Origin of the sequence: Paenibacillus vandeheii (assembly GCF_030433635.1) — a bacterium.
In the GTDB taxonomy this organism is placed as follows: domain Bacteria; phylum Bacillota; class Bacilli; order Paenibacillales; family Paenibacillaceae; genus Paenibacillus; species Paenibacillus vandeheii.
In genome coordinates, this window is sequence record NZ_JAROCD010000013.1 from 115,344 (window position 1) to 173,014 (window position 57,671).

Sequence of the window (57,671 nt, forward strand, 5' to 3'; positions counted from 1 at the left end):
TTCAATACGGCAGATATCTGTTAATGGGTAGTTCACGTAAAGGAAGCCAGCCTGCCAATCTGCAGGGAATCTGGAACCAACAGGTGGAGCCACCGTGGCACAGTGATTACACGATTAACATCAATACCGAGATGAATTACTGGCCGGCAGAAGTATGCAACCTGAGCGAATGCCATGAGCCACTGTTTGGCTTGTTGGAGGATCTAAGCGATACGGGGAGAAGAACGGCACGCATCTTGTACGGAGCGCGCGGCTGGACAGCCCATCATAATGTGGATATTTGGAGGACATCCACGCCTACAGGCGGGGACGCAAGTTGGGCGTTCTGGCCGATGGGCGGTGTGTGGCTGACTTCACATCTATGGGAGCATTATTTGTTTACTCGCGATCGTCAATTCCTCGCAGAACGTGCGTATCCAATCCTGAAGGAAGCGGCACTCTTCTGTCTGGACTGGTTGGTAGAGGGACCGGACGGATATCTGGTTACAGCTCCATCTACCTCTCCAGAGAACAAGTTCCTCACCGAGGATGGTGAAGCCCGCAGCATCTCCATGGCTTCGACGATGGATATGACTTTAATTCGTGAGTTGTTCGATCGATGCATTGAGGCAGCTCAACTGCTCGAAGTGGATCATCAACTGGCGAATGAGTGGAACGAGGCACGCAGCAAACTCTATCCATTCCGTATCGGAAGCGAGGGGCAGCTGCAGGAGTGGTTTAAGGATTTTGCTGAATCCGAACCTGGGCATCGTCACGTCTCCCATCTGTATGGTCTGTATCCGGGGGAGCAGATCAATCGACTGGATACACCGGAACTGGTGGAAGCAGCACGAGTGTCACTTGAACGTCGCATCGCACGAGGTGGCGGGCATACGGGTTGGAGCTGTGCCTGGTTGATCAATCTGTATGCGAGGCTGCTGGATAGCAAGCTGGCTCATCAGTTTGTCCGTACGCTGCTGGCCCGATCCACGCATCCCAATCTGTTCGATGATCATCCACCGTTCCAGATTGATGGCAACTTTGGTGGTACTGCCGGTATTGCCGAGATGCTGTTACAAAGCCACTTGAGAGAATTACATCTGCTGCCAGCACTGCCTGAGAACTGGGCCAGTGGCAGTGTGAAGGGGCTTCGAGCACGTGGTTCATACACAGTGGCAATCGAGTGGACAGATGGCAGACTCTCAAGCGCCGAAATTAAGGCTGATTACGATGGTTCGGTAACCATTCGAAGCGCATTTCCACTGCATGTGGAAGGAAACGACAAGGCCAAGGCGCAGCTTACACCTCAAGGTGATTATGTAGTTATTTTAACCATGACCGCAGGACAGAGGATCCGCGTGTCATCATGAGACGGAGGAGTAAACGATGACAATTTTTCAATTTCCACAAGATTTCCGCTGGGGAACAGCAACAGCTTCTTATCAAATAGAAGGTGCTGCGCAGGAAGGCGGGCGCGGGGTATCCATCTGGGATACGTTTGCTCGTACGCCTGGCAAAGTGTTTAATGGAGACAACGGTGATGTGGCTTGTGATAGCTACCATCGCTACGAGGAAGATATCGAGCTGATGAAAAAGCTTGGTATAAATACCTATCGGTTCTCCATTGCCTGGCCGCGTATTATTCCGGATGGAGACGGCGAGATCAATCGGGAAGGTCTGGACTTCTATCATCGATTCGTGGATAAGCTGCTTGAAGCGGGAATCGAACCTTTCTGTACGCTGTATCATTGGGACCTGCCTCAGACGCTGGAGGATATTGGAGGTTGGGGCAACCGCAGGACGGTTGATGCGTTTGTCAAATATGCTGAAGTCATCTTCAAGGAGTTTTCCGGGAAAATCAATTTTTGGCTAACCTTCAACGAACCTTGGTGTATTGCGTTTCTGTCCAACCTGCTCGGTATTCATGCTCCTGGCAACAAGGACCTGCAAACATCGATTAATGTTGCGCACGGACTGTTGGTTGCCCATGGTAAAGCCGTGCAATCGTTCCGTCGCTTGGGAACAACAGGACAGATTGGTATTGCTCCCAATGTATGCTGGGCTGAGCCTTACAGCAAATCTCCGGAAGATCAGGCAGCGTGTGATCGGGCGATTGCACTGAATACAGATTGGTTCCTGGATCCGATCTACAAAGGATCTTATCCACAATTTATGGTTGACTGGTTTGAAAAGGCTGGTGCGACTGTCCCGATTCAGGAAGGCGATATGGAAATTATCTCGCAGCCCATTGATCTTCTAGGAATTAACTACTACACCATGGGGATCAATCGTTTCAATCCCGAGGCGGGTGCATTGCAATCCGAAGAGGTCGATATGGGACTTACCAAGACCGATATTGGTTGGCCTGTGGAATCACGCGGACTGTATGAGTTCATGCATTATTTGCAAAAATACGGAAATGTGGATGTTTACATCACAGAAAATGGTGCTTGCATCAATGATGATTTGGAGAACGGTAAAATAAATGATGATCGCCGAATTGCATATTATGAGCAGCATTTAACGCAAATTCATCGAATTATCAACGACGGGATCAACCTGAAAGGCTACATGGCTTGGTCTTTGATGGATAACTTTGAATGGGCGGAAGGATACCGTATGCGCTTTGGTCTTGTGCATGTGGATTACCGTTCCTTGGTCAGAACACCCAAAGAAAGCTTCTATTGGTATCAGAATGTCATCAAAAACAATTGGTTGGAAACTCGAATTAAATGAAATAATAACATTTGTTTAATTGTTAGATGCAGGATATTAATGTTTGCTCAGAAAAAAAGACGGCGGCTTCGGAAATCCGAGCACCGTCCTTTTTTATTATTTCAGCAAAGACCCTTTATGTTCATAAAGGTTTCATAAGCTCTGGACTGTTTCATGTTATGAGACGAGCAATTTTGGGTTATAAGAAGTAAGTGGAGGTGATCTGATTCTTGTCAACAGTCAAAATACAAATAAAGTGTCCAAATTGCGAAATAAATTTGAACATTTGTTGACTAAAAATCATACTGATGTGGTATATTGGTATAAGGAAAGCACTTACAAAAAGGGAAAAGGAAGTGTTTACTATGGCATCGAAGACAGCAATGGTAAGCCAATTGGAGCGCAAAGATAAAAATATGCGGCGTGCGGTGTTAACGATGACAGTTCTGGCTTGGATTGCTCTTATTACGGGAGTAGTTATGTGCCTGATCAACCTGAATGATTTTAATGATCGTAACCTTGGATTAATGGTCGGTATCGGTTTCTTGGTTGGCAGTGTATTTATTTATGTTATTGCCAAATCGATTGGACTTGTTCATACACGCCGGGAAGACGAAGGCGCCGATTAAATAATCCTGCGTTAATTCGTTCATAATAAGACTGGATGAGCACCCGGAATCCCAGTCAATAAAGCCCTTTGCGGATTCGTTGATCATGTTCAACGGGACTGCAAAGGGTTTTATTTTGTGACTTGAAGTGTAAAGATTACAATGAGGAAATATCAAGTATGCAAGTGATTTGTGAGAAAAAATTCACACATTTAAGGTGTAAAATCGACAAATTTGTTAACATGAACAAAAAAGTTGCTCATTTCTGATATCTTTAGAAGGAAGAGAGTAGTATACTGTTTTTTCAGTATGAGCGAATTTAAGGAGAGGGGATCAAGATGAACAAGAAACCTAGGTCGCTAATTCGGATAATCATTCCGGTTGTCCTGACGTTGGTTACAATTGCATTGATTGTCTGGCCAATGCTGGCAGGCGGGCAGTACGTTGTTCTGGATCCGAAAGGGCCTGTTGGCGCTTCGCAGAGAGATTTGATTGTCATTTCGACAATTCTGTGTGCAGTCGTTATTGTGCCTGTATTGATTTTGTCTGCAGTAATTGTATGGCGTTACCGCGACAAACCGGACAATAAATCTGCATATGAGCCGAACTGGTCTCATAGCACAAAAGCGGAGGCAATTTGGTGGACCGTTCCGATTATTATTATTGGATTGCTGGCGGTTGTAACGATTCGCTACACCTATGATCTGGAACCTTCGAAGCCATTGGCTTCCGAGAAAGCACCGGTTACCATTCAAGTTTCTTCACTGGACTGGAAATGGCTGTTTATGTATCCGGAGCAAGGTATTGCAACGGTCAACACGTTGAATATCCCGGCAGACCGGCCCGTAAAATTTGAGCTCACCGCGGATTCACCGATGAACTCGTTCTGGATCCCGCAGCTTGGTGGACAGATTTATACAATGTCGGGTATGGCGATGACCTTGTACTTGCAAGCTGATCATGAAGGTCAATATTGGGGTTCAGGTGCCAACTTTACCGGGGAACACTTTGCCCAAATGCGCTTTGATGTCAATGCTACTTCGGAAGAAGACTTCGACAAATGGGTGAAAGAAGTGAAGCAGCAATCTCAACCGCTGACGCAAGAGACATATAAAACTCTGGCGGAACCGGGAACAAGCAATGTAGCTTATTATTCTTCCTTCCCAGAAGGGCTGTTCCAGGACATCGTGACCAAGTATGTGGTTGACGGTCAAAGTGCTCACAGCAAGCACGGTGAAGCTTCAGGTGCCAAAGAGATTACTACGCAAGACGTGGACAAGAGTGCTAACTAAAGATTCGAAAGGAGGCCCCCAATGTTAGAGAGACTTAAGGAGTTTGCATCGGAGTTTTTCGTTACCGGTGATCCGCTGATTTATGGTGCGGACGTGGCGATCGGAATTACGATGATTACCATCGTAGCGGTGCTGACTTATTTCAAAAAATGGGGCTGGCTCTGGCGTAACTGGTTAACTACCGTCGATCACAAAAAGATCGGTATTATGTATATTATTGCTTCCATTATCATGCTTTTCCGTGGTGGTGTGGATGCACTGATGATGCGTCTTCAGCTAGCTATGCCTAACATGGATTTCTTACATCCCGAGCATTATAATCAGGTCTTTACGACTCACGGTACGATCATGATCCTGTTCATGGCGATGCCGTTTATGTTCGGTTTATTTAATGTTATTGTACCGCTTCAAATCGGGGCAAGGGACGTTGCGTTCCCGTTCCTGAATGCATTGAGCTTCTGGTTATTCTTCCTGGGAGCAATGCTGTTCAACCTGTCCTTCGTTATCGGTGGCTCACCGGACGCAGGCTGGCTCAGTTATCCGCCTTTATCGGAGCTATCGCATAGCCCGGGGGTGGGACAGAACTTCTATATATGGGGTATTCAGATTTCGGGTATCGGTTCCCTGGCTACCGGTATCAACTTCCTGGTTACCATCATTAAAATGCGTGCGCCAGGCATGAAATGGATGAAAATGCCGATGTTTACATGGTCGGTATTCTCCACTTGTATTATCATTCTGTTTGCATTCCCAATCTTGACCGTGACACTTGCTTTGCTCTTCCTCGACAGGTTTGCGGGGGCGCATTTCTTCACACTTGATTTGGGCGGTAATCCGATGATGTATATCAACTTGATCTGGATGTGGGGTCACCCTGAGGTATATATCGTGGTCTTGCCGGCATTCGGTGTGTTCTCCGAGATTGTAAGTACATTCTCGAAGAAAAAATTGTTTGGTTACAAATCGATGGTATTTGCGATGCTGATCATTAGCTTCCTGTCCTTCTTTACATGGGCGCATCACTTCTTCACGATGGGTTCGGGAGCGGACGTTAATGCATTCTTCGCCGTAACAACGATGTTGATTGCCATACCAACAGGGGTTAAGATCTTTAACTGGCTGTTTACGATGTTCAGGGGTAGGATACGCATGGATACCCCGATGTTATGGACATTGGCATTTATACCATGCTTCATCGTCGGTGGTATGACGGGGGTTATGTTGTCCGTTGCACCTGCTGACTTCCAGTTCCACAACAGTTACTTCCTGATTGCCCACTTCCACCAAGTATTGATTGGTGGCGTAGTATTCGGATACTTTGCAGGTCTGTACTACTGGTGGCCTAAAATGTTCGGATTCCAACTCCCGGAAAAACTGGGCAAATGGGCTTTCTGGACTTGGAATATCGGTTTCTATGTCTGCTTCATGCCGCAGTACGCTGTCGGTTTGATGGGTATGACACGTCGTCTGAGCACCTATGGCTGGGATACCGGCTGGTGGGAACTGAACTTTGTATCCACAATCGGGGCATTCCTGATGGGTGTCGGATTCTTGTTCCAGGTTGCACAAATCGCAGACGGCGTTCGGAAATACAAATCACTCAAAGCATCCGGCGATCCATGGGGTGGTCGTACGCTCGAGTGGTCAATTCCTTCACCTGCTCCTGAATATAACTTCGCCATTACACCGCGCGGAGATGATATTGATGAGTGGTGGGAAGAGAAAGAACGTCGTGCTAAAGGCATCTATCCACCTGAACAGCCGCTTGAGCCGATTCATATGCCTAAAAATTCCGCGATTCCGTTCATCATGTCTATATTCTGGTTCATCGCCGGTTTCGGCTTTGTATTCGGATGGCTGTGGATGGCAATTCTTGGACTCGCTGGCGTAGGGATTTGCATGATCGCTCGTTCATTCTCATACGATACGGATTATTATATTCCGGTTGACGAAATTAAGCGTACCGAAGCGTCGTTAAGGGGGTCGGTATAAATGGCTCAAGCAGCCGCAAAGCACGGTCATGACCATGCACATGATCATGACCATGGTCACCATGACCCGCAAGAATTAAAAATACTCGGATTCTGGTTCTTTCTGATTTCCGACGTTATCCTGTTCTCCGTATTGTTCGCAACCTTTATTGTGTTGCGTGACAATTCGGCGGGCGGACCGGTGTTGTCTGAATTGATCAAAATGCCTGGCGTTATTGCCGAGACATTTATCTTGCTCACAAGTTCATTTACAAGCGGACTTGCGGTTCTTGCCATGAACCAAGGCAAGGTGAAGCAATTGATCAGCTGGCTGGCGGTTACAGCTGTTCTGGGTGCGAGCTTTATCGCCCTGGAAGTAACGGAGTTTATTGAGTTGATTCATGAAGGGTTCAGTTATACAACGAGTGCATCTTCTGGTGCATTCTTCACCCTGGTGGGTACTCACGGACTTCACGTATCGCTCGGTCTGATCTGGATGATCGGATTGATGCTGCAACTGAAAAAACGGGGAATTACCGATGTAACTCGCGGTAAAATCAACGTAATCAGCTTGTACTGGCACTTCTTGGACGTCGTCTGGATTTTCCTCCTGTCGATCGTCTATCTGATGGGGGTGATGTAGATGGCAGAGCATAACTCACATGAGTCCCATGGCCACGAACAGCATGGTTCACTCAAGTCCTATGTCATCGGCTTCATTCTGTCCGTTGTTCTGACCATTATCCCTTTGGTTGTGGTTCTGAATGACATGATGGGCAGAACAGCAACGCTGAGTGTCGTTCTGGTAACAGCAGGACTTCAGTTTGTGGTTCAACTCTTCTTCTTCATGCATATCCGTGAATCGGAGAAGCCGCGTTGGAATGTAATGGCTTTGATCTTTGGTCTGTTGATCATGTTGACCATCGTTATTGGTTCCATCTGGATCATGTTGAACAATACAGTTGCACATTAAGTTGTATTGAATCTTTATCGAAATGTTTTTGCAATAGATTAACGGATCTCCCGACTTTAGGTAAAAGGTCGGGAGATTTTTTTTACCCATTTGTTTATACTGAATGCGGGTAGATTAAGGAAGGAGACTTCCCGCGTTTATAAAAGATGAGAATATTGTCGAAAATAGTTCTTGATTTTTTTTCGCGAATCCGTATACTCAGAACTATAAGTAATCCGAAACGTTTTGGAGGAAAGCAATTGGCTACAATTAAAGACATATCACAAATGACGGGATTTTCGATTACGACCGTATCCAGAGCTCTGAATGGGTACTCGGACGTCAGCGATAGTACGCGGAAACTGATTAAAGAAGCCGCCGAAACCCTGAACTATAGTCCTAATGGTCTAGCGAGAGGCCTGGTCATGAAGGAAACCAAAACGCTGGGGTTGCTCGTATCAGGCATGACGTACAAAAACATCGATAACAACTTTGTTTTCGAAGTGCTTTGCGGTATTAATGACAGCGCTGCCAACTCGGATTATGATCTGATTTTGTTTAGCACAAATACAGCGAAGCAAAAGATGAAAACGTACACACAGCTGTGCAGGGAACGAAAAGTGGATGGAGTCATTCTTCAGGGTGTGAAAACGGATGATCCGTATTTGCAGGAAGTATTGGACAGTGACATTCCTTGTGTATTGATTGATATACCCATTCACAGTGAGTATGTTGGTTTTGTATCAACGAATCATAAACAAAGTGCACAGGCTGCTGTAGAGCACCTTATTGGTTTGGGTCATCAGCAGATTGCCATGGTGAACGGTTACCCCGAGGCTTTTGTATCCAAGGAGCGTTATGAAGGGTATTCCGATGCAATGCGTAATGCAGGATTGAGCCTGAAGCCTGAATGGATTGTAAACGGGAATTTTACGGAAGAGGAAGCACAGCAACAAGCTTCTGAATTGTTAAAGGCTTATCCGGAAATTACCGCAATCTTTTGTGCAAGCGACATGATGGCTCTGGGTGTAATGAAGGCTGCGAATGAACTAGGCATCTCTATACCGGATGAATTGTCTGTAGTTGGATTTGACGACATTCCAACAGCCGCCTATTTTCAACCACCACTTACGACTATCGGACAGAATATGTATCAGTTGGGACATGAGGCTGCAAACCTGCTGATGGGCATGCTGAAATCGGAAGATAACCCCAAATTTAATATTTTGCAAAATGAATTGGTTTTGAGATCCTCGACTGCCAAACCAGGTCGCTGAGTTTAGCTGAGAATACGGTTCGCGAGGTATTGCAAAATGAAACGAGATGAGAAGAGCACCGAAATGTTTTATTATATCCGAAACGTTTCGGTATTATTTTCACTCAAATCCAAAACGTTTCGGATATAACATAAGATAGACATAGGGGGAATACAAATTGCTGAAATACGATGCAGGACAAGGAGAATGGAGTAACTGGCTGGTAACTGAAACGGGGTTTGATCCGGCTCACCAAGGGAAAGGCGAGGCTGTGCTTTCACTTGGAAACGGCTACATGGGGCTTCGCTCCGCAACGGACGAAAATTATGTTGGACAGGTACGGAACTGGTTCGTGGCTGGAACGTTCAATAAATTTGACGAGCATGAGGTAACAGAACTCCCCAATGCTGCAGATGTGACGGAGCTTTCAATCACTCTTAATGGGGAAACCTTCAGCTTGGAAAAAGGAAGAACGATTAGCTACAGTCGTCAACTGAATCTCAAGAACGGTGAGCTGACCCGTAATGTAGTCTGGCAGAGCCCGACAGGAGAAAGCTTTGATCTTCAATTCCGCCGCTTTGTTTCCTTGAGCAACCGTCATCTGATTGGTTCATCCGTAAGCATCAAGCCACTGGATGGACAAGCGCATGTTCACATTGCGTCCGGTATTAATGGACAATGGACGAACTCGGGTGCGCAGCATTTCACGGAAGGCGAAAAACGGATATTTGAAAAGACTTATATTCAAATGACGTCAACGACGACACAATCGGCAGTTGATTTTGTAACCAATACGGTGCACCACTGGCAGCTGAATGGTGAAAAGGTTGAGCCGGAATTGCGTCAAACGATGGGACGCCGCAAGGTAGGTATTGAAGGCACATTGACCGTGGAAGCCGGACAATCGGTGACACTGGAGAAAATCTCGAATGTGCATACCAGCCGTGATCTGGTTTACAGAGACGGTGGATATTCACTGGAGCAAATGCGTGAATCGGCGCTGACAGAGCTGAAGCAGGAATCACAAAAAGGGTATGATCAGCTATTTCGTGAAAGCGCTAACGCCTGGGCGGATACCTGGTCCACGTACAACATTGAGGTGGACAGCACAAGCGGATATGACCAGCTTGCCATTCGTTTTGCCATTTACCACCTCGTCATTATGACACCTGCTCATGATAATCGCATGGGAATCGGCGCCAAAGGGTTAAGTGGCGAAGGGTACAAGGGACATTCCTTTTGGGATACGGAAATCTTCATCCTTCCATTCTTCATCTACAGCAACCCCAAGATCGCAAGATCCTTGCTGGAATATCGATATCAGGGGTTGGATGGAGCCAGAAGCAAAGCCAAGGAGAACGGATTCGAAGGAGCCATGTACCCATGGGAAGCTGCCTGGATCGAAGATGGCGAAGTTACACCGGTATGGGGAGATGTAGATATCGTAACCGGCGAACAGACGAAAATCTGGTCGGGCTTCATTGAACAGCACATCACCTCAGATATTGCTTATGCCGTTTGGCATTATGTGCAATCTACCGGCGATGAAGCGTTTATGGATCAATATGGTTACGAGATCATTTTTGACACAGCAACGTTCTGGGCCAGCCGTCTGGAGTGGGATGAGGCCAAGGGCCGCTATCACATCAATGAGGTTGTTGGACCGGATGAATATAAGGAACATGTGGACAACAATGCATTCACTAACCATATGGCTCACTTTAATATGGAGCTGGCCATTCAATATTTTGAGAAGCTTCAACAGGAGAAACCAGAGTTGCTCAAGGCATTGTCGGCGAAGCTTGATCTGACATCTGCTCGGGAAGCATGGAACAAGCTGGACCAGATGTATCTGCCAGGGCCAAATGAGCAAGGACTTATTCCACAAGATGATACTTACTTGCAGAAGAAAGTCATTGATCTTACTCCTTATAAAAATCAGACCAAAGTCGCCAGCATCTTCAATGACTACAACCTGGATCAGGTTGGTGAAATGCAAATTTCGAAGCAGGCTGACATCATGATGCTGTTCTTCCTGCTTGAGAATAAATTCGAACCGGATATCAAACGTGCCAACTACGATTACTACGAGGAAAAAACGTTGCATGATTCCTCATTGTCCCTGTCGACGCACAGTATCCTTGCCAGTGACTTCGGTAACCGTCCGCTCGCTTACGATCTGTTCCGTCGGGCGTCCGAGATTGATCTGGGACCGCATATGCACTCTTCGGATGCAGGCATCCACTCCGCTTCTCTGGGCGGAATATGGGAATGTGTTGTGATGGGATTTGCCGGAGTTCGTATGTTGGATGGTCAGCTTCACCTCGATCCAAAGCTGCCTGAGTCCTGGAGCAGCCTGAAATTCCCGCTCTACTGGCAAAACCAGTTGTTGCATATCACAATCACGCCCGAGGGTATTCTAATCGAGAGTGATGCAGAGGAAGAAATTTCTCTCCTTCTGTCCGGTCAGCAAGTTACTTTCAGCAAACGGTTTCAAACCTTGGTTTAATATAAATCCATGTGGGAGGTCATTCAAATGAAAAAAGGGTCCGCAAGTTTGGTCATGATGCTTGTTTTGGTTTTGGTATTGTCTGCTTGCTCTTCAGGTGGAAGCAACAGTGCGGAGGGAGGCAAAGCAGAAAAAGTGAAGCTTACCTTCTCGGTTTGGGGAGATGTCAACTCCGGTGCGGATGAAGTAAAACTTGCTGAAGAGTTTAATGCGGCACATCCGGATATCGAAGTGAAGTTTGAGCCAATTCCAAGTGAAGGTTATGGAACGAAGCTCACTACATCCCTGGCAGCCGGTCAAGCACCAGACGTATTTCTGGTTGGTGAAGGCGACTACTACAAATACGTTGATAAAGGTGTAATTGAACCACTTGATGATTATCTGAGCAAAGATACTTCTTTTAATCTGGATATTTTCCAAAAGGATCTGATTGAAAATATGAAAATCGAAGGCAAGCAATACTATTTGCCTAAAGATTTCAACCCACTTGCCCTGTGGTACAACAAACGCATGTTTGACGAAGCAGGAATCCCTTATCCAACAGATGAGTGGACATGGGATGACATGATCGCAACTGCACAAAAACTGACCAAAAAAGATGGTAATAAATATACGCAATTCGGATTCAATGCTGGTAAATGGGAATATCCGATCTATACGTACCTTTGGGATTACGGTACAGACATCGCGAATGAGGATGGAACGGCTGCTGAAGGTTACATGAACAGTGACAAAACGATTGCGGCGATGGATCAATACGTTTCCTGGTCTCAAGGAGATAGCCGTGTATCCCCGACACCACTGGATTCCGAAACACTTGGCGGAGATTCATCAATGTTCATGACAGACAAGCTTGCCATGATGATTACAGGCCGTTGGATCAAGGGTGATCTCGATAAATCCGATGTTCAATATGGTTCTGCACTGATTCCACAAAATACGGACGGTACTCGTTCAAGCATCATCGCAAGTGCGGGTTGGGCGATCAACGCAGCTGGTAAAAATAAAGAAGCCGCATACGAACTGGTGAAATGGCTCTCGGGTACAGATGCACAGAAGCTTCGCTCTGCAAACGGTAAAGTATTGCCAGCGACTGTGAAAGAACTGGACGAAGTCAAAGCCAAAGAAGTAGCAGACAAACCGGTCATCGAAATGATGGATTATGCTAAAAAACCGGTAACCATGCGTTCTACAAACGGACCTGTGTTTGTTGAAGAATTCACCAAGGCACTGGAAAAAGTGCTGCTTGGCAAACAGGATGTCAAAGGCGCTCTGGATGAAGCTGCGAAGAATGTTGACAGCAAAATCAAGTAAAAACCATGCGGGTGAGTCGGCGGCCATGCTGATTCACCCTCTTCATCAAGGAGGCAGCTATGCGTAATTCTAAATCCGAGCGTGCCGGGTATTGGTTCATTTTACCCTGGCTTATAGGCTTGTTGCTCTTTACCATTGGTCCAATGTTGTTTTCCCTGCTGCTGGCTTTTAGCAAATGGGATATTATTACCGGCGTAAAGTCGATCGAATGGGTCGGTCTGGATAACTTCAAAACGATGTTCCATGATGAGCTGTTCTACCAATCGTTGAAAGTTACCTTTATTTTCGCGTTGGTATCCGTACCGCTGTATCAAGTAGCTTCTCTGCTAATCGCCTTGCTGCTGAATATGCGGAACAGAGGCATGAAATTTTTCCGATTGATTTATTTCATGCCATCTGTAATTCCGGCTGTAGCGGCATCGATGATGTGGATTATGATTTTCAATCCGGAATATGGAATTCTGAATCGGGCGCTTGGCTTTTTCGGCATACAGGGGCCAGCCTGGCTTCAAGACCCGAGCTATGCACTGGGCGCACTGATTGTCATGGGGTTGTGGGGCGTCGGCAACACGATCATCATTTATTTGTCCGGCTTGCAGGGTGTTCCCGAAGAGCTGTATGAAGCTGCCAATCTGGATGGGGCGGGACCATTTCAACGGTTCTTCAACATTACATTGCCTATGATTTCTCCAACGGTGTTCTTCAACGTTATTATGGGTATCATCGGCGGATTCCAGTATTTCACACAAGCATTTGTTATGACCAACGGGGGACCGCTTAACTCGACCCTGTTCTACAACTTGTACCTGTACAATAAAGCTTTTACCGATTTTGAAATGGGTTATGCTTCGGCACTCTCCTGGGTATTGTTCATCATCATTCTGGCGTTTACGTTGCTGGTCATCCGCAGTTCTTCGATGTGGGTCTATTACCAGGGCGATAACGAAAAGGATTGAGAGGAGGACAAATGATGAATCAAGCAACGACACGGAAACCGGTCTACTCGAAACTATTCTCTATGCTCATGCTTCTCGCTGGTGCGGCCGTCGTGCTGATCCCGCTGTTATGGACGTTTGCAACGTCTCTTAAAACGCCTGCCGAGGTGTTCAAAGATGATTTTTTTCCGGCTGTATGGATGTGGTCCAACTATAAAAATGCCGTTCTGGCCATCCCGTTTTTTACATTTTTGAAAAATACGCTGATTATTCTGATTCCGGTATTAGTCGGTACTGTATTCTCGTCTGCCCTATGTGCGTATGGTTTTGCCCGGTTTAATTTCCGCGGCAAACGCACGCTGTTCCTGGTGCTGCTGGCGACGATGATGCTGCCTTCGCAGGTAACGATGATTCCGATGTTCATCATGTTCAAGGAAATCGGCTGGGTTGATACATTTTTACCACTCATTATTCCTGCATTCTTCGGGGGCGGGGCGTTCAACATCTTCCTGATCCGTCAATTCATGCGCGGTATTCCGCGGGATCTTGATGAGTCCGCTTTTGTGGACGGAGCCAACAAAATGCAGATTTTCACCAAAATCATGCTGCCGTTGTCTATGCCGCCGCTGATTGCTGTTTCTATCTTTACCTTTATGGGCGTATGGAATGACTTCCAGGGACCGCTCATTTATCTGAACTCCAGTGAGAAATATACGCTGGCTCTCGGATTGTCCATGTTCAAAGGGCTTTATAACGTGGAATGGAACATGCTGATGGCTGCGACGATGCTGATTATGCTTCCACCACTTATTGTATTCTTTGTTGCACAAAAATACTTTATTGAAGGCATTTCCATCTCTTCTGCAATCAAGGGCTAATAGTCTGTATTAAAAGAAGAGATAAGCGGTGAGTCAAACCGCAGAGGAGGACAACCATGGCCACATTAACAAGCAGACATCCATTTAATTTGTATTATAACGCAGGTGAATACGTAAAAATTTGCGGTACCCAGGACGGATACTTTCCCGATTTTGGGCATCATATGGCTAACGAAATGGGCGGTGTATGGCTTCATCCAATCAAGCTGCTGGACGGTTTCTGGTTGAAGGTAACCGATCTCGATCGAAACATTGCCGTATGGGCAAGGGCAGACGGATTTACAAGTGAATCTTGGGGTGGAAGCCGTTTCGATTATGATCATGGTTTGAGTCACATTCCGGTATCCATCGAACGCAGTCAATTTGCGCCTGATTATGAAAAAGGCATGGTCGCAGAATATGAGATCAGCGCTTACGGCAAAGGAACAACCCGGCTCAAGCTGGAACTGCTGTCACGTACCGATCTACGTCCGGTCTGGTACTCCGATGAGATCGGAATTGTTCCCGGAGCGGGTGAAACGGCAGAAGCCATTTCTTCACGCAAGGTTATCGTAAAAGATGACGCCCAAGACTGGTACGCCATGATTGGAAGTGACCTGCCGGGAACGGATATGACAGTTGGGCCTGAGATTTATGGACCGGAACTGACGGCAGGCAAAGGCACAGGGATTTCTTTTGTAACAGAGTGCTCGCTGGAGGAGAAGGATGTGTTCCGCTTCCGGTTATTTGTTGCCGGGTCAGAGTCGTCCCGTGAAGCTTGTGAGCAGACTTATGCAGTCATTGAACGTGACCACGTTCGTTTGAAAGAGCAGAAGCAGCAGTTCTACGACAAGCTGGATCAGCGCTCAGTGCTTACCATTGAAGGTGAAGATGAGCTGAATGAGCAATTTGCCTGGGTGAAGCGCAATAATCAGTGGCTGGTACAGCAAGTGGACGGAATCGGTCGCGGATTGACGGCCGGCGGGCCCACGTATCCGTGGTGGTTCGGCTGTGATAGTACGTATGCGCTTCAGGGTGTGCTTGCTACGGGAGACCATCAATTGGTGCGTGATACGCTGAATTTGTTGCTGGAGAAATCGAAAGAAGCAAACGGTAATGGACGTTTTGTGCATGAAGTGACTACGATCGGAGCCGTATCTAATCGCGGAAACACGCAGGAGACGGCACACTATATCGCCTTTGTATGGGAAATGTTCCTGTGGACGGGGGACGATGCACTTCTGCGCGAGCATTACGACTACTGTATTCAGGGCATCGACTGGCTGCTGGACGAGATGGACCCGGACGGAGATCTGTTCCCTTCCGGTTACGGTATCATCGAGATTGCCGGCTTGAATATGGAGCTGATTGATAGCGCCGTATATACAGCGAAGGCTCTTCAGGCGCTCGAGCACATGAGTCTCTATTTGGGTGAAACGAAGCGGCACCAGACCTATCAAAAACTCGCGGAACAAGCGGTACGCGCGGTGAATGATGTGTATTGGTCCGAAAAAGATAGCCTTTATGCGGATGCGGTTGCACCTATTTCCGATATTGTGCCCAAGGTGGATTATATGGTTTCTCTTGCTGAAAAGCAGGGGATCACAGACTACCGGGAGTACGTGGAAGGATTGTTGGCTGATGCGGGAGACGATCAGAATGATCGTGGCTGGCTGCTGAACAAAAACTGGGTTATTGTTACGCCGATGGAAGCGGGAATTGCCGATCAGGATAAAGCACAGCGTGCTCTGGAAGCGATGCGGAACCGGGACTTCATCGGTGAATACGGTACTTATCTTGCTGCCATGTATCAACAGGGTACGATGACAATCTCTACCGGAGCGCATGCCGTTGCCGAAGCGGCTTACGGGCATCCGGATCACGCGCTGGATTTGCTGCGCCGGATGGGGAAAAGCTTCTCACGTGTACTGCCGGGTTCGTTCTCGGAGATGTCCCCGGACTACGGCTGTGTAGTGCAGGCATGGACGATCTATGCATTTGCCGTGCCTGTAGTACGGCATTTCTTCGGAGTTCAGCCGGAAGCGTACAAGCGCCAGGTGACGATATCACCTGTATTGCCGCAGGCGTGGGCTGACAAGAAGTGCAGTCTGGAGCATCTGATTGTAGGCGATGCGGAGTTCGATATCCATTTTGAATCCCGTGAGGGCAAACGGGTTGCGAGCATTTCCAACGAATCGGGCTGGACGGTCGTTCTGGACTGGAAGGGTGAGAGACGGGAAAGCAACGAGAAACGAATTGAATGGCAACTATAATGTTCAACTAAACATTTACACGATAACGGAGAGGGCAGAAATAACCTGAAGAAGCAGCGCGTTCGCCTTTATCCCCGGATTTTCCCTTCTGAAAAGGATATCAAAAAATCTGGGGATAACAGCGATCGGAAGGTTGTTCTGTCATCGTAGTGGCCAGTGTAAATATTTTTTAGTTGAACTCATCTAGAGCAATGACATGGGGAGGAACGGAAAGATGAAAGGGAACGGAGAACTTCAAGCCGTTATTTTTGATTTGGATGGTGTCATCACCGATACGGCAGAGTACCATTATGTTGCATGGAAGCAGCTTGGCGAAGAGCTGGACATTCCGTTTGACCGCGAGTTCAACGAGCAGTTAAAGGGCATTAGCCGCGGGGAATCGCTGGAGCGCATTTTGCGTCTAGGTGGTAAAGAAAATACGTATTCGGCAGAGGAAAAGGAAGAATTCGCAAGCCGTAAAAATGAACATTACGTATCGCTGCTGGACTCGCTGACACCGGAGCACACCTACCCTGGAATTCGGGAGTTGTTACTTGAACTTCAAGCCTCCGGCATTCCGGCAGTTATCGCCTCTGCGAGCAAAAATGCACCCCAAATTTTGAAGGCGCTGGAGCTGGATTCGCTGTTCCGGTATGTGGTACATCCGGATTCGGTACCACACGGCAAACCTGCACCTGATCTGTTCCTTCGTGGAGCGGAAGAAGTGGGTGCTGACGTGAAGGCCTGCATCGGCATCGAGGATGCGCAGGCGGGCGTTGAGGCCATCAAAGCCGCAGGCATGATCGCCGTGGGTATTGGCGAAGAAGCTGTGCTTAAAGGTTCCGGAGCGGATGTGGTGTTGAAGGATACGACACAGCTAACGCTGTCTTTTCTGGAAAGCACATTGAGAGAGAACTCGCTGAAAGAAGTTTAATGAAGTAAAGTAAGGCGAGAAAGGGGAGATGCAGCATGAACCGGGCGTGGTGGAAAGAAGCCGTTGTGTACCAGGTTTACTGGCGGAGCTTCCTGGATGCGAATGGGGATGGCATCGGGGATTTGCAAGGCTTGATGCTCAAGCTCGACTATATCAAAAGTCTAGGTATTGATGTCATCTGGCTTAATCCGATTTATGAATCGCCGGATAAAGACAACGGGTACGATATCGCTGATTATTACCGCATTATGGCGAAAGCCGGAACGATGGAGCAGTTTAAGCAGTTACTTGACAAGGTCCATGAACTGGGCATGAAGCTCATTATGGATCTGGTGGTCAATCATACATCAGAGCAGCATGCATGGTTTGAAGAATCGCGTTCATCCGTCAATCATCCGAAACGGGACTGGTATATTTGGAAGCCTGGTAAGACGGATGGCCCGCCGAACAACTGGCGTTCCTATTTCGAACCGTCGACGTGGACTTATGATGAGCGGACAGGGGAGTATTATTTCCATTCCTTTGCCAAGGAGCAGCCTGATCTGAATTGGGAAAATGCTGAACTGCGTCAGGAGATTTATCGGATGATGCGTTTCTGGCTGGATCAGGGCATTGACGGCTTCCGCATGGATGTCATTAATTTGCTGGCCAAGCTGGAAGGCTTCCCGGATGCGGAGCACCCGGAGCATATTGATTATCTGGGCAATAATCCGGGCATTCATGAATATTTGCAGGAAATGAACCGGGAGGTTCTCCAGCATTATGACATCATGACTGTGGGGGAAATTCCGTTTGTCACACCAGAGGATGGCCTTCTATATGTGGGGGATAACCGCAAAGAGCTGCATACATTATTCCACTTCCAGGTGGCAGATGACATGCCTACATGGGATCTGGCACGGTACAAGGAAATTCAGGAGAGCTGGTACGAAGCGTTCCGCAATGAAGGATGGAACTCCCAGTTCCTGAACAACCACGATCACACGCGACAGGTTTCAAGGTACGGCAATGATGGACAATACCGTGTGGAATCAGCCAAACAACTGGCGACCATGATTCATACCCTTCCGGGCACACCGTACATTTTCCAGGGAGAGGAGATCGGCATGACGGGTGTCCGGTTCTCTTCCATTGATGAATATCATGATATTGCCATGAAGAACAAGTATAAGGAAGAACTCGGTAAAGGTCGTGCGCCAGATGAAGTGCTTCGCAGTCTTCAGCCGCTGAGCCGGGATAATTCCCGCACACCAATGCAGTGGGACAGCAGCAACCACGCCGGGTTTACCGAAGGTCAGCCTTGGATGCAGGTGAATCCCAACTACGAAGAAATTAATGTGGAGCGGGATCTGGCCGCGCAGGACTCCATATTTGCATATTATCAGCAACTGATCGCCCTGCGTAAAACGCACGCAGTTATGGTCTATGGAGATTATCGTGACCAATCGGCAGGGGAAGAGCATGTATATGCCTATAGCCGCAGTCTGGATGGAGAGACATGGCTTGTCATTCTCAATCATTCGGATCAGGAGCAGTCCTATCGTCTGCCTACTTCATTCGCTGATCGAACCACGAATGCCCGCTTGATCATTGGCAATCGGGATCGGTCAACCTCGGATGAGGTTAGTACTGGCACCCTTCGTTTGCTTCCTTACGAGGCGCTTATTTACTCCTTATAAACCATCGCAAGTTAACCTAGCCTGGCGGGGATTTCCCCGTCGGGTTCTTTTTTTATGAAAAAAAGGTACACAAAAGATACAAAATGAACTAAAATGAACTTATATGAACATTATCTGACTAACGAAAGGAATGGATTAAAGATGCAAAACCGTTATGCTGCACACCCAAATGAGGTAAAAACGTATGATACTGCCCGTCTGCGCGAGGAATTCCTGATGGAGCAGCTGTTTGCAACAGATGAATTGGTGACGGTATACTCTCATGTAGATCGTTATATTGTAGGAACGGCTGTACCTCAAAGCAAGGATATCGCACTTGAAGTGAATCTGAAGGATATCGGAACGAACTTTTTCCTGGAGCGTCGTGAAATCGGTATCATTAATGTTGGAGGCCACGGAACCGTGACAGCTGACGGTCAAGGATACGAGATTGGTGCAAAAGAGTGCCTATATATCGGCAGAGGTGTAAAAGAAGTTGTATTTAAGAGCAACGGCAACGAACAGCCGGCCCAATTTTATTTTGTATCCACACCTGCGCACCATACGTATCCTACGCAAAAGGCAACCCAGGAGCAGGCTCAGCCGAACCATCTCGGCAGCATCGAAAGCTCCAATGAACGGACGATTTATCGTTATATCCACCAGGGAGAAGGCGGAATCCAGAGCTGTCAGTTGGTGATGGGCATTACGGAACTCGACAAGGGCAACATGTGGAATACCATGCCTGCACATACCCACAACCGCCGTTCCGAAGTATACTTGTACTGGAACCTGCCGGAAGATGGCGTCGTATTCCACATGATGGGCGAGCCAAACGAAACACGGCATCTGGTTGTACGTGACCGTCAGGCCATCATCTCTCCTAGCTGGTCCATCCACAGTGGTGTCGGTACGAGCAGCTATACCTTCTGCTGGGCAATGGCTGGTGAAAACCAGACGTTCGAGGATATGGACGGCGTGGCGATGAAGGACTTGAAATAATAAATTACAAATATCTTTTTTAAGTTGAACTCAAGAAGACACGAGAACGGAGGGGGACAGAAAGGACCTGAAGAAGCGAAGCTAAAAGCATTCTGGAAAGAAAGCTGCTTCGGAAGCACAAGCTCGCCTTTATCACCGGATTTTCCCCTTGAAGAAGGGGATCAAAAAAATCTGGGGATAAGAGCGATCGGAAGGTTTTCTGTACCTGAAGTGTTATGTGTTAAACTTGTTACCTTAATAAAGATGTATAGGAAGTTGATCTGTGATGAATCCATTGAAAAGACATGAAAAAATTATGGAGGCTCTGCTGGAACGGCAGGAAGTCACCGTCAGTGATCTGAGTGAGCTGCTGCAGGTGACGGGCAAGACCGTACGGGAGGATCTCGATAAGCTGGAAGGCATGGGATTGCTCGTACGTGTCCATGGAGGGGCGATGCTGGCTCAGAACGATCAGTATGGCATCCTTACTAGTCGCGGGGCTACGGAAAAGCATCATTCGGAGAAAACGGAGATTGCCGAGCGAGCCCTTGCGTATATCCTCCCAGGAGATATTGTTGCGTTGGACGGCGGAAGTACCACACTGGAGATGGCGAAGCGCCTGGACAATCAACCGATTACCGTAGTTACCAATGATCTGTTCATCATTGCGGAGCTGACCAAAAAGGAACAGGTGCGGCTGGTTGTGCCAGGCGGAGCGAGAGTGCGCAATATGCTGGTGGGAGACGATACGGCAGCCTTCATTTCCGGGCTTAACATTCATAAAGCGTTTATCTCAACGACGGCACTTCATCCGGAATTTGGACTTTCCATATATACAGGAGATCTGGTTCCGCTGAAAAAAGCAATGATTTCTGCTTCTCAGCAGGTCTATGGCGTCGTGGATCATTATAAATTTGGACAATTTGCCCTTCGGACCTTTGCACACTGTTCGGAGCTGGATTGTATCATCAGCGACAGTCGTCTGGATGAGGAAACAGCAGCCCTGTACAGGCAAAATGGCATCGAAGTGGATTATCAGAGCTGACCTTCAGTTCCACAGTGGTTACGTGACTGCCGAAGCTGAAGTACAGGGTTTGTATACCAATTAAGCATGCGGAGGAATCATTCATGAACCCATTTGATTTAAGCGGACAAGTTGCACTTGTCACTGGTACATCGGGAGGACTGGGGCAAGGAATGGCGATTGGCCTTGCTGAAGCCGGGGCAGATGTTGTGCTGGTGTCTTATTCCAATCCATCGGAAACAGCGCGTGCCATTGAAGCTCTCGGACGTAAAGCCTATGTGATTGAAGCTGATTTGAGCCGTGAGGATGAATTGACCGGGGTGTTTGAGAAGGCCTTAGCCTTTCAGGGAAGAATCGATATTCTGGTCAACAATGCGGGAATTATTCGCCGCACGCCTGCAGCTGACCACGGACAACAGGATTGGCATGATGTCATTGGTCTTAACCTGAATACGGTATTTTTCCTGAGCCAATTGGCCGGCAGACATATGATTGAACGCGGGAGCGGCAAAATCATCAACATTGCATCCATGCTGTCCTATCAGGGCGGAATTAACGTACCGGGATACACGGCCAGTAAACATGGGGTAGCCGGTTTAACGAAAGCACTCGCGAATGAGTGGGCAGGCAAAGGCGTTCAGATCAACGGGATTGCACCAGGCTATATGGAAACAGACAATACAACTCAGATTCGAGCCGATGAAAATCGTTACCGTGACATCACGGCACGGATTCCGGCTGGTCGCTGGGGAACACCTGAGGATCTGAAAGGACCGGTGGTATTCCTGGCATCGGCGGCTTCGGATTATTTGAATGGTCACGTACTGAATGTGGATGGCGGCTGGATGGCTCGTTAAACCTGCGAGCGTCCGATTGCAAAGGAGGCAGTGACATGAAACTTGGTATTCTTGCGCATACGTTTGGCAAGCAGCCTACAGCACAGCTTGCACAGACAATTGCGGACAACGGGTTCAATTCGGTGCAGCTGGCATTAGCCAAGGCTTTATCGGATGTGGATTCGGCCAATGGTAAGCTGAGCCCTGGACTGGCGAATGAGATTGGTGATCAATTTGCCCAGCGCGGGGTCAAGATTGCGGTACTAGGTTGCTACATCAATCCGATTGATCCTGATCCTGTGCACCGACGTGCGGACATAGATCGATTCAAGGAACATCTGCGCTATGCCCGGGATTTTGGTTGCAGCATGGTGGCAACGGAGACCGGCGGCCTGGATACGTATCGCGATACTCATCCGGATGGATATGAAGAAAAGGCGTGGTCGGTGCTGCGGGAGACAGTAGAGGAACTGGCGGAAGAGGCAGAAAAGTGGGGCGTTCATGCGGCGATTGAGCCTGTGTCAACCCATACGCTGCATACGCATGAACATATGATCCGCCTGTTTGAAGAGATTCCTTCATCCAATCTAGGCATGCTGTTCGATCCTTGTAATCTGATCAAACATCCGCATGTGGCTAACCAGTCTGCATTCCTGCGTGAAGTGATGGAATCCCTGTATCAGCGCATCATTGTCATTCATGCCAAAGACGTGGCTTTCAATGCGCAGGGGGAGAAGTTCAATCCTGTTCCCGGCGAGGGCATGTTGGATTATCCGTTATTTTTTGAACTGTTAAAGACCTATAAACCACACATCGATATTTCACTAGAAGGGGTAACGGCGGAAGAAGCTGTTCCAGCGGCCAAGCATTTACGTGAGATATGGAGTGGGGTTCGGGTATAAACGGTAATGAGTGGGGCATCAGTCCAGCAGGTGATAGTTGCAAACAATTCGGAGAACCTTTGCGGGAGCAAAGGTTTTTTTGGTATAGCGTTCGTAAGCCATCCATAATTAACATTTCTCATCGGAAAAATCGGAAATAATTCTTTTCAAAAGCGACATCTTGTGAGAGAATATGGAAAACATACGCCACCATGCCATGACATCTAGGGATTTGCCAAACCGTATAAGTTAAGGGAGGAAACAGATTTATGTCAAACGAACGTGAGCTTTCATTTGAAACATTGGCAATTCATGCAGGCCAGGAGATTGATCCGACCACCCATGCACGTGCTGTACCGTTGTACCAAACAACATCCTACGGATTCCGTGATACGGAGCATGCAGCCAATCTGTTTGGATTGAAAGAGTTTGGCAACATCTATACACGTCTGATGAATCCGACCACGGATGTGTTCGAACAACGTATCGCTGCGCTTGAGGGAGGGGCTGGTGCTTTGGCTACTGCTTCCGGTCAAGCAGCGATTACGTTCTCCCTCTTAAACATCGCAGGTGCCGGAGATGAGATTGTTTCCGCAGCAAGTCTGTATGGTGGAACGTACAATCTGTTCTCAACCACACTACCGAAACTTGGCCTGGATGTAAAGTTTGTAGATTCCAGCGATCCGGAAAATTTCCGGGCGGCGATTACGGATAAGACCAAAGCATTGTACGCGGAAACGATCGGTAATCCGCAAGGCAACGTACTGGACATTGAAGCCGTGGCAGCTATTGCTCATGAACATGGCATTCCTTTGATTGTAGACAACACATTCCCGAGTCCCTATCTGCTTCGTCCAATCGAGCATGGAGCTGATATCGTCGTTCATTCGGCCACCAAATTTATTGGCGGTCACGGTACATCCATTGGTGGTGTTATTGTGGACAGCGGCAAATTCGACTGGAAAGCAAGTGGCAAGTTCCCGGGACTGACAGAACCGGATTCCAGCTACCATGGCGTGGTGTATACGGAAGCCGTTGGACCAATTGCATATATTATCAAAGCTCGTGTGCAATTGCTGCGTGACTTTGGTGCTACGATCTCACCTTTCAATTCATGGTTGCTCATTCAAGGACTGGAGACTCTGCACCTGCGTGTAGAACGTCATAGCAGCAACGCGCTGGCTGTGGCGCAATATCTGGAGAAGCATGAGGATGTGGAATGGGTCAGCTACGCTGGTTTGCCAAGTCACCCTTCCTATGAGCTGGCACAGAAGTATTTGCCGAAAGGCCAGGGAGCCATTCTGACCTTTGGTATCAAAGGCGGCGTGGACGCGGGTCGCAAATTAATTGAGAGTGTCAAACTGTTCTCTCACCTTGCTAACGTGGGTGACTCCAAGTCACTGATTATCCACCCGGCAAGTACGACGCACCAACAGCTGACAGAAGATGAGCAGACTGCAGCAGGCGTTAATCCGGAGCTGATTCGTTTATCTGTGGGTACAGAGAATATTCAGGATATTATTTACGATCTGGAGCAAGCCATTAAAGCAAGTCAGCAATCAAGCGTTAGTGTTTAATTCATAACGTTAATAAATTAAATTCACACGGGCCGCTTGTCCTAATGGACGAGTGGCTTTTTTTATTTTACACCGAAGGTGGGGAATACCCATTTACAAATGCAAAGCACAGGCATATAATAAAGCAAAAGTTGTATTGGGTAAAAATAATTGCATAAATACAAAAATGATTATCATTCTCATTTGATTGCCATGCTGCTGCGGGATTCCCGCAGCAGCATGTGCCATTTTTAGGGCATTAACAATGGCTCTCATTCTCAATACGACAACATTCAGGGAACATGGCTGCATTAAAAATGCAGTCCACAACCCCATATTCAGAAAGGATTGTGATTCATATGCAAGCAGTACACCAACCCGTTCAAACGAAAGCAAAAGCTGAACAACGTTCAGCGAATACACCCGGTCCGGGCCGGGGACGCAAACCGGACTTTCGGGCCATGCTGCGCAACAAGGAAATGCAAGCTGCTCTGGGTAGTGGGCTTTTGATGCTCATGGCGTGGGCAACAGCATCGTGGTCCGACCCCGTATCCGTGGTGTTATATATTGTTGCTTATGCGATAGGTGGATGGACCAAGGCCAAAGAAGGTATAGAGACATTGGTCAAGGATCGTGACCTCGATGTGAATCTGCTCATGATTGCAGCATCGCTCGGAGCGGCAGCCATTGGCTACTGGAATGAAGGTGCCATGCTGATCTTTATTTTCGCGTTAAGTGGTGCCCTTGAAAGTTATGCGACGGAGCGCAGTCACAAGGATATTTCTTCGCTGCTGGCGCTCAAGCCGGAAACAGCGCTGCGGATTGAGGATGGGAACATGAATCTAGTATCCATCGAAGATTTGCAGCCTGGCGATCTGTTATTGGTTAAACCAGGCGAGTTAGTTCCGGCAGATGGCGTGGTGTTTCGTGGGAGCTCTTTTATCAATCAGGCCTCGATTACAGGAGAATCCTTACCGGTGGATAAAGCCGCTGGTGACGAAGTATTTGCAGGTACTGTGAACGGCGAAGGTGCTCTGTATGTGGAGGTAACTAAATCCGCTGAAGGATCGTTGTTTGGCAAAATCATTAAACTGGTGGAAGAGGCGCAGACGGAAGTGCCAGATTCCCAACGCTTTATTGAGCGATTCGAGGGGATATACGCCCGTATTGTTGTCGCTGTAACGTTGTTGGTCATTGGGGGAATGCCGTTATTGCTTGGCTGGACATGGAATGACGCATTTTACAAAGCCATGGTCTTTCTGGTGGTGGCTTCACCTTGTGCCCTGGTCTCTTCCATAATGCCGGTCATGTTATCAGCCATGTCCAGCAGTGCGCGTCGCGGTATTCTGTTCAAGGGTGGTGCTCATGTGGAGAACATGGCCCAGACCCGGGTGGTTGCTTTTGATAAAACGGGGACGTTGACGATGGGCACACCACAAGTAACAGACATTGTAACCGCAGAGGGCTATGATCGGGCACAGCTGCTAGGTGCGATAGCCGCCATTGAGAACCTTTCGATGCATCCGCTGGCTCGTGCCATTGTGGAACAAGCGACCAAAGAGGACATCGTACTGCCGATTGCCGAACAGGTTCAGGCTCTGACAGGCTGGGGAATTGAGGGAAACGTAGACGGTGTTCTCTGGAAAATTGGCAAAACGGACGTCATTGATTCAATAGGGTCGGAGAATGTGAGATACGGAAACGACAATCAGAATGGATTAGGCGAGCAAGCGGTGAAAGACGCTTCTGTATGGAAGGATATTCGCTCCCGTATGGAGGGAGAAGGCAAAACGGTGTCGGTTGTAACAGCGAACGGGGAATTGGCAGGACTAATTGCGTTGAGGGATACAGTTCGGCCACAAGCGGCCGCCGCGGTGAAGAGGCTGGAAGCCATGGGCGTGAAAGTAGCGATGTTGACAGGCGACCGCCCTGAATCAGCAGCAGTGATCGCCCGTGAAACAGGCGTGAGCTTGGTATATGCAGGTTTGCTGCCCGAAGATAAAGTGAAACAGGTGCATTTGCTTCGTGAACAGTATGGGCAAGTGTTGATGGTTGGGGATGGCGTAAATGATGCACCTGCACTTGCGGCGGCAACGGTTGGTATGGGCATGGGTGTATCGGGCAGTGGTACAGCACTGGAAGTGGCGGATGTGGTGCTGATGAATGACAATATTGAAGAGATCGCCTGGGTGATCAGGCAGGCTCGACGGGCACAGCGGACGGTGAAGCAGAATATGTTTTTTGCCATTACGGTTATTCTTACGCTGATTGCGGGCAATTTCCTGCAGGACGTTGCATTGCCATTGGGTGTGGTAGGCCATGAAGGCAGCACAATTCTGGTTATTCTGAACGGGTTGAGATTGCTGCGCTAATGAGAAGAGATAAGAAGAAGTTTACGTCTGGGACGGTGCTTCCTCAATTAAATGAAGCTTAATTCAGCGTTTGAACCTCAAGTCAACGGGTAATGATTCGTAGAGACGAGTCCAGATGGGCGTACTGAATGGAACCAGACTTATGGAGCGTTTATTCTATTGAAGATTAACCATATAAAATTTTAACCGTACAGACTGGCCGTATGCCGCTGTAACAATATGACGATGAGGGAGCTGTGCAATATGGGGCGTTACGTACAAGTGGAACCGAATGTGAGTATATTTGTTGAAGATATTGGCGAAGGAACACCGGTTATCTTTTTTGCACGGCTGGCCCGTCAATTATAAAATGTTCGAGTATCAATTAAATGTATTGCCGAATCAGGGCATTCGTGCGATTGCCATCGATTTCAGAGGTTACGGCAAATCGGATAAGCCTTCGACAGGGTATGATTATGACTGCATGGCGGACGATGTTCGTGCCGTGATTGATGAACTGAAACTGACGGACGCTGTACTTGCAGGCTTCTCCATGGGTGGAGCGATTGCCGTGCGTTATATGGCCCGCCATGCGGGACATGGTGTATCCAAGCTGGCGCTATTGTCAGCGGCGGCACCGGTGTTCACACAGCGTGAAGGTTATCCGTATGGATTGAATCCGGCGCAGCTGACTGAGCAGATTATTGAACCGATCTTTGCAGATCGTCCGAAGCTGCTGGAGACGTTTGGCGGTATGTTTTTCGCGAAGCAGCACAGCCAGCCGTTCATGGATTGGTTCCATGCTTTGGGCATGGAAGCCTCATCTTACGGCACGATTAACAGCGCGATTGCCCTGCGGGATGAGGATTTGCGCGGGGATCTGAGTTCGATTCAGGTACCAACAGCCATTTTGCACGGAAAAAAGGATGAGATCTGTCCGTTTGAGTTCGCCGAAGAGATGCATAAAGGCATTGCCGGTTCTCAATTGATTGCTTTTGAGGAGAGCGGTCATGGGGCGTTCTATGATGAATTGGAAAAATTCAATGCCGAATTGATTCGATTTATCAAATCCGTATTGTAATGGTCAACCGATCTTTACAAATCGTTCCAACGATTTCATTCAATCTTCATTTGTGAACAAAAAAAGAACCTGGAAGTTCAGCGAGCCGCTGTCCTTTCAGGTTTTTTTGCCGTCCATCGTTGTGTTCATGTGAGGGCTGTTCCTTCATTAGAAAAGTTCAGTCAGGCCAATCATCGTGATCAGTCCAAGCAAAAAGGAAACCGTTGCTGCCCGCGCATTGCCATCGCCATGGCTTTCGGGAATCAGTTCCTTGTACACGATGAACATCATTGCACCCGCTGCAAAGGCAAGACCATAAGGGACCAGACCGGATACCAGACTACTGAGTGTGTAACCAATCATGGCTGTAACAATCTCAACTGCACCCGTCAGCGTGGCGATGCCGAGCGCCTTGAAGCGGCCGATGTTCTGATTGACAAGGAAGAGCGCAACCAGGAATCCTTCCGGCGCATTCTGCAATCCAATGGAAAACGCTATCAGATTGCCAAGTCCTGCGTCACTGCTCGCGTAGCTGACACCTACTGATAGCCCTTCGGGCAGGTTATGCATGGTGATTGCTGCAATGATCATGAAGGCTTTGGCCTCAATTTTGAAAGGCATCTTCTCGGGATTTTCAAGATCCACATGTGGAATCTTCATCTCCAGCACAAGCAGGACCATGCTGCCGAGCATAATACCGAGGGCTAGTACGAACAGATTGGATTGCCCGAGCGCTTCCGGAATGAGATTGTACACCGAGGCAGAGGTCATGATGCCTGCTGCGTATGCAAGCAAAATATCACGCAGACGGTGGGTTACTTTGCGCATAAATAGAATAGGTATGGCCCCAAGGCCGGTAGACATGGCTGAGATAAAGCTGCCAATGAGTGCATCGTTCATGCTTCCATTTTCCCTCCTGATGAAGACTTCTTCATAATCGCTGCCGAGCATTGACACCGTACATAAAAGCGCTCATAATGAACAACAGATTAGAATGATTATAAATTAGAATTCCGTTTCTGCATAGGTTAATTGTCATAATAGGCAGGTCAAGTGGACATGATCTAGGCTTTTGTTCTAGTGTATGCAAAAGCAATTGCTTTTGATGCCGGAGAGCCTGACCTTTTTGCAGAACCCGGGGGAGGAACTATACATGTATAAATCAATTATTATTGGAACAGGCCCTGCAGGGCTGACAGCAGCAATCTATCTGGCACGTGCCAACTTGAATCCACTCATTATTGAAGGACCGCAACCTGGTGGCCAACTGACAACAACAACCGAAGTGGAGAACTTCCCAGGTTTCCCTGACGGCATCATGGGTCCTGAACTGATGGACAATATGCGCAAACAAGCAGAACGTTTCGGTGCAGAATTCCGTACAGGCTGGGTAAACAACATCGATATGAGCGAGCGTCCATTCAAGGTTCAGGTTGAAGGCATGGGTGAGCTTGTATCGGAAACCTTGATCCTGTCTACAGGTGCTTCTGCTAAATACCTCGGTATTCCTGGCGAAGAAACGAATGTGGGCCGTGGTGTCAGCACTTGTGCGACATGTGACGGATTCTTCTTCCGCAACAAAGAAATCATCGTTATTGGCGGTGGCGACTCCGCGCTGGAGGAAGCGAGCTTCCTGTCCCGTTTCGGTTCCAAAGTAACCCTGGTACACCGTCGTGAAGAATTGCGTGGTTCCAAAATCATGCAGGATCGTGCACGCAGCAACGAGAAAGTGGAGATGGCATTGAACCGCACCCCTCTTGAAGTGCTGGCTGGCGACAACGGCGTAACGGGATTGAAAGTATTGAACAACGAAACAGGTGAAGAAGAAATCATCCCGGCTAGTGGTGTATTCGTAGCGATTGGTCACACACCAAACACTGGATTCCTGGGTGGACAAATCACAACCGATGAGCACGGTTATATTCTGACTACACCGGGCACATCCGAGACGAATATCCCAGGCGTATTTGCTTGTGGTGACGTACAGGATACCCGTTACAAACAAGCGATCACAGCAGCAGGTAGTGGATGTATGGCTGCGATGGATACAGAGAAATATATTGAAAGCTTGGAGCACAGCGCAGTAGTCCTGTAAGGGAAGAGCTGTATATCTCAATAGATTAATATCTATTAAAAAACAATATGAGGTGAATAAACATGGAAAACGTAATTGTGTACACATCAACCAACTGCCCAAACTGCAAATCGGTAAAAAGCTTCTTGGCTGACAAAGGCATCTCTTATGAAGAGCGCAACATCGAGACAAGCGATGAGTTCGCACAACAAGTATGGGATATGGGCGTACGTGCCGTGCCTCTGACTGTTATTGGTGAACACCGCATTCTGGGTATGAACAAAACCCAATTTGCCAAAGCGCTGGACGCTTAATTTACCCTCATAGGGTAAGTTCAAGTCACATGGAGCTATTCCGGTTCGCGCGAGCCGTTTGAATATATATTGAGGGAGCCTTGGTCCAGTTCAGGACTGAGGCTTCTTTTATTTGAATTAGGTAGGTCATCACACTGAATGGTATAGTGCAGTTCAACACGTCTGTATGATGAAAAATCCCCTTTCACAGCTACAACAGAGCACATGTTTCATGAACTCTTTTGTGGATGTAAAAAGGGATTTGACATTAAAACCATACCTATTTTATCTAAAAAAAGATACTCATAAAGGTCTGAAATACAACATACACCAGTACGCCTGACAGCATGTACATGAAACCAGCCTTCTTTTTGCTCTGAAACAATCGAAGTATGCCAAGGCTGAACAGCGGCGCAAGCACGATCAGGAACAGGAGTACGGTGACAAACATTTGCGCCGAGATATCTGAAGTATCCACGTAGGTCACGAATTTTCACTCCGTTTCGTTATCGGAATTAACACAGCGACATTCATGCCGCGATGACAAAAATCACATATCCCTATTATACCTCTGGATTTCTTTAACAAAAAGGGAGGAAATGGGGCAAAATGATGTCAATTTTCATCGATTATTAGACGGAAACTCTTATTTTTCCTAAAAATTGGGAAATGGCTGAGTAAGCGGCGCCAACACGCGTGGACCGACTACCCAAGGCTGCCCATTCAATCTGCAAACTGCGGCGGTGGTAGGGCAGCGTACGCTCCTCGACCACTTGTTTCAGCGCTGTTTCAATCCATGGTCCTGCTTCAGAAAGAGGGCCACCGATAATGATACGCTCCGGGTTGAAGCTGTTGACAATATTGGTGATGCCCACGCCTAGTTTACGGCCGATTTCTTGGTACAACTTCAATACATCTTCATTGCCCTGCTGTGCATAATCAATTAATTCCCGTGTAGTATGTGCTGGCAAAATCAACTGATGATCGGGGTGCTCATAAGCTTTCTCCGAAGCATATAACTCCCAGCAGCCACGATTGCCACAGGAGCAAGGTCTGCCCTCTGCTTCAATGGACATATGGCCTGTTTCTCCCGCATATCCCCAGGCTCCTTTGTACAGCTCGCCGTCCACCATAATGCCTGAACCAATCCCGATGCCTGCGCTGATATAGATCAGATGACGTACTCCAATACCTGCGCCAAAATTTAATTCACCATGCGCACCTGCATTGGCTTCATTATCGATTGTCACTGGCAGTTTGAATGCTTCTTCCAGCATGGCACGCAGGGGGACCTTCTCCCAACCCAGGTTGGGTGCAAACAGCACCGTTCCATCTTCGTCCACCATACCCGGCACTCCAATACCCATGCCGATCACGCCATGAGGGGAGGGAGGGGCCGCATGTATCAGATGTTCTGTTGCAAGCTTCAACTGTTCAAATACAGAAGACACATCATGATGTTCCAGCTTAACGGCGTACTCTGTCATAATATGACCTTCCAGATCGGTAAGCACACCCTTTAAGTGGGTCACGCTGAGCTCCAAACCTACGGCATATCCCGTTGTACCCCGAAATAGCAGCATCAGAGGTTTGCGTCCACCGCTGGATTCCCCAGGTCCAATCTCCTGCAAGAGCTCATCATTGATCAGATCGGCAACCAGATTGGATACCGTGGCTTTATTCAGTCCTGTAATCTCGGATACCCGAGCACGGGAGAGGGGGGCATGACGCCGAATCGTATCCAGAACGATCGACTTGTTTATTTTTTTGACCAGCATCTGGTCTCCGGTAATTTTCATATCCATAAGGCACTCCTATTCTTCTATAAAAGGGTTCAGACCCGCTTTCCGTAAACAAGCTATTCGACTATTATAGCGTAAACAAACGCGCAAAAAACATTTTTATTTTTACTTTGTTTAACCAATAGACAAAGTATAACCGATGTGATAGGATAACGTTGTAAACGATTACTTTTAAAACTATTGAGGAGGCATTCTACATGGCCTATTTTGAATCCGTTAATAAAATTGCATTTGAAGGTAAAGATTCCACGAATCCATTTGCTTTTAAACATTATAATCCGGAAGAAGTTGTCGCTGGGAAATCAATGGAAGAGCACTTCCGCTTCGGCATGGCTTACTGGCATACATTAACAGCGGGCGGCAGTGACCCGTTTGGTGCGGAGACAGCTGTTCGTTCATGGGACAAATACTCCGGTCTGGACCTCGCGAAAGTACGCGTGGAAGCGGCATTTGAATTTTTGGAAAAAATGAATCTCCCGTTCTTCTGTTTCCACGATGTAGACATCGCACCGGAAGGCAACAGCCTGCGTGAGTTCTACAGCAACATCGATACAATCGTAGACCTGATTGAAGGTCACATGAAATCCAGCGGCAAAAAACTGCTCTGGAACACAGCGAACATGTTCTCCAACCCGCGCTTTATGTTTGGTGCAGCTTCCACTTGCAACGCAGACGTGTACGCTCATGCTGCAGCGCAAATCAAGAAAGGTCTGGAAGTGGGTAAACGTCTGGGCGCAGAAAACTATGTGTTCTGGGGCGGTCGTGAAGGTTATGACACATTGCTCAACACAGACATGCAGCTGGAGCAAGACAACATTGCCCGCATGTTCCACATGGCAGTAGATTACGCGAAAGAAATTGGCTTTGATGCACAATTCCTGATCGAGCCTAAACCGAAAGAGCCAACCAAGCACCAATATGACTATGATGCAGCAACTTCCATTGCATTCCTGCAAAAATACGGTTTGGACAAACATTTCAAACTGAACCTGGAAGCTAACCATGCTACACTGGCTGGTCACACCTTCGATCACGAGATCCGCGTTGCCCGCACAAACGGCATGCTCGGTTCCCTCGATGCCAACCAAGGCGATATGCTGATCGGTTGGGATACAGATGAGTTCCCGGTGGATATGTACGATGCTACATTGACGATGTATGAAGTATTGAAAAACGGCGGTATCGGCCGTGGTGGTGTGAACTTCGACGCCAAAGTACGTCGTGGTTCCTTCGAAGCAGACGATCTGTTCCTGGCACACATCGCAGGCATGGATACGTACGCTAAAGGTCTGAAAGTAGCAGCGAAATTGATTGAAGATCGCGTGTTCGATGACTTCATCGAAAAACGCTATAGCAGCTTCAGCGAAGGTATTGGTGCAGATGTGGTTGCGGGTAAAGCAACACTGGCTTCCCTTGCAGAGTACGCGCTGAACAACGAAAGCCCACGCAAAAACCAATCCGGACGTCAGGAATTGCTGAGAGCGAAACTCAACCAATACATCCTGGCTGACTAATAGAAGTCAAGCAAAATGCAGGATGAAGGGATATCAGCCTACCTGAGAATACTCGGGTGTGGCTGAAACAGATCTTCGCCTGCACTGTGCGGGACCAGCTTGTACCACGGAACGCCTGAACAAGCATGACATTCGGACCGTCCCCGACTTTCCCATGGGAAGACGGGGACGGTTTTTTGATTAAACAAACTAAACGGTTTTTAAGTTTTTGATATAAATGATTTTCAAATATTCCACATGCAGAACGAAGAGAACAGAAAGGACCTGGAGAAGTGCAACGTTCGCATTTATCCCCGGATTTCACCCTTGGAAAAGGGAATGAAGGAAATCTGGGGATAACGGCGATCGGAAGGTTTTCTGTTCGCGGAGTGACCACATGAGCATCAAGGTTTCATTTATAACCAATGACAAATCAAGGTCATTGGATCAATCTTTCCGCTATAAGAACGAGTACGTTTTTACTGTTTTGATATAAATGTTTGTCTAAGATGTTGCATGCAGAACGGAGTGAGCAGAAAGGACCCGAGGAAGCGAAGCGTTCGCATTTATCCCCGGATTTCTCCCTTGCTAAAGGGTATAAAGGAAATCTGGGGGTAACGGCGATCCAAGGGTTTTCTGATCACGGAGTGGCCACATGAGCATCGAGGTTTCATTTATACAATCTTGTTACAAACGAGAGGAGTTAACCCATGAGTTACGTAATTGGTGTCGATCTGGGAACAAGCGCAGTTAAAACTGTGCTGGTTAACCGTGAAGGGAAAGTAGCGTTTGAAGCATCCGAGGCTTATCCGTTGTACCAGCCTAAGGCTGGATACAGTGAACAAAATCCCGAGGATTGGGTAGAGCAGACGATTGTTTCGCTACGCAAATTGCTGGAAGTGTCCGGTGTACATCCTTCGGAAATCGAAGGACTGAGCTTCTCCGGGCAGATGCATGGATTGGTGCTGGTGGATGCCGAGGGCAAACCGCTGCGTAATGCCATTCTGTGGAACGATACGCGGACAACCGCTCAGTGCTGTCGCATCGAGAAAGTACTGGATGGCAAACTGCTGAGCATCGCTCGTAACCGTGCGCTGGAAGGATTCACCTTGCCGAAAATCCTTTGGGTACAGGAGAACGAGCCGGAATTGCTGCAACAAGCGGCCCTGTTCCTGCTGCCGAAGGACTATGTGCGATATCGCCTGACAGGTGATTATGCCATGGATTATTCGGATGCAGCAGGCACATTGCTGCTGGACGTTGCTGGCAAGCAGTGGAGCGCGGAGATCGCGGAAGCATTCGAGCTGCCGATCTCCCTTTGTCCACGTCTTGTGGAATCATTTGAGGAAGTGGGCACATTGCTGCCTGAGATTGCGGATCAAACAGGACTTGCAGCGGCAACCAAAGTATTTGCAGGTGGTGCGGACAATGCATGCGGAGCCATTGGCGCAGGCATTCTGAATGAAGGACAGACGATGTGCAGCATCGGAACGTCCGGGGTTGTGCTTTCCTATGAAGAGCGTAAGGATCTCGATTTCGAAGGCAAAGTGCACTTTTTTAACCACGGCGAGAAAGATGCCTTCTATATTATGGGGGTAACCCTTGCGGCAGGATACAGCCTTTCCTGGTTCAAAGATACTTTTGCTGCGGACAAATCATTCGATGTACTCTTGCAGGGCATTGATGCGATTCCTGCTGGAAGCAACGGATTGCTGTTCACGCCTTATATCGTTGGTGAGCGTACGCCGCATCCAGATGCAAACATTCGCGGCAGCTTTATCGGCATGGATGCCGGACATAAGCTGGAGCACTTTGGACGTGCTGTGATGGAGGGCATTACGTTCTCGCTGCGTGAGTCCATCGATATTTTGCGTAATGCTGGCAAAACGGTCAATGAAGTGATCTCCATTGGTGGAGGCGCCAAAAATGAAGCTTGGCTGCAAATGCAGGCCGATGTGTTCAATGCAACTATTGTGAAATTGGAAAGTGAGCAGGGACCAGCAATGGGTGCGGCGATGCTGGCAGCTTATGGCTGTGGCTGGTTCCCATCCTTGCAGGAATGTGCAGCAGCGTTCATTCGTCCAGCCAAATCCTATGCCCCAAATCCGGAAACGGTTGCCGTATATGATGGACTGTTTGCATTGTATCAGGATGTATATGGGCAAACACGCAGCCTGAATGATCGACTGGCAGCATATCGTTGATTATTCAGAACTCTTCCAGATCGACATCTCAATAGGTCATTAAATATTAAACCAATGAAATAGTTTATTAGGGAGGCACCTGCCGAAGCGGGTGCCTTTTTTGTCGTTGCTCGTGAAAGAGGGGCATATCCTATGCTCAAGTTTCTTAAACGTCATGAAAGGTCTCCATGCCAGACATAACCCTCTTCCAGACGCGCATAGATTAGATATTGAGGTTAACAGGGGTTCAGCCCAATTAAACAGCCATATCACATCAGTTATAACGCGTGACAGATTCAGCCTGGAGGTGGGGGTTTGGAAGATTGTGAAGGAACCACGAGGCCGCATGTCACCTTGTCCATGATTGTCCGCAATGAGGAACACAGGTATCTCAGACATGCGTTGGAGACTCACCGGCCGTGGATTGATCGTGCGGTGATTATTGACGACGGCAGTACGGACCATACCGTTGCTTTATGCCAGGAAATGCTGGAGGGTATTCCCCTTACGTTGATTGTGAACCAGGCCTCCCTGTTTGCAGATGAGGTGAGTTTACGCAAGCAGCAGTGGGAGACCACGGTGGCTACCGGACCGGAATGGATTTTGAACCTGGACGCGGATGAAATTCTGACGACCGATTTTGGCATTGTTCGGAATCAACTGTTGGGGGGGACGGAGGACGCCATTTATTTCAGGTTGTTTGATATGTGGAGCGAGACGCATTACCGGGATGACGAATATTGGCAGGCTCATGCGTATTATCGGCCATTTCTGGTCCGATACCGCCCGGAATGGAGCTATGAATGGAAGGAAACCCCGCAGCACTGCGGCCGTTTTCCACTAACTATTCAGCATTTTGCCTATGGATGCCATTCCCCTCGGGTGAAGCATTATGGCTGGGCACGTGCAGAGGACCGAATTCGTAAATACGAGCGTTACCAGGCATTGGACCCGGATGCGAGATATGGCTGGAAGGAACAGTACGAATCCATTTTGGATGCAGAGCCAAGACTCCTGCAATGGTCGGAATAAGGGAAGGAGGACAATCCATTTGAAGAAGGAACAAGAAAAAGGTAAAGAAGAGCCAAAGGTAAAGATTCTTATCGCAAGTCCTGTTCGACAGACAGCCGCGGTACTCCGTGAATTTCTCCAGTCGTTGGATGCGCTTGAGCGAACGACGGTAAAGACAGACTATCTGTTTGTGAACGACAATGAAGAGGAAGCGGCATCCAATATGCTCCGTGAGTTTGTACTCCAGCATGAAGGGAGCCTTATCGATGCAGATGTGAATGAAGCGGATGACAATCAGGGGAAAGGAATATATAACAAGGACGAGGGCGGGCATTATTGGCGGGATGAACAGATCTGGCGGGTAGCAGGTTTGAAAAATCGTATATTGGCCTATGCCCGTGATCAGCAGTACGATGCTGTATTTCTGATTGATTCCGATCTCGTCCTACACCCTCGGACATTGGAACAGCTCGTATCCGGCGGGAAGGAGATTGTCTCCAATATCTTTTGGACACGATGGCAGCCGGGCACAAGGGAAATGCCGCAAGTCTGGTTGCAGGACGAGTACGCGCTATTCCGCAAGAGAGGCAAACCTGTTACAGGGGCGGAAGCGGAGGACGAGAGTACACAAACGGATTCGTTTCTGAGGCAATTGCGTACCCCGGGTTGTTATGAAGTGGGGGGACTTGGCGCGTGTACCCTTATTCGCAGGAGCGTACTGGAGGCCGGGGTTTCCTATGACCAGATTCCCAACGTATCTTTCTGGGGTGAAGATCGTCATTTTTGCATTCGTGCTCAAGCACTGGGCTTCCGATTATACGTGGATACCCATTTTCCGGCCTATCACATCTATCGACTATCGGAATTGCCGGGAGTAGCTGCTTTTAATCGCAGAGCTATACGCGGAGAGGAATCGATCAGTATTTCGCTGTGTATGATTGTCAAAAATGAAGAGGCTTCCCTCGCCAGATGTTTGGACTCGGTTAACGGAATCGCTGACGAGATTGTGATTGTGGATACAGGTTCCACGGACCAGACACGCCAGATTGCAGCTCGTTATACGGAACGCATCATCGATTTTGAATGGGTGGATGATTTTGCGGCAGCAAGGAACTTTGCCTTTGAACAGGCAACAAGTGAATATATATTATGGCTGGATGCAGATGATGTGTTTGAACCGGACGACCGGGTGAAGCTCATTGAACTGAAGCGTTCCCTGGACCCTGCTGTGGACAGTGTCACAATGGATTATCATCTGTCCTTTACGGCGGAGGGTAAGGTGGCATACAGTCTGCGGCGGAACCGACTGGTGCGCCGGGATCGGAATTATCGCTGGATTGGTGCAGTACATGAATATCTGGAAGTGGCCGGTCATCTGCTGCATAGTGATGTGGCAGTCACGCATAAGAAGGATAAGGAATACACGGATCGCAATCTAAAGATTTATCGCAAACGCGAACAAGCAGGGGAGGAATTCTCCCCGCGTGACTTATATTATTTTGGCAATGAACTGAAAGACCACGGGCATTTTGAGGATGCAGTGAACTACTACGGGAAATTCTTGGACACCGGGTTGGGATGGGTGGAGGATCAGATTGCAGCATGCCAGAAGATAGCGGATTGCGAGGCAGCACTTGAACATTCGGAAAAGGAAGTTTCGGCATTGCTGAGATCCTTTGCCTTTGATTTGCCGAGGGCAGAGATTTGCTGCCGATTGGGTGGATATTTTGCCGACCGTGAAGATTATCGCAAAGCGATATTCTGGTATGAACTGGCGACCCGGGCTACTCGTCCGACAGATCCAATGGTTGTATTAAATGAGGCGGCATGGACATGGATGCCACACCTGCAGTTATGTGTGTGTTATGACCGGATGGGCAATCGGTTAAAAGCGAAGGAGCATAATGATATTGCTTTGACGTACCATCCCACACATCCCAGCATGTTGTACAATGATAAGTATTTTAAGGATCTGGAGAAGGATAGTGTGCTGGAAAAGGCTTAGAGTGTACATGTAAATTCAAGGTTAGTTCAAAATGATTTAATGGATTTGTAGAACATTTAACCTCTCTAACGGAATGGATGGGTGGTTTACACCCGGTTCCTTGGAGAGGTTTTTGCGTTTTCTTTTCAATGTAAAACCGGAGACTTTGATGTACTCTCTCTCACAAGAAATTGGATCAAATGATTACATCCAGGGGACGATATGCTTTACAATAGTGACTAACGGAAAAGCGGTGATAACGAATACTTGTCTTCGGCTGCCGAATCTATGAAACAAGGGGAAGTTGGCATGAATCTGACGGAAGTATTATTGGAATCGAGACTGGTAGCCATTGTTCGTGGTATTAGCAGAGAATCTGCTCAGGCAGCAGGGCAGGGGATGACAGATGGGGGAATCCGTCTGATGGAAGTGACATTAAACACAGCGGGTGCCCACGATATTATTGCAGATTGGCGGGAACGACATGAGGGTAAGGCTTATATTGGGGCAGGTACGGTACTGAATGTGCAGATGGCGAAAGAAGCCGTTGCAGCGGGTGCCCAATTTCTCGTGTCTCCGAATGTCGATCTGTCTGTTATTGAATATGCTGTAGAACATGGAGTGGAGATCTGGCCCGGGGCGATGACGCCAACGGAGATTGTTGCTGCATATGAAGCAGGAGCCAAAGTGGTGAAGCTGTTCCCAATGGCCAGTCTGGGCATTCCATATCTACGTGAAATCAAGGCTCCACTGAATCATATTCCGCTGCTTGCAACAGGAGGAGCCACTCTGGATAACATTGCAGATTATTATGCTGCGGGTGCCGCAGCAGTGGGCCTTGGAAGTGCACTTCTGCCACGAGAAGCACTTGCAGCAGGGAATGATGAGCAGATTGCTGCTTGCACACGTGCATTTGTGGACATAGCGAAAATCGAAGGTTGAACCAGAAAACCAACCGAACGGAAGTGGACCAGACACATTGGGATATATGTAAGGAGAGATTCTGTATCCATAGATAATATAAGAAGTGATGTGGATTAACGTCCTGTTGATCTTGCTGCCGTATGATGGAGTTAGCCAGAAAAACGGAGAGGAGTGACACCAGTGAAAGCTAAAACGATGATTAGCGGGATGATTGCTGTTGCCGCGGTAACTGCGGGTGGTTTATGGAAGGCAGCCGTAAATAGCCAGACCCCCAAAAAGATTCCGATTACGCTCACACCGCCCATGCCATTTGAGGATATAACCTTCGAGAGCGGAGGCGGGAGAGTCCATGGCTGGTTCATTCCGGCCGGAGCTCATGTCCCGAAGCCTTGGCCGTTGGTTATTATTGCACATGGTTGGGGCTCCAACCGATCACGTGTCCTCCGTTATGCACGTCCCATTTGGGAAGCAGGTTACGCTCTCTTTATGTACGATGTTCGAAGCCATGGAGCCAGCGATCCGGTTAAAGCGGCTTCAGCCTACCTGTTCCGCGACGATCTGCTGTCAGCCTTGCGATATACATCGTCACGGCCGGAAATTGATTCTGCGGCGATCGGTGTGCTTGGACACTCCTTGGGCGGTCTAGGGACGATCCTTGCTGTGACGGAGGGCATTCCTGTATCCGCGGTGATTACAGACTCCATGCCATCCCAATTCGAGGTTATCGTCAGTGCGGAGCTGAGACGGCGACGCCTGCCTCTGTTTCCGTTGGCGCAGTTGATTCCGCGAATCTGGTTCTGGCGGCTTGGTGAATCTCTGAAAACGTATCGCCAGCGCGATCCCGTGATGCTGCTGAATGAACGACGCAAGGGTATGCAGCTGCCGATGCTTATGGTACATTCCAAAGGGGATAACTTTATTCCACCAAGCGAACTTGAATATTTTATGTCCAAAGCGGATCCGCCCGTAGAGCATCTATGGGTCAATAGCGGAGGGCACAGCTGTTCAGAAGAAGATCCTGCGTTCTGGAATACGGTGATTCCGTTTTTGAAAAATCATGTACAGGTGCAGGCTGAGTCCAACGAATCTGTTTTACCTAACGTCAATATAGAGAAAATTCAGCCTACTTAATGCTCTGGCTGATCGTTGAGACGCCAACCTGGTTGGCGTTTTTTGCTTTTTCTATACAATATGCAGAAATTCACATTTGTAAAATTGTTGGGAAAATGACGATTAAAAAGGAAGCTTATGGTATCATAGAATAGACTGGCAATATTCATGCGAGGTTTATTTTGCATGCATCCTTGTATGAAATTGAAGGGAGAGGTCCAGATTTGAGTTTTGATTGGAATTTTAATGGACGATTCAAAATGTTCACAGCCAAAGCGGCTACAGCGGCCATGGCAACATTGCTTCTGGCATCACAGACACCAGGGTTTGCAGGCAGCGCGTCGGCAGCGACAGCGGAACGGGTAACAGAATCCGCTGCGGGGGAAACGGAACAACAACTTGGAGTAACAGACAACGAGGTGCCTGAAGGAGCCAAAATCTCCTCCAAGCAAGCCAGCGAGAATATACTGAAATTATTTCCATTGCTAAAAAAGGCGACGATCTCATCCGCAAGATTTGATTCACCGAACTCTTACCCACCGCCGGATTACAAGGCTTGGGAGATTGGTTTTCAAATTGTCGAAGGAAACCATACGATGGGATTCAGCGCAACGGTACATGCGGGCACAGGGGAAGTGTTAAGTGTACATTTGCCGTCTGAATTACTGGATAAGCAATCTGCAGATTCTGAAGTCAAATTGACCAAAGACGAGGCTGAGAAGCAGGCAGAAGCATTACTGTACAAAGCCATTCCCGGATTGAAAGGAAATGATTATGCTTCTCTTGGAGATCAGTATCAATCCACTGCACAGCAATCTTTGTTCGGCAGAACGGAGTATCGATACGGTTACCAACTTAAGCACGAAGGGTTGTTGTCTGAGGCGGAGACGATCTACATAAGTGTGGATGAAAGTGGCCTAGTGACAGGCTATTCAAGAAGTACAACTGAAGCTGAATATCCTTCATCGAAGTCGGCAGCATCGGAAGAGAAGGCCAGACAACGATTTGAGGAGCAGTTTGATGTACAGCTTGCTTATATCTCGAATGATCGTCTATCTTCGCTTAAAGGACAACAGTACTATCTTGGTTATATGCCGAAGAATTCCAGCATGGTTCCGCTGGAGGCCAATACTCTGGAGCCGATTAACGCAATGACTGGAAAAGCTATCGGTGACGATTCTATACAACTGAATAAATCTTTAAAAGGAAGTATAGCTCCTTTTGTCGCGGCGAAAGGCCAGAAGTTAAACGCACAACAGGCCGAGAACATCATTAAAAAGAATTTCGATATTCCAAAAGGCTACAAGTTGGAGCATAGTCAGTTAAGCAAAGGCGAGTATGGGAGTCCAAACAATCAAGTCTGGAGCCTGAGCTGGAGCAATCGAAATGCGAATGTATCCTACATGTTCATGCGAGATATTTCAGCACAGGTAGATGCGCTTACTGGACAGATTTATAGTTACAGCTTGTATCAACGGGTGGAGCCGGGTGCTGCGCAGGAGAAACCAGCGGATGAGAATGAGACTAAGTCCGTAACCCGGACACAAGCCGAGAAGCTTGCCATCAATAAGGTGATTGCACTGGTTCCCAATGCATCGGAAGAATTCCGGTTGTCCAGCGTGCTTGAATTTGAAGGTGCACGTACATTTATGTTCCAGCGCTATATGAACGGAATTGCAGTTATGGATGATACAGTACAGGTACAGGTTCTGAAGGATGGGGCCATTAACGAATTTTATACAAGGATTGCTGCAACGCCTGAACAGTTGCCTAGAGACACCAAACCAGCCATCAGTTATGAAAAGGCAAAATCGACATATCTGGAAGCATTTAAGTTGATACTGGCTTATTCACGCTACGGTGGTTATGCCATGAGTAGCGGTCAGGTCGTTCCCTCGGGCGTAAACCTGGTTTACCAGCCTACACGAAGTGAAAATTCGGTTACCGCCAGCTATGAAGTACTTGATGCTAACACTGGAGAATGGAAGTTTTTATACGGTACAGGAAGTGTCGCAGCGAATGTTGAACCTAGTGATATTTCCGGTCATGTAGCGGAGGCTGCACTTCGGAATATGACCCAACATGCCGTAATTCTTGCAGATGAACAGGGACGTGTATTCCCGGATCGGGTCATCACCAAGGGAGACTGGTTTAGCTATCTGGCAAGAGCAGTTAATCCGAATATGGATATGTACTACAGTGGTAACGGGAGTGGCAATCTATATGCTGACATCACTCCGGAGAGCCCTTATTACCAAGCTGTGCGGACATTGATCGATCAGCGATGGTTAGCGGGTGCCGACCCTGAAACGAAGCTAAATCCTGAAGAAGAGATGACTCGTGAAGAGTTGGCAGTATTGCTCGTGCGCATTTTGCGCTATGAGAAATTAGCTGGATTCTACACATTGCCATCGGACCTTCCCAACCTGGCAGATGCCAGTGCAGTCAACAACAAAGGCGCTGTCTCCCTTAGCATCAAGCTGGGATTACTGCCTTCAATTGAAGGTCGCTTCATGCCTGCACGTAAAGTGACGGTTGCGGAAGCGGCGCAGGTATTGGAACGTCTGGCCAAGCTTCAGGGCAAGACGGATACCTTTATAAGCGGCAATCGCTTATATTGAGCAGAGTTTGTTTTGTTGCATAAATACCCGGAAGCGTCATATGATGAGAATAACGGGTAGGTTAGGTTTATTTTGCTGAAGACAGAGGGACCTTCTGCGGAGGGTCTCTTTTGATGCTTTTCGACAAAACTAGAAGCCTGCCGTCAATCCCTTTTGTGATACAATGAGGCATGAGAACTTTGCAAAGAGAGGTGGTATCCTTTCATGGGCAAGCACGGAAAACGAGTGATAACACTGCTATTGGCTGGCTGTCTCGTCGCTGTGGCACTGCCACATGCGGTCGATCTGGATCAGCTGTACGCGGCGTCGGGAACATCGGACATATCCACGAATACGGATCTGCGTGAGACGTTGCTTACCGCGATGTCCCAGCGAACGGAGGAACTTGTTTTTACATACAAAGGCAATGTGAAAGGCCTCAAGAAACAGTTGCAGAGCTCCATTGACGAAGCAATGACCAGTGATCCCTATATTCAATATACCGTTAAAAGTTACGCATTTAACTATAAAGGCTCCAATGTATCCGCAGAGGTACATGTGAAGCTGGCATATCGGGAAACCAAAGAACAGACCGATTATGTGAACCGCAAGGTGACCAATGTGCTGAAAGAAATTATTGTGCCGGGTATGACGAATCATGAGAAGGTCAAAGCCATTCATGACTGGATTGTGCTTAACCTTTCCTACGATACATCCTTGCAGAAATATACTGCATACGACGGACTTGTTACCGGCAGCACCGTATGCCAAGGATATTCTTTGCTGGCTTATCGCATGCTGGAGCAGGTGGGTATAGATAACCGGATTGTGGAAGGAACGGCTGGTGATCAATTACATGCCTGGAATCTCGTCAAGCTGGACGGCAAGTGGTACCATATGGACACGACATGGGATGATCCTACTCCTGACCGCAAAGGGAAGGTAAGCCACAGTTATTATTTGCTCAGTGATAATGAGATGGCACGTGACCATGTCTGGACAGCTCAAGGCAAGTATCCTGCTGCATCTGCCCCCTATCGTGAAGCTTTGCAAACGTTGGTGAAGGCGGGAGGCAGCAAAGCAACCGCGTATCAGAAGCTGTATCATGCGCTGGAATATTCGCTATACGACGAAAGCGATGCGATTAGTGGTCATTCCGCGCTGAAAACAAAAGTTCAGAGTGTGCTCAAGGATGGCGGAACCTCGCTGACTTTCAGATACAAAGGTACTGAGACGGGACTAGTAGAGGATTTGCAGGATTTGTATCAGCTTGGCATGAAGTCGATATCGTATTACGTGTCCAACATGCAGGATACCGTCGATCTGCGTGTGAAGATTACCTGGACCATGTGACAGCAGTTGGAATGATGAATGTGTTTTAAGACAGGGGCGCTTCGTTGAGAAGCGTTCTTTTTTGTGTTAGAAGAACGTCGATTAGGGCGTTGTCTATTTTTTGTATATGTCTCTTTGCTATTCTTTTTGTTGGTGTATGCCAACATTACGCAAGAGGAGGAATTGCAAAAAATGAACAAAAAAGTGAGCATGGTGATCATAGCTTTGTTGCTGATCACGCAAATGATGCAAGGATGGATGTTTACACCAACCATGCATGCTCAGGATGATATGACAGCAATTGTAACTATGGATACAGCATCAGAAGAAGGTTCTGTTGAGCCTGTCGCGGGGAGTGGTAATAATGGAGTGTCAATGGATTCTCCCGAGTCTAATGAATCTGCAGAACAATCAGATCTCAATTCAGAAGCTGTAGTTGATCCGAGTACTCTGGTACTGGCCAATACTGCTGCGGAAGTCATAAAGGAAAATTTAATTACAAGTGTTCAAATGTATAATCAAATACCGGAGTACGATGGAAATGGAAATATGAATATAAAAGGGGAGCGTATCGAAGATATACGACCTAGCGTTAAGGATGAGGTGGCTGTGGTCTTCACATGGGGGCTTCCAAACGATGCCCATACTTATAGCGATGGTTCCACTTTTACTTTTCATTTACCAGACAAATTCAAAATTGGATCGCAACTAAAAGGGAATTTGGATGGTGGAGTTGGGGAATATGTCGTTAATCCGGATGGAGAGATCACGTTTACGTTTAATGACCGTATCGTAGGTGAGAAGCTGGAGGGGAATTTCTACGTTTGGATCAAGTTCGATGAGAGCAAGATGGATGGCGGCTTGAAACAGCCAATAGACTTTAGTTCCGTTGGACAAGGCATCATTAATGTGCATTTTCAGAATACAGCCATAGATAAACTCACAAAATCGGGGATCGCAAATAAGAATAATTTTAACTCGGATGAGATTGAATGGACTGTCGATTTCAATCAGGGAGAGAAGGGCATTAACAATGCCGTTCTGAATGATACGCTCTCGGCAGGTCCACTTAAGGGGAATATTGAGATTCGCGAATTGCATATTCAACTAGACGGATCCGTCAAAGAAGGAAGTACAGTTAGAACAGAACCTCAGTTTCCGATCGCTTTGGGGACTATTGATAAGGCATACCGCGTGAAGTATACAACGAGTATCAAAGCACCAACAACTGCATCTTTTACGAACGTTTTGTATGAAAATAAGGTGGTTCTTACAGGTGATCAGAGCGAACATAATGAAACTGACATTGGTAGCGTGAGGGTGAGTTTTAATGAGCCTTTGAAAAAATCCGGACAAGAAAGTGCATACAATCCAGTGACCCAGACGATCACATGGAAAGTGCAATACAATTACAATCAACAAGAGATTACGCAGGCGAACGCATGGATTGAAGATCGTTTTGACACAACGAAACATGAGTTGGTTGATGGTTCGATAAAAGTACATCAAGTAGACATCGACAGTGATGGCAAGCCAGCGGGTACTACTTTAGTGAATTCCAATGAGTATACACTCACAGGAGTGAGCACAGGCTTTGATGATGGCTTTAAATTACAATTTAAAAATGACATCACCAAGGCTTATGAAATTGAATATCAAACCAAAACGATAAATCGCGTCTATACAGATGCTACGGTAACGAATACGGTCAATATGTATGACGGTACAGAAAAAGAAGGCAAAAAGGACATTCAGGAAATCATTTTTGCGAAAAGTGTTCAAAGTGAAAATTTTAATACCAAGGAGATCGAGTGGAAGATTGTTCTGAACCGTGATTTGAAGGAGATGACGGATATCGTCATTACGGACAATTACGCTGGAAGACATATGAAGCTCATTCCGGGCAGTCTTCAAATTAGTGGGGATCAAAAGGATCAGTTTGAACTTGAGCCAGTAGCTGATCCAAGTGATATAAACTTTGAAGAAGGGTTCTCTATCCGATTGAAGACTGACGGTATGATCAATAAAGAGCATGTGATTACGTATAAGACCAGCTTTGATCCAACGGCAGGTATGCCAACTAACAATGAATATCGTAACCAGGCTACTTTGAATTGGAAGGAGTCGAATGTACCACAAGCTTCGATTACCAAATCGGCTGTAGTCAAACCGCAAGATTATACGATACAGAACGGCAATAAGAAGGGCGAGTACAGCGCGAAGGAAAAAACGATTACCTGGACGATTGATGTGAATTATAATTTATATGATATCCAGAACGCTATTCTCAAGGATGCGTACACAGGTAATCAATCTTATGTAGATGGCTCTTTGAAAGTAAATAAGCTTACACTAGCGGGAGCGAATAACGTCATTGCCATTGGTGACGAAGTTGCACTGTTACCTGGGCAATTCCAATTGAACTCGGATGGTAAAGGTTTTGCATTAAACCTCGGAAACATTGGAAAGGCTGCCTATCGGATTGTGTATAAAACCAGTTTGGATGGGGATTTTGCAGTAGAGGGTACGTATTCCAATCATGCTGTCTTGACGGATGGTGAGGGGGGAGAGGTACGTTTTGAAAAGTCAGTGTCGGTCATACCTGAACACGGTGGCGTCTACGTACACAAAACAGGACAGCAACTAGGTTCAAGTGATAAGGCTTCCTGGACTGTAAATATCAACCCAAGCCAATCTTATATAGCCGCAGGTTCTGTATTGACGGATACGTTATCAGATAATCAGATTCTGCTTGCAGATACGTTAAAGTTATATGCGACCGATCTGCCTGCGAACAACTCAGGGAATGTGTCCACCAAAGCTGGTTTGGTTGATGCTGATGAGTATGAACTGATTGTGGAAGGCAATACATTTACATTTACCTTTAAGAATGAGATGAAGACTGCTTTTATATTGGAGTATCAATCCTTTATTAATGCCGATAGCGGGGAGAGAATAGGAAATAAAGTTGAATTCGCAGGCCAGTCTTCTTCGGTAACGGGGTCAGATCACCAGACAGGTATTCGAGTTTCCATGGCTGGAGCAGGCGGTGGAGCATCTACAGGTGTCGGTAAAATGAAGATCTATAAAGTAGATGATACAGGTCTTCCGCTTGAGGGAGCGATATTCGCCATCTATAATGCGTCCGGAACGACGCTTCTGGAAACGTTGAAACCAACAGATGTCAATGGAGAGGTCGAGACCTCCAGAAAATACAGATTTAACGATCAAACCAATGGTCTGCCATACAAATTAAAGGAAGTATCTGCACCGAATGGCTATTTGATTGATCCAGAGTATGGAGCTTCCACAGGGAAAACCATTGATTTCAAAGACCCGGATCAACCCTTTGAAATTAAAAATGAAAAAATTCGACAGGGCTTCGAATTAACGAAAGTGGATTCTGTGGATTCATCGAAGACTTTGAAAGGTGCAACATTTGAATTGTATTTGAAGAATGGTCTGTCCCGAGATAAAATTGCGGAGTTAACTACAGGTGATGATGGAAGGATCGCCAAAGGAAATCTCGAACCAGGGGACTATGAATTGATAGAAACGGAAGCGCCTGCGTACTATCAATTGGATGCAACACCAGTTCCGTTTACAATTGCAGCGAATCAAACCCAGATACTCACCCTATCTCATACGAATGTGCAGGGCTCCGGTGGCAAGCTGGTCGTTACAAAAGTGAATGCCAAGGATCAGTCCGTATTAAGCGGAATTGAATTTGAACTGCGTGACAGTAAAGCGGATGTGATTGCCAAAAAAGTGACGGATCTTAACGGAGTGATTGAGTTTGACAGCTTGCCGTATGGCCCCTATACATTGGTAGAGACCAAGGCAGAAGGTTTCGTTATTGAACAACCTGAAACGGCTGTACCGATTACCAAACCAGTAACTTTATTTACGATTGAAAATAAAGAAAATGACCGTTCTGTTCAATTGATTAAATATAATTCAGGCAAATCGCAACATCTGCAAGGAGCGGTTTTTGAATTACGTGCTCAAAGTGCTCTGATGGATGCCAACGGTGTTTGGGAATTCAAAGTGGTTACAGGCATTGATGAAGCCAAACTGACCACCAATTCCAATGGTGAGATTGTTCTGCGAGACTTGGAACCCAATAAGTATCAGCTGGTTGAAATAAAAGCACCAACAGGGTATAGATTGGACCAAACGCCAGTTGAATTTGAGATTACAAATAAACAGACGGAAACTGTAGTGGTGGAAAAGACGAATATCGCCATTCCGGTACCGGGCGGGCCAAGTGAGCCTTATAATCCGGGGACGCCAAGTACAGGAACACCGAATCCTGGGACATCAACGCCAGATCCATCAACTCCGGACACAACGGTTCCAGGCACGGTGGTAACGCCTGAAACTTCAGAACCAGAGGATGGAACCGACCAGGGGACGGATCCGGATAGGGGAGAGTCCCCTTCCAAACCAGGAGATTCGACTGTTGTTGAGGAAGAGGAGCCTTCAGCTGTTGGCAATGCTGGCGATGCTGCCAGCCCAGGAGCGGATCATACTTCATCCCCTGAAGATACGAATGTTGCAGGAGCAGAGGAAGGGAAGGACGGTTCTTTCCTAGGCATGCTGCCTAAAACAGGAGAAGAGAGCACATGGGGATACACTCTTGTAGGGACTCTTATGATTATTTTCGGCAGTATGGGATACTTGTATCTCCGTCGAAGACAACAGATGAATCCGTAGACGGGAACATGTAACCTCGGATATTTCTTAACAGCTACAACAAAATACCCCCAGCATAAGCGCTTCGGAGATTCAGAATCACCGCGCGCATGCCAGGGGTGTTTTTGGTTTTTTTACAACATGTTCATGTTTAAGGCAGGTCACGCTGAGCAACCTCTGAAGTCACTTGGACGGCTCTTATAATCAGCCGATGTGTTGGATTTACTAATGGATCACAGGTAATCAAGGTGAGCACCTGTCCCAGATGCGGGTCCTCAAGTACGGACAAGTCCGTAGGCTCCACAACGGATATCTGATCCACTTTGTATTGGATATGAGTCTGATCTGCCAGAGTGACTTTAATCCAATCACCAATCTCCAATTCTCCCATTCGGTTGAACAGGCGTCCTTTTTTGTGAGCACGATGGGCGGCTATCGCTGCATTTCCTTCAGTCCCGATGCGGGCCGTCTCCACAAGATGCGTTGCTGCAACCTTCATATTGCTTTCGGTTGCATCTTCCAGAATGGGCAGCTGCACATCAATCTCATCAATTGTAATAACCCCCAGTGCATGGGGATAACTTTCCTGTTCTTTGTCTTCGGTTTCATCATCGATTGAGGCAGGATCCTGTCTGGCTTGTTCAAAAGAATCATTGATTTTAGTTAGGTCGAGTTGTAGCTGTTTCAGCTCATCCATAACTTCGGCTTGCTGCCAGTCAAAAAACTTTTCCTGCAGAAAAGGCAAGAAAAGAAGTAAGATCCCCAGAACAACAAGCATGGAAAAAAAGAATTTCATTGTACGTGTACCCCTTTTGTCTAAAAATAGATTAACTGTTCTATTGTAAACATAGGGACATATACAAAACCTGGACAAATCAAACAGGCAGCCCTTTCTTTCGTAGAAAGAAGGAAGGCTGCCTGTTTATTTAAATGGAGTAACCCAATGCTGATCAATATCATTATTGGGGTATAATCATTCTGATGATGGAGTAAAATCGCATTCCTGTAGCGGTACGACTTTTGTTTTCTTAACAAATTTATAACCCAGCCATAATACCAAGAACAATGGAACGCTCAAGTATGCGACGAGGGCTCCGCTCCAATCGATCTGATCGCCCGTGAACGCCTGATAGTTCTGTCCAACAATGACGATGATACATAATACAAAAGCAAAGATCGGCCCAAATGGGAACCAGCGTGCACGGTAGGGCAGATTGTTCAAATCCCGTCCTTGAGCCACATAAGCACGGCGGAAGCGATAATGGCTGATGGCAATGCCAAGCCAGGTGATAAAGCCACACATACCGGATGCATTAAGCAGCCAGGTGTATACAATGCCATCACCGAAAAGGGAGGCTAGAAAAGCAAGCATACCCACCGCTGTGGTCAAGAGCAGGGCATTCATTGGAATGCCCTTTTTGTTCAACCGACCGAGGAAGCGAGGTGCTTTGCCATCTCGAGCAAGAGCATACAGGACACGACTTGAAGCATACATGCCCGAATTCCCGGCTGACAGTACAGAGGTCAGAATAACGGCATTCATGACAGAAGCGGCAATCGCCAGACCTGCTTTTTCAAAGACAAGGGTAAACGGACTGACTCCGATGTTGTTCAGATCACCTTTGAGCAGATCCGGATGTGTGTAAGGAATGATTAGACTGATGACAGTAATCGCCAGAATGTAGAAGATCAAAATGCGCCAGAACACTTGCCGAATAGCACGAGGGACATTTTTACGCGGATTTTCGCTTTCACCGGCTGCGACGCCAATGAGCTCTGTTCCCTGGAAAGAGAACCCGGCGGCCATAAATACACCGAGAACCGCGAAGAATCCGCCATGGAATGGTGCGTCACCTACTGTGAAATTGCTGAATCCAACCGCTTCTCCCCCAATAATGCCGAAGATCATGAGCACACCAACGGTAAGGAAGATGATGACGGTAGCGACTTTGATAATGGCGAACCAGTATTCCGACTCTCCATATCCTTTGACGGATAACACATTCAGGGCAAAGATTAATACGAGAAACAACAGACTCCACAGCATGGATGAACTGTCAGGGAACCAGTATTTGATGAGTACGGTTGCCGCAGCGAGTTCTGCCGCAATGGTGACTGCCCAGTTGTACCAGAAGTTCCAGCCCATGGCGAACCCAAGGGCCGGATCGACGAAGCGGGCCGCATACGTATTGAATGAACCGGAGTCAGGCATGAAGGTAGCCAGTTCTCCGAGACTGGTCATTAGAAAGAAAACCATGATGCCGACGGCAGCGTAAGCAATCAGTGCACCGCCGGGACCTGCATTGGATATGGCGGTTCCACTTGCGAGGAACAGCCCTGTACCAATGGAGCCACCGAGTGCAATCATGGTCATATGCCGTGCGCGTAGTCCTTTTTTCAGGGTGGGCCCTGTTGTGGTTTGGTTGTTGCGATCTTGCATGGAAACACTCCTTCTTTCAGCGTACTAATGGGTTCAGAACAATGGCAAATAACACAAAAGACCGCAGGCATTAGCCTGCGGTCTTTATATCAATTGTCCGCACCTCGTCCCGAATGTTTAAGATAGCTCAACACAGAAGAAATCATACCCTCCGAGAAAGGTATCATTCATCTGTGACAGTTCTGCACCTTTCGGCAACAGCCCCAGCCGCGCTGGACAACGTAAGGAACGTCCTGCGGGCTTCGGCGGGTGCACCTTTCGGCTGAATTCATAAGCGGCTCCTTAGCGCCTCCTTCAGCGTACTGATCGCACCCGCGACCTCTACCTCATCATCATGGATGAGGTGTATCTATTGTCTATGAAGTTATAAATCACAGAACGTAACGCTCCATGTTCTGTTTGGTAAACAGACAATTAGTATAACCCCCATGGTATTCCAGTGCAATAACAATTGTTGGATATGAATCCAAAGGACTATTCCGACGTTTTGTTACGCCCGGCCATCTGCTGCCATACCGTTCCTGCTGCCTGTTCCCCGGATTCGATCCGTTCCAGTGCCATTTTGGCTTGCAGGCTAACTTCAAACTCAGGGTCATCTGCTGCCTTCCGCAGTGCTTGCTCTGCTTCCTCGGTCCCCACTTCGTACAGGAAGCGGGCTGCACGCCAGCGTACAAGCTTGCTTTTATCAGTTAACGTAGCTGTCATGGCTACCGTTGCTGCGGGATCACCGATGTCGGAGAGGGTATCTCCGGCAGTCCGGCGTACAGCAGGCGAACTATCCTGTAAAGCTTCGTACAGCAGTTCCATCGCTTCCGGTGTACGGATGTCACCGAGATATACGACAGCCAGTCGACGTATCTGCATTTTACTGTCATGGAGTGCATGGGCTACAAGTGGCAGTCGTTCTGCTGTAGGCTCCATACCATCAAATGCTGCATAACGTACATTCCAGTCCTCACTATTTAGAGCCTCTTCAAGCTCGGCCCCATCCAGCTGGCGGCGACGTTCCACGAACTCTTCCGCATTGGTGCCGTGTTCAATGGCTTGTTGGATCACTCGTTCCAGACGTTCTGGCGGATATGCTGCTTCCAGCTCCTGTTCAACTTCTCTTGCAATTTCAGGCAATTCCCCGTAGCGAACGCCATAATCACTCAGTTTCCGTTCCTTGATCAGCGTTGCACTGGCGACTTCAGTAACCGCTTTGACGAACCGATCCGAGAGCGAGATCCGCTCTTCCTTCGCGCCGGCTTTGACCCGAATTTGCATCGGCACGCCTCTGAAGAATTGAACGAACACCTGTGCTTCACCGAAGTGTTCACCAGAGGCATCTTCAGATTCAATCCAATCCAGATCAATTCCCTGCTGCCCCAGACGACTTTGAACTTCGCCAAGAATGACGGACCAGTCCGCATTTCCCTTGCGGTCGAGCGCTACGAAGTCAGTCGTATGGAATACACTTTTTACTCCGGGAATATGTAGCATCTGGCGAATAAACGCCGGAGCAGACCGTTCGTTATCCAGTGTATATGTTCTGCGAACCCCGTCCTCCAGACGTTCATCCAGATGCAGCATCATTGTATTGGGACTGGGTGTTGGTTCAATGGAAACAATATTCATCGGTTCATAACCTCCTGTACCGGATTCATACTTAAAGTTCCCGCAATAGGCACGGGCATATCCCTATTTTACATGAATTGCTGCAAACTGCGAAATGGGTAATGAACCTTACAGCGTTTGTGAAGATGTACGAAGATAGTTAACACTTCTTTTATGTGCGAACACGAACATTTTTAAATGAAGATTGGCACAATAAGACAAGAGAATGAACTGGAGGTAATCGCTATGGAACCCATTACCGTACTTTCGGACGGAAGTCGTGGTATTGATTATGATCATATTATTGCATTGTTGAATGAATGGATACCAGACGAGAAGAGGGAGTCAGCAGTTAACACCGAAAAGAATGAGGAAAGCATGGTCGGGTCGAAATGGGGGATAGCACGTTATTGTATTGTGGATTATGAGGACGCCGGGCAAGCCGTTTCAGCAGCGAATGCCATTCGAGCATTTGTGCCTCAGATTCCTTTACTGGTGATTACAGATTTTCAATCCCTGATTCGCAAGCGCCATTTGCAGCTTATCTCGGGTACTGGCCTGATGAAGTTAATTCTCTGGCAAGAGAAAGAACCGGAAAGGCTGATCATGGAAATCCAGCAGTGGCTGCATTCTTTTGCTTACAAAACAAAAACAGCCCTGCCCTCACCCCAGTCGATGAGACGATGACAGAGAGAGGACCTGAGCCGTTATGTAATTTCGACGTGTACTAAATGACGTATTTATATCCCGTTCCCCAAACCGTCTTGATGTATCGTGGATTTTTGGGGTCGGGCTCAATTTTTTTACGCAGGCTGGAGATGTGCACATCGATTGTACGGTCGAGATATGCCCGCTCTGAGCCCTTAATTCGATCCATAAGTTCATTGCGGGTAAATACCTTGCCGGGATTCCGGTACAATTCCTTCATAATCTCAAACTCGATATGCGTAACCTCGATTTCATGACCATCCACAAACAAGGTTCGTCTGTACTCATTTACACTGACATGTCCAGCGACTTCAGCAGGCTTGTCCTCTTTTACCGGTTTGTTCGGGTAGGCGATTGCCGATCTGCGGAGTAAAGCCTTCATGCGGGCATCCAGCTCTTTCAGACTAAAGGGCTTACATAGAAAATCATCCGCACCATTATGCAATGCTCGGAGCCGATCATTCAGCATGGTGCTTGCGGAGATCATGAGTATGGGTACAGTGGAGTGCTGACGAAACGCATCAACCAGATCATTGCCGTCCGTTTCAGGCAGCATCAAGTCAGTTACTACAATATCAGGCTGGAATCGTGGAAAAAGTTGAAGTGCTTCGCGTGCATGATGAACCCGTTCAGTTATGTAACCCTCCTCCTCAAGAAAGAAAGCAATCATGTCGGCCAGATTTTTCTCATCTTCTATAAGAAGTACTTTAATAGACATTGAGGTCACACTCCTGATGAAATGAATTTGTTAAGAAATTTCTAGAAAATTGTCGTAATTTTGTGTGGGAATACTGCAAATTTTTTAATGTTTCTATTCCAGAATATAGGATGCATATGTAGAGAATTTGATAGAGTTCGAGCCAAACCTCAGTATTTCACCATGAATGTAGCCTATTTGCCGATCATTCAAAATTTCCCAAAGCTACATGGAGAGGTAATTACAGTATAATGTATCAGACCGATGAAAGGTAAAAAAGTCGATTTTACGAGCTTTATTTTACGGGAGGAACCAACGTTGTTGTTGAATGCAAACATAGAAATCAGTCATGAGGGCAACTGCCTATGGACTACATAAAGGCTAGCAAGGTGTTAGATTGGGTGATAATCAAACTCCGTATTCCGTGGCTGGGCACTGCCATACTTATTAGCCTTGGGACGCTGGGAACGATATTTCCCTTAACTTTATTTTATGGTGTACAGCTAATGTTCGGCATAGCAGCAGCTTTTATTGCCCTGCGCTTACATGGGGCTATTTACGGATTCATTACCTATATAGGGATCAGCTCTTTGGGTGTGTTATGCACAGAATTGGTCCCTAACAGCCTGTTTATGATCGGAGCTCATTTCATCGAATTGATCTGGATGCTGGTGTGGCAGATACGCTCGAAAAATGGAAGCATCATAAAAGCCAACGCCGTATTTTGGGTTGTGATGTTACTGCCAGTGATTTTTTACGGATATTTCATCATGGGCATCAGTCTTGACGAATTAAAGTATGGCTATATGCATGTTGCTGTAATCAGCATGGTTAACGCGCTGATTGCAGGCATAGTGGTGGACTTCTGGATTATAAATGGTGAACTGAAGTCGAAACGAACAGGAACCATTCCGCTCACGAGAATTGCTTTTAAATACGTTGTAGCCTTTGTAGTCGTTGTTTCCCTTATCCTGTTGTCCGCGGATAGTCGCAGACAATTGGGGCAAATAAATGATACCATCATGCTGAATCTGAAACATGCTGCCAATGCAGTTATCAAGGATTTGAATGAACAATATTTAACCAATGAGAACATGCAGCAGACCATGGAGCGGTATCATCATCTGCTGGACGTAAACGTCATTATTCTGGATTCCAATGATAGGGTCATTGCTTCAGGGCTGGATACACTTCGGGTAGGAGAACATCTGGATTTCAATAAATATCGTTTTCTGAATCCAGGGGAGAATAGCATTTTATTTCGCTCTGGTGATGCTTATTACAGTGATGTGCTTACTCACTGGAAAGAGGCTTCGTTCATGTACGAAGCAGATATGACTACAAGTACAGCATACCGAGTATTCGTTGAGACCAGTTCAGCCCATTATTATACACGGATCGAGTCGATTTATCTGACCACACTTCAATCGTTGTTTATCATTTTCGTGGTTTCCATGATTGTAGCCGCACCGCTCAGTCGAAAAGTGGTAAGTCCATTGAAGCGCCTTACACGCATGACTGGGTCTCTGCCAAGGCTGTTATTTCGTAATGGCAAAATGGAGTGGCCGACCAGTCATGTAACAGAAGTACAGATTTTGATTGGCAATCTGCGCAAAATGGCCGATGTGCTCCTTGAACAATTCGAACAGATTCGCCAGGACAAGCACACCCTGGAGGATAGAGTCAGAGAACGAACGAAAGAGCTGAAGAATAGTGAGGAGATCAAACGAGCGATTATTGATTCATCCATCGATGCCATTATTGCTGTGGATTCGAACGGGCTGATTATCGAGTTTAATCCCGAAGCTGAAAGAATGTTTGGACTGAAACGGGAAGAAGTGATATTCGAGAAGGAAGCCATATCCCTATTCCAGGGAGCGAGCTATATGGAAATCAAAAAAATGCTGGAAAGATTTGAGTTTATTTTGGGTAAACGGCATGTCATTGTGGAAGAGATTTCAGGCATCCGCCGGGATGGTTCAGTTTTTCCGATTGAGTACAAAATTGTAGAAATTCAGTTGGGCAATAACGAAACGCTGTATAACTTGTTTATCAAGGATATTACCGAGCGGACAAGAGCTGAGGAAGAACGTGTACGTCATGCGCTGGCCTTGGAGAAACTGAATGCTGAACTGTTTCACGAAAAAGTTGCCATTCAGGAGCAGCGGGACATTAGCGAGCATTTCATTGAATCCGTGCGGGAAGGTCTGGTCATGTCTGATCGGTCTGGCACCATCACGATAGTGAACAGAAGAATTGAAGAAATGTTTGGCCTCGGAGATTTTTCAGGCAGGTCCATTGAGGATCTAGCCAATGCGATTGACACCATGGTGTTAACCCCCGATTTCAATTTGATGGAGCAGACGCGTGCATTTCTGGATGGAGAACAGGCTTTTGTTGAAACTGAATTTATATTCAATGATGTGGAAAAAAGTGTATTTTCCCTATACATGAAGCAAGTGGATGTTCCCGGTAAAAACCATGGATTTCTGCTGGTGTTCCGCGATCGTACGGAGGAAGAACGTCTGAACCGGATGAAAAACGAACTGATCAGTGTGGTCTCGCATGAGCTTCGTACCCCTGTAGCGACCATTATGGGCTATGTGGAACTAATGATGATGTACGATCTTCCTGCTTCACAGCGTCAGGAGTTCATGGAAACCATATCCTCGGAAGGTTCGCGGCTGAGTAGTCTGCTGGATGATGTACTTGATATTCAACGTTTGGACAATGAAGGCATGACCTACCACAAGACCTATGTACCTTTGCTTGAACTGGTTGAGGGTGTTGCTGAGCAATGGAATATGCA

At 47.3% G+C, this 57,671-nt stretch carries 42 protein-coding genes, 2 pseudogenes and 1 riboswitch (2 of these 45 cut by a window edge); of the genes and pseudogenes, 36 read left to right on the top strand and 8 right to left on the bottom strand.

Going from position 1 to position 57,671, the window contains the following annotated elements:
- The 20 genes from P5G61_RS24335 to P5G61_RS24430 form a co-directional block, all read left to right on the top strand.
- On the top strand, positions 1–1,349 hold the 3' portion of the coding sequence (locus P5G61_RS24335; RefSeq protein ID WP_301248791.1) for a glycoside hydrolase family 95 protein. The gene continues 1,033 nt to the left of window position 1, outside the view; 1,349 of the gene's 2,382 nt are visible here — the last part of the coding sequence; its start codon lies beyond the left edge, outside the window; its stop codon occupies positions 1,347–1,349.
- A 16-nt stretch (positions 1,350–1,365) separates the two neighbouring features.
- The gene (locus P5G61_RS24340; RefSeq protein ID WP_301248793.1) at positions 1,366–2,715 is read left to right on the top strand and encodes a GH1 family beta-glucosidase; all 1,350 of its coding nucleotides are present in this window, start codon (positions 1,366–1,368) and stop codon (positions 2,713–2,715) included.
- A gap of 344 nt (positions 2,716–3,059) precedes the next feature.
- The gene (locus tag P5G61_RS24345; protein WP_024631414.1) at positions 3,060–3,323 is read left to right on the top strand and encodes a hypothetical protein; all 264 of its coding nucleotides are present in this window, start codon (positions 3,060–3,062) and stop codon (positions 3,321–3,323) included.
- Between the two features lie 317 nt (positions 3,324–3,640).
- Complete coding sequence (gene cyoA / locus P5G61_RS24350; protein WP_301248794.1) at positions 3,641–4,594, top strand: ubiquinol oxidase subunit II; 954 nt, start codon at positions 3,641–3,643, stop codon at positions 4,592–4,594.
- A gap of 21 nt (positions 4,595–4,615) precedes the next feature.
- Positions 4,616–6,586 (top strand): cbb3-type cytochrome c oxidase subunit I, encoded by a 1,971-nt coding sequence (locus P5G61_RS24355; RefSeq protein WP_301248795.1) that lies wholly within the window; start codon positions 4,616–4,618, stop codon positions 6,584–6,586.
- Positions 6,587–7,207, top strand: a complete 621-nt coding sequence (cyoC, locus tag P5G61_RS24360) for a cytochrome o ubiquinol oxidase subunit III (protein WP_053780129.1) — start codon at positions 6,587–6,589, stop codon at positions 7,205–7,207. It abuts the gene before it with no gap.
- Positions 7,208–7,537, top strand: coding sequence for a cytochrome o ubiquinol oxidase subunit IV (gene cyoD / locus P5G61_RS24365; protein WP_064640613.1), 330 nt, complete (start codon positions 7,208–7,210; stop codon positions 7,535–7,537).
- A 239-nt stretch (positions 7,538–7,776) separates the two neighbouring features.
- Positions 7,777–8,793: a LacI family DNA-binding transcriptional regulator gene (locus P5G61_RS24370; protein WP_301248796.1), complete on the top strand. Its 1,017-nt coding sequence runs from the start codon at positions 7,777–7,779 to the stop codon at positions 8,791–8,793.
- A 157-nt stretch (positions 8,794–8,950) separates the two neighbouring features.
- Positions 8,951–11,281, top strand: coding sequence for a glycoside hydrolase family 65 protein (locus tag P5G61_RS24375; RefSeq protein WP_301248798.1), 2,331 nt, complete (start codon positions 8,951–8,953; stop codon positions 11,279–11,281).
- A gap of 27 nt (positions 11,282–11,308) precedes the next feature.
- On the top strand, positions 11,309–12,595 hold the full coding sequence (locus P5G61_RS24380) for an ABC transporter substrate-binding protein (protein WP_024631407.1): 1,287 nt from the start codon (positions 11,309–11,311) through the stop codon (positions 12,593–12,595).
- Positions 12,596–12,654: 59 nt separating this feature from the next.
- Positions 12,655–13,551: a carbohydrate ABC transporter permease gene (locus P5G61_RS24385; protein WP_301248799.1), complete on the top strand. Its 897-nt coding sequence runs from the start codon at positions 12,655–12,657 to the stop codon at positions 13,549–13,551.
- Positions 13,552–13,565: 14 nt separating this feature from the next.
- Positions 13,566–14,408 carry a carbohydrate ABC transporter permease gene (locus P5G61_RS24390; protein WP_024631405.1) on the top strand — a complete coding sequence of 281 codons (843 nt, stop codon included), beginning with the start codon at positions 13,566–13,568 and terminating at the stop codon, positions 14,406–14,408.
- A gap of 56 nt (positions 14,409–14,464) precedes the next feature.
- The gene (locus tag P5G61_RS24395; RefSeq protein ID WP_301248801.1) at positions 14,465–16,660 is read left to right on the top strand and encodes an alpha-L-rhamnosidase-related protein; all 2,196 of its coding nucleotides are present in this window, start codon (positions 14,465–14,467) and stop codon (positions 16,658–16,660) included.
- 214 nt (positions 16,661–16,874) lie between these two features.
- Positions 16,875–17,573: a beta-phosphoglucomutase gene (gene pgmB / locus P5G61_RS24400; protein WP_301248802.1), complete on the top strand. Its 699-nt coding sequence runs from the start codon at positions 16,875–16,877 to the stop codon at positions 17,571–17,573.
- Between the two features lie 35 nt (positions 17,574–17,608).
- A complete protein-coding gene (locus P5G61_RS24405; RefSeq protein WP_301248803.1) occupies positions 17,609–19,252 on the top strand; it encodes a glycoside hydrolase family 13 protein in 1,644 nt (547 codons plus the stop codon).
- A gap of 141 nt (positions 19,253–19,393) precedes the next feature.
- The gene (gene kduI, locus P5G61_RS24410) at positions 19,394–20,233 is read left to right on the top strand and encodes a 5-dehydro-4-deoxy-D-glucuronate isomerase (protein WP_024631400.1); all 840 of its coding nucleotides are present in this window, start codon (positions 19,394–19,396) and stop codon (positions 20,231–20,233) included.
- 265 nt (positions 20,234–20,498) lie between these two features.
- Entirely contained in the window at positions 20,499–21,257 is a 759-nt protein-coding gene (locus tag P5G61_RS24415) for a DeoR/GlpR family DNA-binding transcription regulator (RefSeq protein ID WP_301248804.1), read from the top strand.
- A gap of 83 nt (positions 21,258–21,340) precedes the next feature.
- Positions 21,341–22,093, top strand: coding sequence for a 2-dehydro-3-deoxy-D-gluconate 5-dehydrogenase KduD (gene kduD, locus P5G61_RS24420; protein ID WP_053779016.1), 753 nt, complete (start codon positions 21,341–21,343; stop codon positions 22,091–22,093).
- A gap of 35 nt (positions 22,094–22,128) precedes the next feature.
- Complete coding sequence (locus P5G61_RS24425; protein WP_301248807.1) at positions 22,129–22,974, top strand: sugar phosphate isomerase/epimerase family protein; 846 nt, start codon at positions 22,129–22,131, stop codon at positions 22,972–22,974.
- Positions 22,975–23,222: 248 nt separating this feature from the next.
- Positions 23,223–24,530: a homocysteine synthase gene (locus P5G61_RS24430; protein WP_301248809.1), complete on the top strand. Its 1,308-nt coding sequence runs from the start codon at positions 23,223–23,225 to the stop codon at positions 24,528–24,530.
- A gap of 93 nt (positions 24,531–24,623) precedes the next feature.
- On the opposite strand, the gene P5G61_RS24435 is transcribed toward P5G61_RS24430, so the two are convergent.
- Complete coding sequence (locus P5G61_RS24435; RefSeq protein ID WP_301248810.1) at positions 24,624–24,785, bottom strand: hypothetical protein; 162 nt, start codon at positions 24,783–24,785, stop codon at positions 24,624–24,626.
- Positions 24,786–24,868: 83 nt separating this feature from the next.
- Between P5G61_RS24435 and P5G61_RS24440 the strand changes: the two genes are divergently transcribed.
- Together P5G61_RS24440 and P5G61_RS24445 are read left to right on the top strand one after the other, a co-directional pair.
- Complete coding sequence (locus P5G61_RS24440; protein ID WP_301248811.1) at positions 24,869–26,881, top strand: heavy metal translocating P-type ATPase; 2,013 nt, start codon at positions 24,869–24,871, stop codon at positions 26,879–26,881.
- A 243-nt stretch (positions 26,882–27,124) separates the two neighbouring features.
- Positions 27,125–27,941 (top strand): annotated as a pseudogene (locus P5G61_RS24445) (alpha/beta fold hydrolase).
- 147 nt (positions 27,942–28,088) lie between these two features.
- Here P5G61_RS24445 and P5G61_RS24450 read toward each other — a convergent pair.
- Positions 28,089–28,820 carry a ZIP family metal transporter gene (locus P5G61_RS24450; RefSeq protein WP_053779008.1) on the bottom strand — a complete coding sequence of 244 codons (732 nt, stop codon included), beginning with the start codon at positions 28,818–28,820 and terminating at the stop codon, positions 28,089–28,091.
- 253 nt (positions 28,821–29,073) lie between these two features.
- Here P5G61_RS24450 and trxB point away from each other — a divergent pair, with 253 nt between their 5' ends.
- Together trxB and P5G61_RS24460 are read left to right on the top strand one after the other, a co-directional pair.
- On the top strand, positions 29,074–30,015 hold the full coding sequence (gene trxB / locus P5G61_RS24455) for a thioredoxin-disulfide reductase (protein ID WP_301248813.1): 942 nt from the start codon (positions 29,074–29,076) through the stop codon (positions 30,013–30,015).
- 62 nt (positions 30,016–30,077) lie between these two features.
- Entirely contained in the window at positions 30,078–30,308 is a 231-nt protein-coding gene (locus P5G61_RS24460; protein WP_024631391.1) for a glutaredoxin family protein, read from the top strand.
- Positions 30,309–30,576: 268 nt separating this feature from the next.
- Here the strand turns inward: P5G61_RS24460 and P5G61_RS24465 are convergent, their stop codons facing one another.
- Together P5G61_RS24465 and P5G61_RS24470 are read right to left on the bottom strand one after the other, a co-directional pair.
- Entirely contained in the window at positions 30,577–30,774 is a 198-nt protein-coding gene (locus P5G61_RS24465; RefSeq protein ID WP_053779005.1) for a hypothetical protein, read from the bottom strand.
- Positions 30,775–30,919: 145 nt separating this feature from the next.
- Entirely contained in the window at positions 30,920–32,086 is a 1,167-nt protein-coding gene (locus tag P5G61_RS24470) for an ROK family transcriptional regulator (RefSeq protein ID WP_301248891.1), read from the bottom strand.
- A gap of 200 nt (positions 32,087–32,286) precedes the next feature.
- Between P5G61_RS24470 and xylA the strand changes: the two genes are divergently transcribed.
- The 10 genes and pseudogenes from xylA (at position 32,287) to P5G61_RS24515 (ending at position 49,442) form a co-directional block, all read left to right on the top strand.
- A complete protein-coding gene (gene xylA, locus P5G61_RS24475) occupies positions 32,287–33,603 on the top strand; it encodes a xylose isomerase (protein ID WP_024631388.1) in 1,317 nt (438 codons plus the stop codon).
- Between the two features lie 689 nt (positions 33,604–34,292).
- Positions 34,293–35,786 (top strand): xylulokinase, encoded by a 1,494-nt coding sequence (xylB, locus tag P5G61_RS24480; RefSeq protein WP_301248816.1) that lies wholly within the window; start codon positions 34,293–34,295, stop codon positions 35,784–35,786.
- Positions 35,787–36,080: 294 nt separating this feature from the next.
- A complete protein-coding gene (locus tag P5G61_RS24485; protein ID WP_301248817.1) occupies positions 36,081–36,797 on the top strand; it encodes a glycosyltransferase in 717 nt (238 codons plus the stop codon).
- A pseudogene (locus P5G61_RS32125) lies at positions 36,763–37,269 on the top strand (glycosyltransferase family 2 protein); the annotation flags it as partial. The gene P5G61_RS24485 and the pseudogene P5G61_RS32125, both read left to right, overlap by 35 nt.
- Positions 37,270–37,710: 441 nt before the next feature.
- Positions 37,711–38,781, top strand: coding sequence for a glycosyltransferase (locus P5G61_RS32100; protein WP_435874287.1), 1,071 nt, complete (start codon positions 37,711–37,713; stop codon positions 38,779–38,781).
- A gap of 288 nt (positions 38,782–39,069) precedes the next feature.
- The gene (locus P5G61_RS24495) at positions 39,070–39,702 is read left to right on the top strand and encodes a bifunctional 4-hydroxy-2-oxoglutarate aldolase/2-dehydro-3-deoxy-phosphogluconate aldolase (RefSeq protein WP_301248819.1); all 633 of its coding nucleotides are present in this window, start codon (positions 39,070–39,072) and stop codon (positions 39,700–39,702) included.
- 162 nt (positions 39,703–39,864) lie between these two features.
- Positions 39,865–40,815 (top strand): alpha/beta hydrolase, encoded by a 951-nt coding sequence (locus P5G61_RS24500; protein ID WP_301248820.1) that lies wholly within the window; start codon positions 39,865–39,867, stop codon positions 40,813–40,815.
- 203 nt (positions 40,816–41,018) lie between these two features.
- Positions 41,019–43,415, top strand: a complete 2,397-nt coding sequence (locus P5G61_RS24505; protein ID WP_301248822.1) for a YcdB/YcdC domain-containing protein — start codon at positions 41,019–41,021, stop codon at positions 43,413–43,415.
- 204 nt (positions 43,416–43,619) lie between these two features.
- Positions 43,620–44,747, top strand: coding sequence for a transglutaminase domain-containing protein (locus P5G61_RS24510; protein ID WP_301248824.1), 1,128 nt, complete (start codon positions 43,620–43,622; stop codon positions 44,745–44,747).
- A gap of 171 nt (positions 44,748–44,918) precedes the next feature.
- Positions 44,919–49,442, top strand: coding sequence for a SpaA isopeptide-forming pilin-related protein (locus tag P5G61_RS24515; protein ID WP_301248826.1), 4,524 nt, complete (start codon positions 44,919–44,921; stop codon positions 49,440–49,442).
- Between the two features lie 130 nt (positions 49,443–49,572).
- Here the strand turns inward: P5G61_RS24515 and P5G61_RS24520 are convergent, their stop codons facing one another.
- From P5G61_RS24520 to P5G61_RS24530, 3 genes are all read right to left on the bottom strand, one after another.
- A complete protein-coding gene (locus P5G61_RS24520) occupies positions 49,573–50,217 on the bottom strand; it encodes a class D sortase (RefSeq protein ID WP_301248828.1) in 645 nt (214 codons plus the stop codon).
- Positions 50,218–50,394: 177 nt separating this feature from the next.
- Positions 50,395–51,861, bottom strand: a complete 1,467-nt coding sequence (locus P5G61_RS24525) for an amino acid permease (protein ID WP_301248830.1) — start codon at positions 51,859–51,861, stop codon at positions 50,395–50,397.
- 115 nt (positions 51,862–51,976) lie between these two features.
- A riboswitch (Lysine riboswitch) is annotated at positions 51,977–52,193 on the bottom strand.
- A gap of 142 nt (positions 52,194–52,335) precedes the next feature.
- The gene (locus P5G61_RS24530) at positions 52,336–53,478 is read right to left on the bottom strand and encodes a virulence factor (protein WP_301248832.1); all 1,143 of its coding nucleotides are present in this window, start codon (positions 53,476–53,478) and stop codon (positions 52,336–52,338) included.
- A 225-nt stretch (positions 53,479–53,703) separates the two neighbouring features.
- On the opposite strand from P5G61_RS24530, the gene P5G61_RS24535 reads away from it, so the two are divergent.
- Positions 53,704–54,144, top strand: coding sequence for a hypothetical protein (locus tag P5G61_RS24535; protein WP_301248834.1), 441 nt, complete (start codon positions 53,704–53,706; stop codon positions 54,142–54,144).
- Between the two features lie 40 nt (positions 54,145–54,184).
- Here the strand turns inward: P5G61_RS24535 and P5G61_RS24540 are convergent, their stop codons facing one another.
- Positions 54,185–54,883, bottom strand: coding sequence for a response regulator transcription factor (locus P5G61_RS24540; protein ID WP_301248835.1), 699 nt, complete (start codon positions 54,881–54,883; stop codon positions 54,185–54,187).
- Between the two features lie 380 nt (positions 54,884–55,263).
- Here P5G61_RS24540 and P5G61_RS24545 point away from each other — a divergent pair, with 380 nt between their 5' ends.
- A protein-coding gene (locus P5G61_RS24545) for an ATP-binding protein (protein ID WP_301248836.1) crosses the window boundary here: on the top strand, positions 55,264–57,671 show its 5' portion. The gene runs 403 nt beyond the window's last position; the window shows 2,408 of its 2,811 coding nt (coding positions 1–2,408); its start codon is at positions 55,264–55,266; its stop codon lies off the right edge, out of view.

What these genes read in the sequence shown, in the direction of transcription:
- P5G61_RS24340 (WP_301248793.1), top strand. Translation starts at nt 1,366, where the DNA reads ATGACAATTTTTCAATTTCCACAAGATTTCCGCTGGGGAACAGCAACA.
- P5G61_RS24530 (WP_301248832.1), bottom strand. Translation starts at nt 53,478, where the DNA reads ATGAATATTGTTTCCATTGAACCAACACCCAGTCCCAATACAATGATG.
- P5G61_RS24390 (WP_024631405.1), top strand. Translation starts at nt 13,566, where the DNA reads ATGAATCAAGCAACGACACGGAAACCGGTCTACTCGAAACTATTCTCT.
- P5G61_RS32100 (WP_435874287.1), top strand. Translation starts at nt 37,711, where the DNA reads ATGATTGTCAAAAATGAAGAGGCTTCCCTCGCCAGATGTTTGGACTCG.
- P5G61_RS24380 (WP_024631407.1), top strand. Translation starts at nt 11,309, where the DNA reads ATGAAAAAAGGGTCCGCAAGTTTGGTCATGATGCTTGTTTTGGTTTTG.
- P5G61_RS24435 (WP_301248810.1), bottom strand. Translation starts at nt 24,785, where the DNA reads ATGAGAGCCATTGTTAATGCCCTAAAAATGGCACATGCTGCTGCGGGA.
- P5G61_RS24395 (WP_301248801.1), top strand. Translation starts at nt 14,465, where the DNA reads ATGGCCACATTAACAAGCAGACATCCATTTAATTTGTATTATAACGCA.
- P5G61_RS24525 (WP_301248830.1), bottom strand. Translation starts at nt 51,861, where the DNA reads ATGCAAGATCGCAACAACCAAACCACAACAGGGCCCACCCTGAAAAAA.
- P5G61_RS24495 (WP_301248819.1), top strand. Translation starts at nt 39,070, where the DNA reads ATGAATCTGACGGAAGTATTATTGGAATCGAGACTGGTAGCCATTGTT.
- P5G61_RS24415 (WP_301248804.1), top strand. Translation starts at nt 20,499, where the DNA reads ATGAATCCATTGAAAAGACATGAAAAAATTATGGAGGCTCTGCTGGAA.
- kduI (WP_024631400.1), top strand. Translation starts at nt 19,394, where the DNA reads ATGCAAAACCGTTATGCTGCACACCCAAATGAGGTAAAAACGTATGAT.
- P5G61_RS24460 (WP_024631391.1), top strand. Translation starts at nt 30,078, where the DNA reads ATGGAAAACGTAATTGTGTACACATCAACCAACTGCCCAAACTGCAAA.
- P5G61_RS24385 (WP_301248799.1), top strand. Translation starts at nt 12,655, where the DNA reads ATGCGTAATTCTAAATCCGAGCGTGCCGGGTATTGGTTCATTTTACCC.
- P5G61_RS24355 (WP_301248795.1), top strand. Translation starts at nt 4,616, where the DNA reads ATGTTAGAGAGACTTAAGGAGTTTGCATCGGAGTTTTTCGTTACCGGT.
- P5G61_RS24540 (WP_301248835.1), bottom strand. Translation starts at nt 54,883, where the DNA reads ATGTCTATTAAAGTACTTCTTATAGAAGATGAGAAAAATCTGGCCGAC.
- P5G61_RS24450 (WP_053779008.1), bottom strand. Translation starts at nt 28,820, where the DNA reads ATGAACGATGCACTCATTGGCAGCTTTATCTCAGCCATGTCTACCGGC.
- P5G61_RS24425 (WP_301248807.1), top strand. Translation starts at nt 22,129, where the DNA reads ATGAAACTTGGTATTCTTGCGCATACGTTTGGCAAGCAGCCTACAGCA.
- cyoD (WP_064640613.1), top strand. Translation starts at nt 7,208, where the DNA reads ATGGCAGAGCATAACTCACATGAGTCCCATGGCCACGAACAGCATGGT.
- pgmB (WP_301248802.1), top strand. Translation starts at nt 16,875, where the DNA reads ATGAAAGGGAACGGAGAACTTCAAGCCGTTATTTTTGATTTGGATGGT.
- P5G61_RS24440 (WP_301248811.1), top strand. Translation starts at nt 24,869, where the DNA reads ATGCAAGCAGTACACCAACCCGTTCAAACGAAAGCAAAAGCTGAACAA.
- P5G61_RS24520 (WP_301248828.1), bottom strand. Translation starts at nt 50,217, where the DNA reads ATGAAATTCTTTTTTTCCATGCTTGTTGTTCTGGGGATCTTACTTCTT.
- trxB (WP_301248813.1), top strand. Translation starts at nt 29,074, where the DNA reads ATGTATAAATCAATTATTATTGGAACAGGCCCTGCAGGGCTGACAGCA.
- kduD (WP_053779016.1), top strand. Translation starts at nt 21,341, where the DNA reads ATGAACCCATTTGATTTAAGCGGACAAGTTGCACTTGTCACTGGTACA.
- P5G61_RS24515 (WP_301248826.1), top strand. Translation starts at nt 44,919, where the DNA reads ATGAACAAAAAAGTGAGCATGGTGATCATAGCTTTGTTGCTGATCACG.
- xylB (WP_301248816.1), top strand. Translation starts at nt 34,293, where the DNA reads ATGAGTTACGTAATTGGTGTCGATCTGGGAACAAGCGCAGTTAAAACT.
- P5G61_RS24535 (WP_301248834.1), top strand. Translation starts at nt 53,704, where the DNA reads ATGGAACCCATTACCGTACTTTCGGACGGAAGTCGTGGTATTGATTAT.
- cyoC (WP_053780129.1), top strand. Translation starts at nt 6,587, where the DNA reads ATGGCTCAAGCAGCCGCAAAGCACGGTCATGACCATGCACATGATCAT.
- P5G61_RS24470 (WP_301248891.1), bottom strand. Translation starts at nt 32,086, where the DNA reads ATGAAAATTACCGGAGACCAGATGCTGGTCAAAAAAATAAACAAGTCG.
- P5G61_RS24345 (WP_024631414.1), top strand. Translation starts at nt 3,060, where the DNA reads ATGGCATCGAAGACAGCAATGGTAAGCCAATTGGAGCGCAAAGATAAA.
- P5G61_RS24405 (WP_301248803.1), top strand. Translation starts at nt 17,609, where the DNA reads ATGAACCGGGCGTGGTGGAAAGAAGCCGTTGTGTACCAGGTTTACTGG.
- P5G61_RS24510 (WP_301248824.1), top strand. Translation starts at nt 43,620, where the DNA reads ATGGGCAAGCACGGAAAACGAGTGATAACACTGCTATTGGCTGGCTGT.
- cyoA (WP_301248794.1), top strand. Translation starts at nt 3,641, where the DNA reads ATGAACAAGAAACCTAGGTCGCTAATTCGGATAATCATTCCGGTTGTC.
- P5G61_RS24430 (WP_301248809.1), top strand. Translation starts at nt 23,223, where the DNA reads ATGTCAAACGAACGTGAGCTTTCATTTGAAACATTGGCAATTCATGCA.
- xylA (WP_024631388.1), top strand. Translation starts at nt 32,287, where the DNA reads ATGGCCTATTTTGAATCCGTTAATAAAATTGCATTTGAAGGTAAAGAT.